Source organism: Ruegeria sp. YTSC192, from assembly GCF_059609705.1.
In genome coordinates this window covers 111,978-167,158 of sequence record NZ_JBXWMG010000011.1, presented here as the reverse complement: position 1 = coordinate 167,158, position 55,181 = coordinate 111,978, and the positions used below count along the sequence as shown (strand labels likewise).

Below are 55,181 nucleotides of genomic sequence, written 5' to 3'. Positions count from 1 at the left end.
ATTTCGGCCGCCGCCTACATCACATGGCGATCGAGATTCAGGATGGCGACCATGGCGCGGGCGAAAAGAACGTGGATTTCGTGGTCAATACGCTCAAGGACAAGGGCGTGCCGTTCCTGGCCCATGTGGTGGGCGAATGCAAAGACGACCCAAACCTGAAACAGATCTTTTCAAAGCACTCAAAGAACACTCTGCTGATCACCGAGTACATCGAACGGTGTCATCACTACGACGGGTTCTTCACCAAGGACAACGTCGCCGCACTGACTGCTGCCGCCGGGCAGGATGAGCAATACGAACACGGCCATGTGTTCGATTGACCTGAGCGCAAAAAAAAGGGCTGCGAGGTTTCGCAGCCCAGACCCATCAGGAGAGTATATGTCGGGTCTTATGACGGCCCGATCATGAAACAGGTAACATTGCGCGCCTGAAGGCGTCGGCAAGCCAGATCGGCCTGTTCGCGGGTCATGCCCTGAAACGTGGCCTCGAACCCTTTTGAGCTTTGACTGACCTTGCGCAGCGTACCGTCCAGCGCTGTCATCTCGGACAGAGCGGTTTTCAGCAGCACTTTCTCGGCCTCATAGCGGGTGGTGTAGCGGCCCACATTCACGCCCCACAGATGCCCGCCTGAGGTGGACAGCCGCGTGACGACCTCTTGTTCCGGCTCCGGCTGCGTGGCCGGTTGGGTCGAGGCCAGCACCAGATTTTCGGGCCGCAAGGCCGGACGTGTATCCGAGCTTTCGACCGGAGGCGCGGTGGGCGCGATATCTGCCTGCGCGATGGCAGCGGCAATCCCGTCCTGGATGCGGTCGCGGTTTTCATCGGCGGCGTCAACAACAGCGCTTGCAACCTGCGACGCCGCTGTCGGACGCATCGCCGGGCGCAGGCTGGTTTTGGGCGCGCCGGTCAAACGCGCCACTTGCGTGCCGCCAAGGCCGGTATTGCCCGCATAGGCCGGGCGTGCAGGCCGACGGATCGGGGCGCGCGACGGGGCGCGGCGGAACCCAAGATCCAGCAGCTCAGCCACTTTAGCGTTCCGCGATGCCCCCGATTTGCCACCAAAAACCGTTGCGATAATACGTTCATCCTTGCGCTTGGCCGAGGCCACAAGGTTGAACCCGGCTGCGCGGGTATAGCCTGTCTTGATCCCATCCGCGCCTTTGTAGGCGGCCAGCAATCGACGGTTCGTGTTGGGAACCGTCTTGATCCCGGCATTGGTCGATTGACGCGAGAACAAGTTGTAGTACTGCGGGTAATCATACAGCAGATGCCGCCCCAGCGTGGTCATGTCACGCGCGGTCGACATATGCCCCGATTCCGTCAGGCCATGCGCGTTCTTGAAGGTCGTGCGGCTCATCCCCATTGCCTTGGCGGTGCGCGTCATACGGCGGGCAAATGCGGCCTCGGACCCGCTGATCGCAATTCCGATGGCGGTTGCGGCATCATTGGCCGATTTCACCGCCGCTGCGCGGATCAGATAGCGAAACGCAATCGTCTGGCCCGAACGCAGGCCCAGCTTCGACGGAGGTTCAGCCGCTGCCGCCCGCGTGATGCGAACCTGCGTATCCAGCGTGATCTCTCCGTTCCGAACCGCTTCGAACGCGATATAGAGGGTCATCATCTTGGTCAGCGAGGCCGGATGCAGGCGCGTGTCGGCGTTGCGCGAATGCAAAACCTCGCCCGTTCGCGCGTCGATCACCATCGCCGCGTACGGTGCGGCCAAGGCCTTGAGCGGTGCAAAGGAAAGCACCATCATCAACGCTGTGAGGAATACGCCCATCCGGGCCGGGATTGTCCACCGACTCTGCACGATCTTTGCCTCTGTCTGCCTCGTTCCGCCGGGTTTTCCCGGTCGGATGAAATTTATTGATTATCACTAAGGCTAACACAGGACCCCGGCAAAATAAACCAAAAGCTGGGGTTTTCCCGGCATCGTGAGGGGCACGAACACCTTCTATATATAGGCGAAGCACCTAGATCGACCTACCAGATGAGCGATGATGACGGGAACAAGGCAAAGGTTGCGCGGTTTTTTCCGGAACTGCGGCCGAACAGCAACATCAGCCTAGGGCGCACACCAGATCCGAAAGCTCGCCAAGATCCGACAGTTCCCGGAATCGGGGATGATCAGACGGCGTTTCGGCATGCTCGACCTCCCACACCAGACCGTGCGGGACATGAACGCCCCAGCACCCGGCGGTAATCGGCGCCACCACATCCGACCGCATCGAGTTGCCCACCATCATCGCGCGCGACGGCCCCTCGCCATGCTGTTCGAAGATCGTCCGATAGGTCTCGGCAGTCTTTTCCGAGACGATCTCGACCCCGTCGAACAAATCCCCCAACCCCGATTGCGCCAGCTTACGCTCCTGATCGATCAGGTCGCCCTTGGTGATCAGAATAACGCGATGGGTCTCGGCCACGCCCTCAATCGCCTCGCGCGCATGGGGTAGAAGTTCGATGGGATGGGCCAGCATCTCTTGCCCTGCGTCGATCAACTGGCGGATGACCGAGGCCGGAACGCGGTCTTCGGTCACCTCGATCGCCGTTTCGATCATCGACAGGACAAACCCTTTGATTCCATAGCCATAATGCTGGATATTCCGCTTTTCGGCGGCCAAAAGACGCTCCATCAGGTGGTCGCGTTCGGCGTGGTCTGCCAGCAATTGGGCGAAATGGGCCTGTGTCAGCTGAAAGAACCGCTCGTTATGCCAAAGCGTATCATCCGCATCAAAGGCGATCGTGGTCAGTTTATTGTCCATGCCGAAAGGGTTCGCTGCCTCTTTATTCTGACAGCGTCAACGTTATATAAGCCCTCAGATAAACCCAATGCCTGAATCGGACAGTTGCGCGCGATGCTGGAAAACCCATGGATGATGTCTGACAAACCGGATGACGACAGCGACTCGTCCATCCTGCTGCAGACGCGACCCAAAACCAAGCGCCCCCCGCTGTATAAGGTGTTGTTGCTCAACGATGACTACACCCCGATGGAATTTGTCGTTCACGTGTTGGAGCGCTTTTTCGGCATGACCCACGCAGAGGCGTTCGAGATCATGCTGACCGTGCATAAGAAAGGCGTCGCGGTGGTGGGTGTGTTCAGCCACGAGATTGCCGAGACCAAAGTCGGTCAAGTGATGGATTTCGCGCGTCGACATCAGCATCCGCTGCAATGCACGATGGAACGCGAAGAATAACACAGGCCGGGTTGCCCGGAATTTATCATGTCCCCTCGTCTTGATCTTGCCCTGAACAGCGGTTTGACCCTGTCGCAACCGCTGGTCGTGATCGGCCCGACCCCCGAAGAGGATCTGTCAGCCTTGCCGCGCGAGGCACAGGTGATCCAGCCGTTCAAACCTTTCCACGATCATTTCGCTGCTCAGGGCTTTGCCACCAAACCCATACTTGCCGCCGCTTGCAGCGATGCGTTGGTGTTCCTGCCGCGCGCCAAGGCGCTGGCCCGGTCGCTGGTGCAGCAGGCGTGCAGCCATGCCAGCGGGACAATCGTTGTTGACGGCGCCAAAACCAACGGCGTCGACAGCATTCTGAAAGACATCCGCAAGCGCGTTGCCGTCGACGGCCCTATTTCCAAGGCCCATGGCAAGATCTTCTGGTTTCAGGCCGACGCCGAGGCCTTCGCCGATTGGGCCGCCCCCGCAAACCAAAGCGTGGATGGTTACGTGACCGCTCCGGGTGTGTTTTCCGCCGATGGGATCGACCCGGCCTCGGCCCTTCTGACACAGTCCTTGCCGGACAAGATCGGCCCCCGTGTGGCTGATCTGGGCGCAGGTTGGGGGTATCTGTCGGCTGGTCTTTTAAAGAACGAGCGCCTCAAGTCCCTGCATCTGGTTGAGGCCGATCACATCGCGCTGACATGTGCGCGAACAAACGTGGCCGATGCGCGTGCTCAGTTTCACTGGGCGGATGCGGTGACCTGGACCGCGCCCGAGCCTATCGACACCATTGTCATGAACCCGCCCTTTCACACATTGCGCAGTGCCGATCCGGCGCTGGGGCAAGGCTTCATCAAGTCCGCCGCGAAGAACCTGACCCGCAATGGCACCCTGTGGATGGTTGCCAACCGCCACCTGCCCTATGAAGCGACACTGGCGGAATCCTTCGCCCAGGTTCAGGAAGTGGCCGGTGACAACCGGTTCAAGGTGTTCCAAGCCTCTCGCCCCCGGGCCTAAGCCCGGCTAACCTGCCCCAAATCAGGAGGATTCGGATGTCCTTTTCCATAGCTGGCAAGACAGCGATCGTAACCGGCGGAGCCAACGGGATTGGGTTGGCCATCGGGCGGCATTTTGCAGATGCCGGGGCCAATGTCGTCTTTGCTGATATGGATGAAAAGCGACTGGTTGAAGAACTGGGCGAGCAAGGCGATGAAAGCAATATTCGCTATTTCGCTGGTGACCTGCGCGAAAAACTGACCATCGCCAACCTGCTGTCGGCCACGCTGGATGCGTTCGATCAGGTCGACATTCTGATCAACGGCGCGCGTCAGGTGATCCCGTCCGATGCGCTGGATCCCGATGACGACTCGGTCCGGACATTGCTGAATCAGAACCTGATGCCCGCCTTGCGCCTCAGCCAATTGGTGGCCAAGCGGATGATCAAGCAATCCGGTGATGAGGCGGAAAACCCGGCCGGGTCTATCATCAACCTGTCCTCGATTGCGGCACGGCGCACCCATCCGGACCTGATGGCCTATTCCGTGTCCACCGCCGCGCTGGACCAGATGACCCGCTCGCTTGCCGTGGCACTGGCCCCCAACCGCATCCGCGTGAATTCAATCGCGCTGGGATCGGTCATGAGCGCATCTCTGCAATCAACGCTGAAAGAGAACCGCGATTTCCGCGACGATATCGAAAAACACACCCCTCTGGCCCGGATCGCGGCCCCAACCGAACTGACGGAAACAGCGCAGTTTCTGGCCTCGGACGCGGCAGGGTTCATTACTGGCCAGATCCTGACAATTGACGGCGGCCGCACCTTGCTGGACCCCGTCGCAGCCCCGGCGCACTGACCATGTTTGATTCCGAGAAGACCACTGCCTCAGCCTGGTTTCGCCAATTGCGCGACGATATCGTTGCTGCTTTTGAAGCGCTGGAGGACAGCCACGACAACGGCCCCTATTCCGACGCAACCCCCGGACGGTTCGAAGTAAAAGAAACCAAACGCCAGTCCGAGGACGGCTCGGACGCGGGCGGCGGGCTTATGTCGGTGATGCGGGGCGGTCGCGTGTTCGAGAAGGTCGGTGTCAATGTCTCGACCGTTTACGGCACGTTGGGCGAACGCGCACAACAGGCCATGGCTGCACGCAAGGGTATTCCCGGCATGACCGAGGACCCTCGGTTCTGGGCCTCAGGCATTTCGCTGGTGGCCCATATGCAAAACCCGCATGTCCCCGCCGTTCATATGAACACGCGGATGTTCTGGACACCGCACGCCTGGTGGTTTGGCGGCGGGTCGGACCTGAACCCCTGCATAGAATATGACGACGATACTGCCCATTTCCACGCGACCCAGAAGGCACATCTGGATCCGCACGGGCCGGGCCACTACCCGCGCCTGAAGGACTGGGCGGATGAGTACTTCTACATCCCCCACCGCAAGCGCGCGCGCGGCGTTGGTGGTATTTTCATGGATGACTACTGCACCGATGATTGGCAGGCGGATTTCGCCTTGACGCAGGATATCGGCAAAGCCTTCCTGCCCGCCTTCCTGCCGCTGGTCCAAAAGCGCCGGGTTCAAAGCTTTTCAGACGCGGACAAAGACACCCAACTGGTGCATCGGGGCCTCTATGCCGAGTACAATCTTGTCTATGACCGCGGCACCAAGTTCGGGCTTGAGACAGGTCACGATCCGGACGCGGTGCTGATGAGCCTGCCCCCCATGGCGAAATGGGTCTGAGGCTCAGAACCCAAAATCCATGAAGTTGTCAAAGCAATAGGCCTGCGCCGAGGTCGCGGACATATTCTCTCCGACCTTTCTGACCGTGATAGAATAGCCCGGATCGGTATCCGCGCCCGGAGGTGGTGTCAGTGAGAATTGCACTGTGCGCACGCCCGGCTCATAGGCGCGATAGATATATATTCGCGTCGGACCGGGTACGCCCAGCGTGCGTATCGCGAAATCGCCGATCCCACACCAGTAGTTCACTGGCGCCGATGATCCGATGGCCTTGACCTCATAGATGCCGCCTTCCAGCGGCGTGATCTGGGTCCGGTTTTGCGGCCCCACACGGACACCGAAGCCGACAGCCTGTGCAAGCTGGGGTGCTAAAATTAACGCCGAGGCTGCAATGATTTTGGCAACACGCATCATCTGAACATCCTGAAATAAACTCTGTATCGTCAGACTAACACAATTGAGGGTTGGGTCGAGAGGGGCATGGCGCCAAGACACAAACACATCAAAATATTAATATGCAACTGGCCTACCGAAGCGTATCATCATGATGTCTATCGCAAATCTGGTGTCATGTGAGCCAAACATTTCCAAAAGACTGGTTTGATCTCTCACCCGAAAAATACGCCGATTTCGGGGCGATGTTCTATTTGGCGGGCCTGACCCCAACGCATCAGAAACGTAGTTTGGCGCAGGTTCTCTATGCGTTTGAAACGCCGTTGCGGCTGGGACAATACCACATTTTCCGCCAGAACGGCTTTCCCCGAGGGTTCGTAACCTTTGCCGGCCTCAGCCTTGAGGCTGAGAATAGATACGCCATTCAGGAAAAGCCCCTGAAAGATGCGGATTTCACCAGCGGGTCCTCGTTCTGGATCGTCGATCTGGTTGCGCCGTTCGGGCAAACCAATGAAATTGTCGACATTCTCAAGGCAGAAATACCACACCCCCGCGTCCGAACGAACCGTCTGGTTGGTGACTTGGGCCAGAACCGGATCGTAGAATGGAGCCGGGATGCCACGGGCGAGGTCCATATGAAGCTCTATCGCAAGAAGGATTTCAAACGCCTGCTGGAACAAGGCGAGGGCTAGCATGGTCTCGGTTCCAGTCACGGGTGATTTGACAGGGGATGTAACGGGCAAACCGCCGAACGTGGCCACCGGTCAGGTCATTCTTGGCGACACTCCGGGAACGTTCGACGTCAACAATTGGGAAATCGCGACCCCTCCGGCGAATGGGGCAGCCACGATAGACGCGGATACCGGCGAATGGGAATATGAGGTCGATCCCGCCTTTTTTGAAAGCCTCGACTTCAACGATATCGTAACCGACACGTTTATCATCCAGGGATCCGATGGGATTTTCTTTGGTCAGGCGACAATCACTATTTCGATTCAAGGCGTTTGCTTTACCGCCGGGACCCTGATCGAAACCAAAACCGGACCAGAGGTCGCTGAGGCCCTGACAGTCGGCGATCTGGTCCGGACCAAAGATCACGGCCTGCAGCCCATCCGGTGGATCGAGGCCAGCCCGATCCCGCCCGAGCGATTGCGTCGTGACCCTGATCTGCGGCCCGTGCGTATCCTACGCGGCAGCCTTGGGCCAGACATACCCTCACGCGATCTTCTGGTGTCGCAGCAACATCGCGTTCTGATTCAGGGGCCGAAAGTCGAGCTGCTGTTTGGCGCCGCCGAGGTTCTGGTCGCCGCAAAACACCTGTGTTCGTGGCCGGGTATTTTCATCGACACCTCAGACCAGCCGGTCGAATATCTGCATATCCTGCTGGATCAGCATGAGATTCTGACTGCCGAAGGCGCATTGGCGGAAAGCCTGTTTCTGGGTGACGAAGCGCTGCATTCCCTGTCCTCGGAAGGGCTGCAGGAGCTGGCCTCGATCTTTCCCGACCGCACCCCGAATAAATCCACCGGCTTCGGACGCGCTGCTCGCATGATCCTGCGCGAGCATGAGGCCCGCGCCTTGGCTTGACTCTAACCTGTCGGGCCGATTCGCCCGCCCACATCCTGCGGCGCCAATGCAACCGTCTTGATCACCGCATAGCATCGCACGCCCGGTTGCAAACCAAGCCCCGCGACGGAACGGCGGGTGATCCGCGCCAGAACGATACCTGCCGGCGTATTCATCGAGATGATCGCACCGGGCCCGTCCCCGGCCCGGATGGTCTCGACCGTGCCCGCCAGAACGTTCAGGGCAGAAAGCCCCACCGGAGGCTGGTTGGACAGGATCACCTCTTGCGCGGGGATACGAATGCGAAGCTCTGCCCCGATCTGATGCGGGATACGCGGCAGAAACAGCGACTCTCCACCCGCGTCCAACTCGGTCAAACCGTCCTCGTGATGGGCCCGAACACGCACCTGTAGCACCGCGCCAACCGCGCGCACGCCCGCAGGCGTCACGGACGGATCGGCCAACACCTCAGAGGCCGGACCATGGCGTGCCACCTTGCCATCCTGCAGTGCAACAACTGAGGTCGCCAACCGCGCGACCTCGGCCGCGGAATGTGTGACATAGAGGATTGGAACTGAAACCTCATCCCGCAGACGCTCGAAGTAAGGCAGGATCTCGGCCTTGCGGCCTTCGTCCAGCGCGGCCAGAGGCTCATCGGCCAGAATCAGGCGTGGACTGGCCAGCAAGGCACGCCCGATGGCAACCCGCTGCTTTTCGCCCCCGGACAAACCAGCCGGGCGACGATCCAGCAAATGACCGATGCCCAGCATCTCGATCACCTTGTCAGGGTCCTCGCGTTTTGCGGATCGCGGCGCAAACCAGCGCCCGAAAGACAGGTTCTGGCGCACGGTCAGATGCGGAAAAAGGCGCCCTTCCTGAAAGATATAGCCCAGCCTGCGTTTATGCGGTGGCAACCAGCGCCCGGTGTCCGTGTCGAACAGGACCCAATCATCCACAGCTACGCGCCCGGCCTCGGGTCGCAACAGACCGGCCACGGCATTCACAACCGTTGTCTTGCCCGACCCCGAGCGCCCGAACAGAACCGTCACACCCGGCGGAGCCTCAAAGCTGAGGTCCAGATCGAGCCCCGCAAGGCTGTGGCGCAGGCGAACGGATAGATTCATGACCCGGCCACTCGTGCCGCCGCGCGGCGTCCGACATATTCCGACAGCAGCAAAGCCCCCATCGCGATGATGATCGAAATGACGACCAACCGGGTCGCCGCCGCCTCACCCCCCGGCACCTGCAGGAAGGCGTAGACAGCCGATGGCAGCGTCTGAGTCTGGCCCGGAATGTTCGAAACAAAGGTAATGGTGGCTCCGAATTCACCCATCGCCTTTGCAAAGGCCAGAATGGCCCCCGCGATGATCCCCGGCAGGATCATCGGCAACGTCACCGTCGCAAACACCCAGGGGCGCGAAGCCCCCAGCGTGGCCCCCGCCTGTTCAAGCCGAGGGTCAACGGCCTCGATCGACAGACGGATGGCCCGCACCATCAAAGGGAACGCCATGATCCCCGCCGCCATTGCAGCGCCCGTCCATCGGAAGGCAACGACGATCCCGAACTCGGCCAGAATGCGCCCGATAGGGCCCTGAATGCCAAAGGTCAGCAACAACAGATAGCCGGTAACCACAGGTGGCAGGATCAGGGGCAAATGCACCAGACCATTCAACAGCTGTCGCCCCGGAAAGCGCCAGCGCGCCAGGGCGTAGGCCACGAATATCCCAAGCGGCAAAGTCGCCAGCGTTGCCCAAAACGACACCCGAAGGGACAGTTTCAGCGCCTCAATCTCGGCAGGGCCCAACCAGTCCATAAGGCTCACCGTTCGGGCAGAGAGAACCCCTGCCCCTTGAACACATGTGACGCGAATTCGCTTTGGAGAAAGGTCAGAAAATCCTGCGCCTCTGGCTTGGCAAAGGACGTCTCGGCGACCGGATAGATGATGGGTGGGTGGCTGTCCTCTGGGAAGCTGCCAACAACACCAACCCGCGCGTCAGCCTGAGCGTCCGTCCGGTAGACAATGCCCATCGGTGCCGCCCCTGTCGCGACCAAAGCCAGTGCCGCGCGTACATTGTCGGTTTGGGCAACCTGCTGCTGCACTGCATCCCATTGGCCAAGGCTCTGCAACGCGGCCTTGCCGTAGATCCCTGCTGGGACGGCATCGACCAACGCGATGGCAAGAAAGCCGCCCTCTAGCTGCTGGGCTACATCATAGGTCGCCGAAACTTCACCAATATGCGTCTGCGGCGCGGCTCCGATCAGCACCAACCCATTGCCCAAGAGGGCAACTCGGGTTTCGGGCTTGATCACGCCATCTTGCTGCAGCACATCCATCCAGTCCTCATTGGCAGAAATGAACAGATCAGCCGGAGCGCCCTGCTGCAACTGACGCGCCAGAACCGAGGACGCGGCATAGGAAATCGTGACATCCTGACCGGTTTCACGCTGATACGCGGTCGAAACCTCATCCAGTGCCGTCTTCAGACTGGCCGCCGCAAACACCAAAACTCCTTCTGCCCCGGCCCGAAGCGGAGCCAGCACAAGCACGCCAAGCACAAGCGCTGCCACAAGAAAACGGCGAGGGGAGTGTCGGGCCATATCCTCTCCGGCCTGAGGGGTTTCGGTCCCTTCCCGAGATATCGGAGGCAACAGGCCCCGCGCAAGCGCCTTTCCGTCTTCGCCTTCAATCTCGCGGGCAGTGATGCCTTTAGCGGTACAGGTGACCGTTGCCGACCCGGTTCCAGAAGAAAGCTAAGAAATTCGCGCAAACCCTCTTGCACCCGCCCTCAGGCTTGGCTACATGCACCGTCACGGGTGATTAGCTCAGTTGGTAGAGCGCTTCGTTTACACCGAAGATGTCGGGAGTTCGAGTCTCTCATCACCCACCATCCACTTTTTGAATGGCACGTCACCTGCAAAGACAACACCGGGGCGTTGTTGCAACCGGTTGCAGCACTGCGGTCTTAGTGCATAATGCTGGAACCATGACAATACCTAGCGCCAGCTCCGACCAATTGCCCGCAAGGCACCTGCCATGAGCGTCACCCTAAAAGATGTCGCGGCGCTGGCGGGTGTGTCTCGATCAGCCGTTTCGCGCACCTTTACCGAAGGGGCTTCGGTCTCGGCCAAAACCCGCAGCAAAGTGGAAAAAGCCGCGAAAGAGCTGGGGTATAGCCCCAATGCGCTGGCTTCTTCGCTGACAACGGGGCGGACCAAGCTGATCGGGTTGATCTCGAACAACTTTCACAACCCGATCTTTCTTGAGGTATTCGACCAGTTCACACGCGCCCTGCAGGAACGCGGGCTGCGTCCTTTGATCGTGAACCTGACCGATGAGACCCAGCCCGCCAATTCCGTCCGCATGTTGCGGCAATACTCGGTCGATGCGGTCATCGTCGCCTCATCGACTTTGCCACCCAGCTTTGCCAAGGCATTCCACGATGCCGGGGTTCCGGTGGTTCATACATTTGGTCGCTCCGCCACCTCGCCCGAGGTGCATGTCGTCGGGATCGACAACGTGGAATGCGGACGTATGGCTGCGCGAGAACTGGTGGCGCGTGGATACACACGCGTCGGGTATCTGGGGGGGCCGAAGGATGCGACCTCGGCCATGGACCGTTATCGCGGGTTCATCGAGGAAACCGCGCAATATGCGAACCTCGAGGTGTCCTATTCTTTCGCTCAGAATTACTCGTTCGATGCCGGGCGGACCGAGATGCTGCGGCTGTTGGACGAAACCCCAGCCGAGGGGTATTTCTGCGGCGATGACATCCTATCGATTGGCGCGCTGTCGGCCCTCAAGGATCATGGGCTGACACCGGGGCGTGACATCGGCATCATCGGCCTGAACGATATGGAAATGGCCCGTTGGGAAAGCGTCGACCTGACTACCATTCACCAGCCGATCAAACAGATCATCAACGCATCGGTGGATCTGGTCGAGGAGATGCTGAAAGAGCCTCAGAGATACCCTGAGGCCCGTATCTTCCCCTGTCGGGTAATCGAGAGGGGCACGCTGCGCCCCCGACCGTGATTACCGGAACATTGGCGGACGCGCGTCTTTCCAAGCGCCGTCCTCTTTGCCCGACGCGACAGCAGCATGAACGGCAGCGATCGAACGCACACCGTCTGAGGCGCCGGGCAGACCGTCGCGGACCTCACCCCGGATTGCATCGGCCAGATCGCAATAGATATTGGCTACGGCCAGCGGGAAGCCCTCGGGGTGGGCGATGGCCACGCGCGACAGTCGTTGCACTTCGTCATGCAGACCACCTTCGCCCTTTTCGATGATCTGGGTGCGCCCTCCGACTGGGGTGTAGATCAATTGGTTGGGCTGCTCGGACGCCCAGCGCAAACCGCCGGTTTCGCCAAACACCTGAATGTCGAACCCGTGTTGCCGCCCAATCGCCACAGACGACGTCCAAAGACGCCCAACCGTGCCGCCTTCGGTGCGGAAATTGATCATCGCGTCATCCTCCAGCTCGCGGCTGGAAATGGTCGAGGCCATATCGGCGGACAGGGATTTCACCTGATCATCACAGATAAAACTGGCCATATGCAGCGCATGAATGCCGCAATCCGCGAATTGGCCCGAGACACCCGCCATCGCCGGGTCATAGCGCCAGCGGACCCGAGGGTTATCGGCATCCGTCGCATCGCCATGATGACCGTGGCTGAAATTGGTCACCACCAACCGCACCTTTCCGATCTCTCCTGCCCGCACCATGGCGCGCGCCTGCCGGATCATCGGATAGGCGGAATAGCAGTAGTTCACAGCGCAGATCTTGCCCGAGGCCTCGGCCACGCGCACGATCTCTTCGCCTTCTTCGACCGTCATGGTCATGGGCTTTTCGCACAGGACGTTGAAGCCAGCCTCAAGAAACGCTTTGGCGATTTCGAAATGGGTCGAGTTTGGTGTGGCAATCGTGACCAGATCAATCCTGTCGGGGCGGTCCTTTTCGCCTGCCAGCATGTCCTGCCAGCTGCCATAGGCGCGCTCGGCGTTGATGCCCAACCGCTGAGCGTATTCGCGGCCCACCTCGGGCCGGTGATCCAGGGCGCCCGCAGCGAAGTCGAACATCCCGTCCGCTTGCGCACCCAACCGATGGGCAGGTCCGATCTGACTGCCTTCGCCGCCACCAATCATGCCCCATTTCAGCTTTGCCATGGTCTTTGTCTCTCTTCAATTTTTCCGAGCTTGAGCGATCAGAAATCGCTGATATCTTTCCACTGGCGCTGGTCTGATGAGGCCAGCGCAGCCGCCAGCACCCGGTTGACCTCATGCCCGTCGCGGAAGGTGGGCCAGATCGGTTTGCCGGTGTGAATGGCCTGCAGGAAATCCTTGGCCTCGATGATGATCTGGTCCTGATAGCCGGTTCCGTGGCCGGGGCCCTGACAGAAGGGTTCATAATCCGGATGGGCGGGGCCGGTCAGGATCTTGGTGAACCCGCGCTGCCCTTCTGGCCCTTCTCGGCGATAGAGCCAGAGGGCATTCTGATCCTCTTGATCAAACCGGATTGCGCCCTTGGTGCCTGATATCTCATAGGCATAGCCCATCTTGCGTCCCGTCGCGACGCGGCTGAAATAGAGGTTACCCATCACGCCGTTTTCAAAGCGGCACATCATCTGGGCGTGATCGTCATTCGTGACCACTCCGCCCGGGCGCGTGCGGTGAACAGTTTCGACATCGGCCATGACCTGCGAAATTGGGCCGATCAGTGCCAACGCGCCGTTCACCATATGCGGGGCCAGATCTCCGATTGTGCCGTTGGCTTTGCCGGTCGTACGCCACGTGGCGGGGGCGTCTGGATCGGCAAAGAAATCCTCGGTATGCTCACCGCGAAACCAGGTGATGTCGCCGATCTCACCATCGGCTATCAGTTTGCGTGCATATTGGCTGGCAGGGGTGCGGATATAGTTGAAACCCACCATGTTGACGACGCCGGCAGCCTCGGCCGCGCGCGTCATGGCCTGACTGTCCTCCAGTGACGCGCCCAGAGGTTTCTCACACAGGACCGGCTTGCCCAAGGCAAAGGCTGCCTCGGCGATTTGGCGGTGCGTTTCCTGAGGCGACGCGATGACGATTGCGTCCACCGTCGGGTCCTCAACCAGAGCGCGCCAATCGTCGGTCGCACGTAGGAACCCATAGGCTGCGCGGTATCGTTCAGCACTTTCAGGGGACGAGGCGCAAATCACCTCAAGCCGCGGACGCAGAGCAGTGTTGAACACGGCACCCACGGCGGACATGGCAACAGAATGCGCCTTGCCCATATAGCCGCCACCAACAATTCCAATTCCGATTTCAGGCATCTGTCGCGGCTCCGAACATACTATTTGCAACCGGTTGCAAAATCAGTATCGTGTGAATCGATTCAACGCAAGGTCCAAACTTTGCCGACGACGTTACGCCGGAGGAACATCACGTGAGCGCTTTGATCGAGGGCATCAAAGGAAATCGGTTTGCGGTTTTCGGCCGTGCCGGAATGGATATGTATGCCGATCCGATCGGTGTCAAAAGCGAGGATGCCGACACGTTCCATGCCGATCTGGGCGGGTCCTCGGCCAATATTTGCGCGGGTCTGGTCAAGCTCGGCAGTCAGGCATCATTGGTTACGTCGGTCTCGGACGATGCAGTTGGCCGATTCTGTCTGAACCGCCTGCGGCACTACGGTGTCGACACCTCTTACATCCGCGTTGTCGGCGGTGAGTTCCGCATGTCTCTGGCAATCTATGAAAGCCGGATCGAGAATTTTCAGAACGTCATCTACCGAAACGGAGCGGTCGATTTCCAAGTCACCGAAGAGGATATGGACCGGATCGACTATGGGGCATTCTCAGCCGTGATATCCGCCGGAACTGTCTTTGCGGCGGAACCGTCACGCAGCGCCACGTTTCGGGCTTTTGACAATGCCCGCGCCGCAGGGTTGCCGGTGATTTTCGATATCGACTATCGCCCTTACAGCTGGCCGTCGCCCGAAGTGGCGGCCGATGTCCTGTCCCGGGCCGGAGAGGCCAGCGATCTGATTGTCGGCAATGACGAGGAATTCGGCTTTATGGCTGGCGGCATCGAAAAAGGGTTCGCAAAGGCCAAAGAATTGGCCGAAAAGCCGGGCCGCATCGTTATATACAAGATGGGTGAAAAAGGTGCCGTCACGATGATGAACGGTCAGGAGATTCACACCGGCATCTACCCGGTTACGGCAGTCAAACCCAACGGAGCGGGGGACAGCTTTATGGCAGGTTTGCTGGCCTCGGTCGCCGCTGGTCATTCGCTGCAAGAGGCCGTCATGCGGGGGTCCGCCTGCGCTTCAATTGTTGTGGCACAACCCGGATGCGCCCCGGCCATGCCCACAACGCCCCAGCTGGATGCGTTTCTGGCCGACCACCCCGGCCCGACCAAATAGGAGGCCCCCATGCATATCGCGCCCCATGACAACCAGAACAAAGCCATCGTCGATGTCGATGACTCGCTGGTTCCGCTGAACTATTTCAACATCGTCAAGCTCAAGCGCGGCCAGGCATTCGAATACCAGGTGCCGGGTTATGAGACCTGCGTCGCCCCGGCCACCGGCTCTGTGGATGTAGACGTCGAAGGCGTGCAATTCGCCAAATTGGGCAACCGGGGCGAGGACGTGTGGGATGGCGAGCCAGAGGGCGTCTATGTCCCGGTTGGTGCCAAAACGCAGCTGGTCTGCGTGTCGGAAGAGGCCGAGGTTTTCATCGCCGGGGCCAAGTTTGACAAGGTTCTGGACCCCTTCGATGTGCGCGAGCATGACCTTGTGCAATACGGCAGCGACGACACCAAAACGCACCGCAAGATCAAACATATCCTGGGTCAAAAACAACAGGACAAGGTTGGCCGCCTGCTGGTGAGTGAACTGTTCACTGTTGGTCAGGGTGGCTGGTCCGGCTTCCCGAGCCACAAACACGACACCAACCGCCTGCCGGATGAGACGCGCCACGACGAGACCTATAACTTCCGCTTCAAACCCAACTGGGGCTCGGGCCTGCAGATGCTGCAGCGCGAAGACAACGAACCGGGGGATGCCTATCACATCGTCGATGGCTCAACCGTTTGTATCGACAAAGGCTATCATCCCTGCTGCGTGCTGCCAGGTTATGAGATGTATTATTTCACAATCCTCGGCGGGCTGACGCAGCGCTCGCTGGTGCAATATTTCCAACCCACCCATGCCTATCAGGTCGAGACGATTCCGGGCATCAAAGACATGATCGCGAAGTTCAAATGACCCTCGTCACCCTGAAAGACGTCCTGCAACCTGCTTATGAACAGGGCTATGCCGTCGGCGGTCTGGTAACCCTCGGCTGGGAAGACATGCGCGCCTACGTAGCCGCCGCCGAAGCCGAAAATGCGCCCGTTATCCTGCAGGCCGGGCCCAGCTGTCGCGAGCATACGCCCCTGCCCATCCTTGGCAAAATGTTCCGCCATCTGGCCGAGGGGGCCTCGGTCCCCGTGGTCGCACATCTGGACCATGGTTACACGTATGAGGACTGCAAGATCGCGCTGGACAGTGGCTTTACGTCGCTGATGTTCGACGGGTCGCGCAAACCGTTGCAGCAGAATATCGACGAGACCGCCGCGATTGCCGAAATGGCCCATTCGGCGGGGATTTCCTGTGAAGGTGAGATCGGGTTCGTCGGGTATTCCGGCGGCGAAGGCTCGAACGGGACCGATCCTGAGGAAGCCGCGCAATTCGCCCGTGAAACCGGCGTGGATGCCATGGCGATCTCGGTTGGCAATGTCCACCTGCAACAGAACAAGGAAGGCGGTCTCGACGAAGACCGGATCGCCCGGATCGACGCGCTGACCGAGGTTCCGCTGGTGATACACGGAGGCTCGGGCGTGCCGGTCGAGCAGCGCACGCGCTTGGCCAAAGGCACCTCGATCTGCAAATTCAACATCGGGACCGAGCTGCGCATGGCGTTCGGCAACGCCCTACGCGACGCTGTGAACAGCGACCCCGAACGCTTCGACCGCGTGACCATCCTGAAAGAGACCCACGACCCGGTCGAGGCCGCCGCCCGCACCGTGATCCGCGCCTTTGGGGCACCGCGTCAGAGATAGCTAGACCGGGATTTAGTGGCTAGGTGTGTTAACCTTGCGACTAGATAGATGGTCTTTCTCAGGCAGCGTTTGTGTATCCAGGGGTAGAACGGTCCTTCGGCCAGCGCGCGGCGAAGGAGGAAACAGAGCCCAGTATTTCCAATGCTGCGCAACGCACCAACGTCCGCTTTGTAGTGGAGCCGCAAAAAGTCGACAGCCACAGGTGGTTCGGCCGTAGGCTTGTGCTCAGAAGTTTTTCAGTGGTCTAAGCTTACCGTGGCTGCAGTCGAATTCGATCATTTTGGCCAGTTGGTCCTGCCATGAGGTGCCCAACTGATGAAACGCGGTTGGTGCGTCTCGTGCTGGGCTCTGCTGGTGAATGATTTCTTTGAAATTTGACCGACGGAAAACCCAAACTCTTACGTTTGAGTAGCAGTGAATATAATCGATCGGAGTTAGATATGATCGAAGCCCTGAGGCTCGTCAATGCTATTGGGACCGCCATTTTGCTGAGCAGTACGGCGCTGACCGCCCAGCAAATTGGAGACGGAGACGGCTCTCCAGATTTTACACCAGATCCGCTGGAGATCTCCATTCAGCCGAATTTTCCGGATAAACCGACTGACGACCAGACCGCGCTTATTGTGGATGCTGCTGAAGCCCTTATTGCGACTTTGGACAATGCACAACGCGAGGCAGTGTCTTTTGGGTTTGACGACAACGCCCAACGTCCGAACTGGTCGAACCTTCCTGATGGGCTCTACAAACGCGCAGGTGTCAAACGTGGCGACATGACGGACACCCAACTTGCTGCGCTCGATGATTTGCTGAAAGCTCTGCTGAGCGAAGAAGGATTCGACAATGTACATCACCAGATGGCGGCAGATGGAAATCTGACAACCGGCCCGTTCATCTATGGACCTGGCAGCTATTACATCAATTTCCTTGGCACCCCTTCTGAAACACAGCCTTGGATGGTTCAGTTCGGCGGCCACCATCTGGCAATCAACGCAACGGTCTATGGTTCTGACGTCGAGTTTTCCCCGATGCTGACTGGGGGTGAGCCTTTGCGGATCACTTTCGAAGACGAAGAGGTCTATATCGCCTCAAGTGAAACGCGTGCCGCTGAAGCCTTCATGCAAAGCCTCGACGCTGACCAGGTCGCCAAGACAGTTGTTTCGGGCGAACGTCTCGAAATTCTGCTTGGCCCGGGAGCCTTCGGGACAGTTCTCGTTCCAGAAGGAATCCGTGGCTCTGACCTTACTGAGGCGCAAAAAACTTTACTTCTGGAAGTGATCGGCGCACGGGTCGGTTTCATCAACTCCAACGACGCCAAGACCGTTATGGATCGCGCAACGGCAGAACTTGACGATACCTATTTTGGCTGGTGGGGACCGCAAGGCATTTTGGGTTCGGCATACTTCCGGATCACAGCCCCTTCACTTGTGATGGAATACGCTCCGGACGTCATCGGTAAAGGCACCGACCATACTGACCATGCGCATAGCTCGTTCCGCAATCCAAAGAACGACTATGCGGTTGAATGGATATCGACCAAGTGATGCGTTTCCTGTTAGCAGCCTTCAACAGGTGGCAATGTTGGGGACAGCGCCCAAGGCGTCGGCCATTCCCACACGATGTATCGCAATCCGACCATGGAATATGGTCAATAAAGCCTAGTCATCAGAATAGGGAACCAAGCAGTGTCAGCTAGAAAGCTCTCACATTCAGAAATCGCACTCCACTGGATCGTCGGCCTCGGGATGATCGCGCTTATCGCGGTGGGCATGTATATGTCACGGGCCGAAGTCTACTCGCTTTATTCTATTCATAAGTCTGTCGGGATTTTGCTTTTCGCCGTAATCCTGTGGCGTGCTGTAAATCGCCTTCGGCTAGGCTGGCCGGACAATGTCAGCAAAGGCGCTGCATGGGAGCATGGGCTGGCCCGCGTCATTCATTGGGTTCTAATCATCGGCACGATTGTCATGCCGATTTCAGGGATGATGGATGCTTACATGGCCGGGCGCGGCCTGTCGGTTTTTGGCCTTGAGCTGGTGGCGGCCAATATGGGGGGTGACGGCAAGTCCGTGGCGATCAATAAGGCGATGAGCGAAACAGGTTCAGCCATTCATGGCATCGTCGGCAAAGTGTTGATCGCAGCTATCGTGTTGCACATTGCGGGTGCGCTGAAACACCACCTGCTTGATCGTGACGGCACACTCCAGAGAATGCTTGGCCGTACATGACATTCAGTTTTCGGTTTGAAGCGGATATTGCTGCATCGCTTTTCGAAGTCCTTATCTAAGACTTTTTGATGCGGGCCGATGCGTAGAAGTTGTGCGGGGCGGGATGGCCGGCGTTGACAAATCTGACAAGGTGGAAGCCGGGGGACGCTGGCGCTGTGCTATGGGGAAAGCACTGGCTTCTGCCGCTGATATCGATTTGAGTTCCACAGCGTTTGGCAGGTTTGGCCGCTCAGATGGAGGGCCTTTGGCGTGCCGTTGGTGGCCATTGTGGGTTTGAATGACAGCTTTCTGCGATCTGCGTTCTGGTGCCAAATGATCTGCCAAGAGGTCAATCTGGTACTCCATCAAGATTTCAGGCGACAGAAGATCTACTGATTGGCTGGCGCCTAGTGGTCAGGCGATGTGGCGAACTTAACTAGATCGAGCCGCCCTCGACCATGAAATTGCCGGCGCTGCACATGGCGGCGTCGTCCGAGGCCAGAAAAACCACCATCCGCGCCACATAGACCGGGTCGATCGGGTCCGGCAGACATTGGCGGTCAACCTGTTTCGCCAGTGCCTCGGGCGTGACCCACAGGTCTTTCTGGCGCTGGGTCATGATCCAACCGGGTACAACAGTGTTCACGCGAATCCGGTGATCCCCCAGCTCGCGCGCCATGGTCCGGGTGAGGCCATGAACCGCGGATTTGGCGGTGGCATAGGCGGGGAAACCTGCGCCGGCCTCCCACCAGGAATTTGACCCCAGATTGACGACGGAGCCCGCGCCCCGTTCAATCATCGCGGGGGCAACCGCCTGAATGGCAAAGAACATATGGCGGATATTGGTCGCCATGCGTTCATCCCAATAATCCGCGGTGACCTCGCGCCAGTCATGTCGGTCATCTTGCGCCGCGTTGTTGACCAGAACTTGCGCAGGGCCCAGTTCCTCGGTCAGTTGGTCCAGCGCATCGCGCATCGCATCGATATCGCGCAGATCGCATTGGGCAAAGGCGTGCTCGCCTTCGAGTTCTGCCAACAGCTCATGGCCCGCATCCGCGTTGAGGTCCAGAAACCCCACCTTGGCCCCCTGAGCGGCAAAGGCCCGAGCTGTTTCCGCTCCGATCCCGCCAGCCCCGCCGGTTATGAAAACGGTCTTGCCGTTCAAACTGGGATAGGTGGCAAATTCTGGGGTCATCCGTCACGTTCCATGATCCATTCGACCTCAGGGGCCGCAACAAAGCGCCATTTCCGCAAAGGTCCGGCCATGACGTTCAAGTAATACATCTCAAACCCGTAAGGCGCGCCGCAAGGGTGGTGGCCGCGCGGAACGGTCACAACATCGCCATCTGAGACCGCCATCGTCTCATCCAGCTGGCCGTCATCAGTATAGACGCGCTGAATCCCGAACCCGTTGGCCGGGTTGAGGCGATGGTAATAGGTTTCTTCGAGATAGGTGATACGCGGGAAGTCATCCTCATCATGGCGGTGACTGGGGTACGAGGACCAATGGCCGTTCGGGGTGAACACCTCGGTCACCAACAGGCTGTCGGCGTAGTCTTCATTCTCCATCGCAATATTATTGATATGGCGCGTGTTCACGCCCTTGCCGCGCTGGGTCAGAGTAATGCCGTCCGGCCCAATCCGCCGGGCCTGATGCCCCCCAATACCGGGGGCCGAGCAGACGGCGATGACGCAATCGGTTTCGGCCACGGCTTCCCACTCGGTACCGTTGGGCAAATAGAGGCAATGAGGCGGTGTTTTCTCGAACACATTCATCCGGTCGCCCAAAACACCCCAATCCTGCCCGGCGCCGGTGATCTTCGCCTTGCCCTCGACCATGACCAGAATGACCTCACGATCCCCAGTGACCTCGGCCGCCGTGTCGCCCGCGCGCAGGTGGTAGAGGCCGAACCCAACATAGCGCCATCCGGCACTGGCCGGAGTGATATCGTGGACCTTGCCACGGGTGCCGAATGGTTTCTTGAGCAAATCTGCCATGTTGATCTCCGGTATTGGGCGGCCTGCGCGACCGCCCGGTTCTTATTTCAGGCGGATTGCCGTGTGGTCAGTGCCGAAAGCGCGGCCGTTAGCTGCGCCTCAGACCACCCCTCGGCCACAGCGCGTCGCAGGATATCCGCCTGACTGTCCGGCGCATTCCCTCCGACCGGAGGGTCCGTGTCCAGATTGGTCGGGAAGGGATAGCCTTCGGCGGTGGCGGCGATCGCGGCCTCCAGCTGCGTCGCGGTCAGGTCGCCCCGTTGTTTCAAGGCGACGAGCGATGGAAACACCGCCTCGGACATCGCGCGGCGATCCACGGCCTCCATCGCCCGACCAAAGGCCGAGGACACCTGCAGCAGGTTTGCCATGCGATGAATGTCTGTACTGCGGTTTTCGCCCGCCGCATGGAACAGCGCAGGGTTGAAGAACACGGCATCCCCTTTTTGCAAAGGCAGCTGCACGTAGTTCTCTTCGAAATGCGCGCGGTGATCCGTGTCGTGGAAGGCAAGATATCCGGGCGCATAAAGCTGCGAGAACGGAAGCAGCTTGGTTGGGCCGGACTCTACCGGCATATCGCAATGCGCTACAGCGCCCTGCAATGTCAGAGCCGCCGTCAGAAAATGCGCGTGCGCGGGATAGCGTGCTGCGCTGTCTGCCGTCTGAAACCCAAGATGATAGTCACGATGTGCTTGCTGTGCCTGCCCGCCGGGACGCACCTGGTTGATCTGCGCCGTGACCTGATAGTTCGGGCCAAGCCAAGCCTCACACGCGGCGGCAATCGAGGTGTTTCCGAAATAGAGCGCAAAACCCTCCGGGTCGTGCAGGCACTGTTTCTGCAACGCGTTCCAGATCCGGTCATTGGCACCAGAGGCCGCAAAGTGGTCGCCCTCACCCCCGCCACCCTGACGTTCGTCTTCGATGATCTGGCGGAACACGTCAGTGGCCCGGTCGATCACACTCGAATCCTCATACGCATGTTTCAAGGCGATGACGCCTGCGGATTTGGCGAGCACCCAAGCCCATTCGGCCAGCAAAGCCTGCCGCTTGTCTGCGCGCCCTAGAACCGGACGCAAAGCCTGCATGTCATAGACGGGGATATTGTTTTCCACGGACGCAGCAAACGGCACCGCGTCCGCCGAAAGGGCCTGTGAGGTCAACACCTTGAATTCATCCAGATCACAGGACTCCCGGTCAAAATAGCCGACATATCCGAGGTCTTGATTTACCATGACATTCTCCTTTTTCATGGCTTCGGTGTTGCCCCTTGGGGCGGTGTGCTATGGGGTTATCTCCAATCCTGCTTTGCCGCAGACGTCGACGATGTGGTCGTAACCCATCTTGGAATACTCATAGGGCGGCGCTTTGGCTGGGTCCTGTTCCGCCTCGACGACGATCCAGCCGTCATAGTCCATCGCTTTCAGCGCATTTGCGACCGCCTGAAAATCAATGCAGCCGTCACTGGGCACCGTGAACGCACCTGCAATCACGGCGTCGAGGAAACTGCGATTGTTTTCCCGCACGTCCTGCACGATAGCGGGGCGGATATCCTTGAAATGCACGTGATGCACACGGTCGCCCCAGCGGTTCAGGGTCGCCATCACGTCACCACCGCCGAACAGGAGGTGACCGGTGTCAAAGCACAGTTTCACCTCGGGGCCTGAGCCCTCCATCAGCCAGTTCACGTCATCCTCGCTTTCGATGATCGTGCCCATGTGGTGGTGATAGGCCATCGGCATGCCCTGATCACCCATCCATTTTGCCAGCTCGGTCAGTTTGGCCGCGTAGGTCAACACCTCATCTTTCGACAGCTTCGGGCGGTCATTGACCGGCGTCCCGATCTGGCCCTGAACAGTGTTGGAGCATTCGGCGTAAACGATGCACGGGCTGTTCAGCGCCACGAACTGGGCGACCTGTTCCTGCACTGCGTCCCGTTCCGTCGCAAAGTCATTGACAAGCGACGCACCGGAGCACCAGCCGCCACACAGCGCGATATCGTTGCCCTCAAGATAGGCGCGCAGCCCCTCGGTATCGCTGGGCATCCGCTGCCCGCGTTCGACGCCGGTGTATCCGATCTGACGGGACTCCTGCAGGGCCTGTTCCATCGTATAGGCCGCCGTCAGGTCCGGCAGATCGTCATTCTGCCACGCGATCGGAGAGATCCCGATTTTCACGCTCATTTGGTGTTTCTTTCCTTGATGGCAACCTCATAGGCCGCGCGTTTTTCATTCACTTCGGGGCGGGTGCTGACTTCGGGCACCGCGACTTCCCACCATGTGCCGCCATATTCGGTCGATGGGTAAGGATCGGTGTCGATGACCACCACATAGGGCCCTTTGATGTCGCCGCGTTTGGCCAGCGCGTCCTCAAGCTCGGCAATCGAGCTGACCTTGACCGAGGCCGCCCCCATCGCCGTCGCATGCGCGGCGAAATCGATGTTCGAGGCGGTCTCATGCACGGTGTGATCGAGCAAGTTGTTAAACTCGGCCCCGCCGGTGCCCATTTGCAGCCGGTTGATGCAACCAAAGCCCCGGTTGTCGGTGATCACAACGGTGAAGGACACACCCATCATCGCCGCCGTCGCCATTTCCGAGTTCGCCATCATATAGGTGCCGTCGCCGGTAAAGCAGATCACGTCGCGATCCGGCTGGGCCATCTTGATGCCCATCGCACCCGCGATCTCATAGCCCATACAGCTGAACCCGTATTCCATGTGATAGGCCCCGGGCCGTGGCGCTTTCCACAGCTTGTGCAGCTCACCCGGCATTGTACCAGCGGCGCACATCACCACCGTGTCGTCATGCGAAGCGCGCTGAACTGCACCCACCACCTGCATGTCGGTGGGCAGAGCGTTCCCGTCCCCCGGTGCGTCGGTCAGCGCGTCTACCTTGCCGAACCAATCCGCCTTCAGAGTGTCTGCCACAGGATCGACACTATAGCCCTGCAACGCGGCGCCCAGTTCCTGCAAGCCAACGCGCGCATCAGATTGCAACGGCATCGCGCCGTGTTTCTCGGCGTCATAGGCGGCCGTATTGAGGCAGATCATCTCGCGCGCGGGGTTCGAGAACAGGCCCCAGGAGCCGGTGGTGAAATCCTGCAGGCGCGTGCCAACGGCCAGCACCAGATCGGCTTCGGCGCAGATGTCATTGGCAGGCTCACCGCCCGTCACACCAATCGGTCCCAGGTTCAGGGGGTGATCCCAGGCCAAAGCGGATTTGCCGGCCTGCGTTTCTGTGATCGGGATATTGTGTGTCTCGGCAAAGCTCTGCAGTGCACCCGTGGCGTCCGAGTAATGTACCCCACCGCCTGCGACTATGACCGGACGTTTGGCCGCTGAAATCGCGGCAACGGCGCGGGCCAGTTCGCCTTCGTCCGGGCGAATACGGCGTTGGAACCAAACACGCGGCTCAAAGAAGCTTTCGGGATAGTCATAAGCCTCGGCCTGCACGTCCTGACAGAAGGCCAAAGTGACCGGTCCGCAATCCGCCGGGTCGGTCATCGTGCCGAAGGCACGCGGCAGGGCAGTCAGCAGATGTTCGGGGCGCGAAATCCGATCATAATAGCGGCTGACCGGGCGGAAGCAGTCATTGGCGCTGATGGTGCCATCGCCAAAGTTCTCGATCTGTTGCAGCACCGGATCCGGCCCCCGCGAGGCGAAGACGTCACCCGGCAACAGAAGAACCGGCAGGCGGTTCACATGCGCCAGCGCAGCAGCGGTAACCATATTGGTCGCCCCCGGCCCGATGGACGAGGTCACCGCCATCGCCCGCGTACGCCGCATCTGTTTGGCATAGGCAATCGCGCAATGCGCCATCGTCTGTTCGTTGTGGCCGCGATAGGTGGGCAACGTGTCTTGGACGCCGTGCAATGCCTCACCCAGCCCGGCCACATTGCCATGGCCAAAGATGGCCCAGACACCTGCGATAAAAGGCTCTCCGGCCTCGTTCATCTGGGCACCCAGATAGCGCACCAAAGCTTGCGCTGCGGTCAGTCGGACGGTCTTGCCCATTGTGATCCCTTTCAACACAAGGCCATTCCGGCCAGTTCTGCGATTTTTTAGATGCCCGAGGGCGCGGCGCTATACCGTTCCGCCCAGTGAGCCTTCAAGCTGGGCCATCTCTTGCCCGCCCGCCATCAGATCCTGAAGCTCTTCCGGCGTGATCTCACCGCGCGTTGCGGTGCCCAGCGTTCTGCCCCGATTCAGCACGGTAAAGCGGTCGCCGACGGCCAGCGCGTGGCGCACGTTATGGCTGATGAACACCACGCCAATGCCCTGATTGCGCACCCTGTCGATGGTCGCCAGCACGTTCGAGGTCTGCCGCACCCCAAGGGCCGAGGTCGGTTCGTCCAAAATCAGGATCTTGGCCCCGAAATAAACCGCCCGCGCGATCGCAACCGTCTGACGCTCGCCGCCCGACAAGGTACCCACCGCCTGATCCGGGCCGCGCAGGTTGATACCCATTTTGCGCATCTCTTCCATGCAGGTGTCATTGGCCGCATCAACGTCGAACCGTTTCAGCAGGCCCTTCCCCTTGGTCGGCTCGCGCCCCATGAAGAAGTTTCGCGTCACGCTCATCAGCGGGATCATCGCAAGGTCCTGGAACACGGTTGCAATGCCCGCCTCCATCGCATCCCGAGGGGTGTCGAAATGCAGCGGTTTGCCTTCGAAATAGATTTCGCCCTTGGTGGGTTTGTGGACCCCGGACATGGTCTTGATGAAGGTCGATTTGCCCGCCCCGTTGTCGCCCAGCAAACAGTGGCATTCACCCGGTTTGACGTCAAAACTGACACCTGCCAATGCGATGATATTGCCAAAGTGCTTTTCGATATTCTTCATCTCGACGATGGGCGCCGCATTTGTCGCTTCGCCATGGTGGAACTTGGTATCTTCGGTCATATCAGCGCTCTCCCGTTACGCGCTTACGGATCGCGTTGTTGAACAGAACGGCGATCAGCAGCATGGCTCCCAGGAACACTTGGAACCAGTCCTGATCGAAATCGGTATAGGTCAGCCCGATGACCACCATGCCGAAGATGATCGAGCCAAAGAATGCCCCGATGGCCGAGCCGTATCCGCCGGTCAGCAGGCACCCGCCGATCACCGCTGCGATGATCGCCTCAAACTCTTTCTGGAAGCCACGGCGCGCATCGGTCGATCCTGCATCCATCACAGTGATGATCGCCACCAGCGCGGCGCAGCAGGCGGTCAGCATGAACAGCGAAATCTTGACACGGTTGACCGGAACACCCGAGTTCGACGCAGCCGTGCTGTCGCCGCCCGAGGCAAAAATCCAGTTCCCCACAGGGGTCCGCAGCAAGACATAGGTTGCAACCAGAGTGATGGCGATGAACCACAGGATCTCAACCGGAATACCGGGCACTTTGGGCGCACCGCTTTTGAACGTGTCGATCATGCCATTCTCGGCCAGCCAGGCAAACAGCCCGCCAAAAGCCTCGCCCGAGAAGAACGGGGCCAGCCAATCATTTTCAACCGCATCCCGCACGCCGCGCAGCTGGGTAGAGCCCCCGGTCGCCAATTTCAGGCCGACCAGCGACAGCCCGCGCAGGATGAACAGGAAGGCCAGTGTTACGATGAAAGACGGCAACCCGGACCGGATCACGATATTGCCGTTGATGGCACCAACACAGGCTGCAAAAACAAATGTCATTGGAATTGCAAGCAACAAAGGCAATTGCCAGGTCACCGCACAAACACCAAAGAACAGACCAGAGAAGGCAACCATAGACCCGATAGACAGGTCAAACTCTCCTCCGATCATCAGCAGTGCAGCGCCGATGGCGAGGATCCCAAGCTGTGCTGCGGGAGTCATGAAATTCATGACTCCGGCCAAGGTGAACATGGACGCGTCAGCTGTTACCATGAAGAACAGAAAAACCAGAACAGCCCCTGCCATGGCACCCAATTCAGGCCGTTTCATGAGCTTGGCTAAAAATGATTCCTTCTTGACCCTTTCGTCCGCTGCGACGGGCGCTGATTCAGTCATAATTCCCTCCCATAGAGCGGGATCGGCGCAGGCGCGCCGACCCTATTTTCAGTCAGCCCGATCCGAGCTTAGCGGATACCCTGCGACGACAGTTCCACAACCTGAGCTGCCTTGTCCTGCGTGATCAGGTTCGGACCCGAAGGTACGTTGCCACCCGGCATCAGGCCATATTTGGCGTGCAGGCCCATGAAGTTCACCGACAGGTAGCCCTGCAGGTACTGCTGCTGGTCGATGGCGAATGCGGCATCGCCATCAACGATCGACTGCAGGAAGTTGGCCGACAGGTCGAAGGACGCAACATTCACATCACGGCCCGACGCTTTGGCGGCGGCAACAGCTGGTTCACCGGCCGAGCTTGCGCCCAGAGCCATCACAGTGTCCACGCTCTCATCCGAAGCCAACGCGGCGGCAACCTTGGATTCGATCTCTGACGGATCGTTCGAGGTTGGCAGAACGGTCACGTCGCCACCGAAGCCCTCGGCGAAGCCTTCACAGCGCAGATCGAGCGATACGTTGCCGACCTCGTGGTTCACACAGATCGCGCTTGAACCACCCATCGAGGCCAGTTCCTCACCCGCTGCTTTACCTGCATCGAACTCATCCTGACCCACGTGCAGCAAAGCACCCAGTTCCTTGGCAACTTCCGCGCCCGAGTTGATCGAGATCACCGGGATACCTGCCGCAACGGCGCGTTCGATTGACGGGCCAAGCGCATCCGCATCGGGGATCGAGACGATCAGACCATCGGGTTCCTGATTGACAGCGGCGTCAATCAGCTGGGACATCGCCACCATGTCAAAGGTCTCGGGCGCGCGGTATTCCACGTTCACACCGACATCCTTACCGGCCTGCTCAACGCCGTTTTTGACCACGTTCCAAAATGCGTCATTCGCCTGGCCGTGCGATACGACCACAATCTCCTGCGCAAATGCAGGCGTGGCGAGGGCCAGGGCACCAGCCGCCAACGCGCCTTTTACGAACTTGTTCATTATATCTCCTCCCATAAGAACAGTTTGTTTTCTGTCGAGGCGTCAGCCCCAATCATTCGGATAGACCGAATCTCTTGCACTCCGGAAACCGGCGGAGCTTTGCACAGTTTCCGGAAATCCCGTCATTTTGCAACCGGTTTCAAAATTTCAGCCAGATGAACCGGCTTACCGGTCTGTGCCGATAGCGTTGCTGCCTCGGCCATGGCCAGGGCTGCAACACCATCCTCCAGCGACACCGGAACCTGCGCACCCGAGGCCGCTGCCTCTACAAAAGCGGCCCATTCGGCCTGATAGGCGGGCATATAGCGTTCCAGAAAGAAATAGGTCGGTTTAGCCCCAACAACGCCGGCGGATGTCGATTTGACTACCGTGTTTTCAAGCATGTTCTGCGCCTGCAGAAGACCTTCTGAACCCAACAGCTCGACCCGCTGATCATAGCCATAGGCTGCCCGGCGGGAATTCTTGATGGCCGCGATACGACCATCCGCATAAGTCATTGTGACAACAGCGGTATCCACGTCTCCGGCCGCGCCGATTTCCGGGTCGACGATCGAAGAACCAACTGCCGAAATCGTTTCCGGGACCCCTCCCATCAGGAAATTCGCCATGTCGAAATCGTGGATCATCATGTCCCGGAACAGGCCACCCGAAACCTTTACGTAGCTCACCGGCGGAGGGGCCGGGTCGAAAGAGGTGATGGACAGTAGTTCGGCCTTGCCGATCTCGCCTGCGTCTACGGCCGCCTTCAACGCCGAAAAGCTGGGATCAAACCGACGGTTGAAGCCGATCATCACGGGCTGACCATGGGCGGCAACCGCCTGCTGGCAGGAAATGGCGCGCTGAAGGTCCAGATCGACGGGCTTTTCGCATAAAACTGCCTTGCCCGCCGCTGTTGCGGCTTCGATCAGGTCCGAATGCGTGTCGGTCGGCGTCGCGATCAGCACCGCGTCGATTTCAGGGTCCGCTATGATCTGGTCCGACGCCCGGACCTCGGCGCCGTGGTCATTGGCCAGATCCTCTGCAGCCTGGATCATGGCATCCGAAACAGCGCACAACATGCTGCCCGGATGGGCCGCGATAGCCCGCGCGTGCACCCGTCCGATCCGTCCGGCGCCCAGCAATCCAACCTTCAACATCCAAACCCTCGAATCCTGTTCTCTGGCGCAACAATGGATTTTTTTGCAACCGGTTGCAACAACATTGTAGCCTTTGTTCAGGTACGGATGCACTTAAAGGCGCAGGCCTCACCTCATGTTCGGTCCAAAGCGGTCCACGAGGGGCAGCGAAGTACGAGGCCTCTGGGTAACATGTTCTTGTATGAACACGAGTCCGGATAGATATCCCGATCAAACACGATAGAAACGCGTTTTGTAGCCAGCGGCTGAATACCGAAATGCGAACAGGATGTTGAATGGTACTGCGTAGCTTCTTTGCAATTGACAGCGAAAACATGGTGGTTACGGACAGCCCCAGTGCTGGGATCATAGGCACATCGATCCGCAACAATTCGGACACACCAAACGGTACTGTTTTCCAATATACTGCGGGCGGCGGAACAACAGTCACTGTAGATGACACCTCGGGCAATCCGGATGTGTTCGAAGATGATCAGGCCTTTGGACACACCATCACCGATGGCGGCGACATTGTGGCCAATGGCGCACCTGTCGAATCCGAGTCCTTCATCGACATTCGGCAGCTTGACGAAAGCAACCAGCCAACCGGCCCAGTCATCCGGCTGTATGTCTTTTCGCAAAACGGCGTGTTCTCGGATGTCTGGGGCTTTGCGGCCTCGGAGCGGCTGACAGATGGGGCCTCGTACATCAAGGTTGCCGGATCGAATGCAGGATCATCGCTGTATTCGGACTATGTGGCTTGCTTTGCTGACGATACATTGATTGAAACCGCCGACGGCCCGGTTCCCGTTCAGCAGATCCATGTGGGTCAGCAGATCTGGACACAGGACAACGGCCTGCAGCGCGTTCTGTGGGTCGGCAGCACCTCCGTTCCGGCCACCGGGCGCTTTGCCCCTGTGGTCTTTTCCCCCAACACGCTGGGCAACCCAAGTGAACTTGTCGTCTCGCAGCAGCACCGGATGATGATCGACGCCAGTATGGCCGAGCTTCTGATTGGCGCGCCCCGCGCATTGGTGGCAGCCAAATTCTTATGCGGTATGGAGGGTGTATCGATTCGCGAGGGCGGGCACGTCAACTATTGGCATATCATGTTCGATCAACATCAGATCATCAGATCTGACGGCGTGTTAAGCGAGAGTTTTTTCGTGACCCCAACCTCACTCGGCACGCTGGATCACTCTCAGCGCCTTGAAATACTGTCGCTTTTTCCCGAACTACGCGGAAATCCCGGCGCATATGGGCCGACGGCTGCACCCATTCTAAAATCACATGAAGCGGCTGTACTCAGGTCCCATCTCAGCCGTTTGAGCACCGCAGAATCCCGCATAACAGCGCAGTAACTACGGGAATCCCCCAATTTCGCGGTCCGCAGGCATTTGGTAACTATTAAATACTGATTTACCTACCACTCAGTAACCCTCTTAAGAAGGGCTGGCACGACCCCCTCAGCCAGCCCTTCTGACCCTCCCCCGCCAAAAAGACGTCCGGATCGGACAAGCCGCGTTTTCTGAGTGAAATGGCGATCCCTGAAGGACTCGAACCCTCAACCTGCTGATTAGAAGTCAGCTGCTCTATCCAGTTGAGCTAAGGGACCGCTGTGCCCTTCTTGCTGGTTTTAAAGGCGGGGTTCAAGAGCCAAGCGCATGAAGGCGCTGTTTGGATCATCGTCGTAGCCATGGATCGGGCCACAATAGGAATAACCCAACACCTCATAGAGCCTACGCGCAGCCTCATAATCCGGCAGATGCGCAGCGCCCGTTTCAAGCACAAGCGCTTTTATGCCTTCCTTGGCCGCCAGGTCGGCAAGATGTGCCATCATCACGCGCGCCAAGCCCCGACCACGCGCAACTTCGATGACGTGAACGGATTTCACTTCGGCGGTACCATCGGGCAGCGTCTTCAACGCACCACAGCCCAAGGCGCGGCCCTCTTCGAATAGCCCCCAGAAACGAATGCCCTCACCAGCCAGAGCGTCAGGCCCCATAGTGTGATTGCTCTCTGCCGGACCAGCTTGTTCGCTATGGGCAAAATGCGCCTCAATTACAGGGCGCAGAACATCCGACGTCGGATCAGCCGGTCGAATTTCGATCATTTAGTGCGTCCAGGGGCTGCGACGGTCCGTTGCGAAATTTTCCCCATATCCGCGCGGACGCAGGTTGAGCTTGCGCTTGTGCGGCTCGCTGACCTGAACGTCAATACCATTGTCCTTGGCGTAATCCAGCGCCTCTTCCCTGGTATCGAATTTTAGACGCACCTGGGTCTGGGTATCATCGGACGACGTCCAGCCCATCAACGGATCAACCTCACGCGATGACGCAGGCTCATATTCCAAAACCCACTTGCGGGTCTTGGCCATGCCCGAGGTCATCGCATTTCGCGAAGGCTGGTAAATCCGTGCGCGCATCTCGCCTCTCCGTACTCACTTTGTTGGCTTTGTTTATGCGCCACAGCATCCATTCGGACAAGTCCGCAATTGTCGCAATTGCGTGCAATGGAAATGCCCCCTTGAACCGGAACAAAAACAGATCAAAATCAGGCGCGAAAGGAATCCCCCCTCTATGGCCTATGCTCATTCCGACAAGACTCAGCTGACCTCAGAAGATATCCGCGCCCGCCTGAAGCTGGAAGGTGGCAAAGCGTTTGTCATGCACACCGATTTTTCCCCCGCAGGCGACCAGCCCACGGCTATCAAGGAACTGGCGGGAGGCGTTCTGGACGGCGAGCGTGACCAGGTTCTGCTGGGCGCGACCGGGACGGGCAAGACCTTCACCATGGCCAAGGTGATCGAGGAAACGCAGCGTCCCGCCATCATCCTTGCGCCCAACAAGACACTGGCCGCGCAGCTATATGGCGAATTCAAGGGCTTCTTCCCCGAGAACTCGGTAGAATATTTCGTGTCTTACTACGACTACTACCAGCCCGAGGCCTATGTCGCGCGGTCGGACACCTATATCGAGAAAGAATCCCAGATCAACGAACAGATCGACCGCATGCGCCATTCGGCAACGCGGGCGCTGCTGGAACGGGACGACGTGATCATCGTCGCCTCGGTGTCCTGCATCTACGGTATCGGCTCGGTCGAGACTTACGGCGCGATGACGCAGGATTTGAAGGTGGGCAGCGAATATGACCAGCGCCAGATTATGGCCGATCTGGTTGCCCAGCAATACCGCCGCAACGATCAGGCGTTTCAGCGCGGGTCGTTCCGGGTGCGGGGCGATTCTCTCGAAATCTGGCCTGCCCACCTTGAGGACCGAGCCTGGAAGTTCTCGTTCTTCGGCGAGGAACTGGAAACCATCACCGAATTCGACCCGCTGACCGGCGAACGCAAGGACACGATGGAGCAGGTCCGCGTCTATGCGAACTCGCACTACGTCACACCGAAACCGACGATGCAGCAGGCCATCATCGGCATCAAAAAGGAACTGCGCATCCGCTTGGATCAACTTGTCGGCGAGGGCAAGCTGCTGGAAGCGCAACGTCTGGAACAGCGCACCAATTTCGATCTGGAAATGCTTGAGGCCACCGGCGTCTGCAACGGGATCGAAAATTACTCGCGCTACCTCACGGGTCGCGCGCCGGGTGAACCACCCCCGACCCTGTTCGAATTCATCCCCGACAACGCCATTGTCTTTGCCGACGAATCCCATGTCTCGGTCCCGCAGATCGGCGGCATGTACCGGGGCGACTATCGGCGCAAGTTCACGCTGGCCGAACACGGGTTCCGCCTGCCGTCCTGCATGGACAACCGCCCGCTGAAGTTCGAAGAATGGGACGCCATGCGCCCGCAATCCGTCTTCGTCTCGGCCACCCCGGCCAAGTGGGAGATCGAACAGACCGGCGGCGTCTTTACCGAACAGGTGATCCGCCCCACCGGGCTTTTGGATCCCGAGGTCGAAATCCGACCCGTTTCGATGCAGGTCGACGACCTGCTGGACGAGGTGCGCAAGGTCGCCGCTGACGGCTATCGCACGCTGGTCACCACGCTGACCAAACGCATGGCCGAGGACCTGACCGAATACCTGCACGAACAGGGCATAAAGGTGCGTTACATGCATTCCGACATCGACACGCTGGAGCGCATCGAAATCCTGCGCGACCTGCGGCTGGGGGCGTTCGACGTGCTGATCGGCATCAACCTGCTGCGCGAAGGACTCGACATCCCCGAATGCGGTCTGGTCGCCATTCTGGACGCGGATAAAGAGGGCTTCCTGCGGTCCGAGACCTCTCTGGTGCAGACCATCGGCCGCGCCGCGCGGAACGCCGAGGGCCGGGTGATCATGTATGCCGACAAAATCACCGGCTCGATGGAGCGCGCCCTGAACGAGACCAACCGCCGCCGCGCCAAACAGCTCGCCTATAACGAAGAACACGGCATCACGCCTGCGACGGTGAAGAAGAACGTCGAGGACGTTCTGGCCGGTCTTCACGAAGGCGATGTCGACATGAACCGTGTCACCGCCACCATCGACAAACCGATGCACGGCGCGAATCTCGAGGCCCATCTGGACGGGTTGCGCGATCAGATGCGCAAAGCCGCCGAGAACCTGGAATTCGAAGAGGCCGCCAATATCCGGGATGAGATCAAACGTCTGGAAGCGGTCGATCTGGCCATCGCCGACGACCCCATGGCGCGTCAATGGGCGGTTGAGAAGGCGTCTGAGGATGCAGTGAAATCGCGTGGGCGTTCAACGGCTGGGAGGCCGGGGCAAAGGGGTGGGAATGTGAAAAGGCGCAGAAAAAATACAAGTTAAACAACCGTACACTGCATGCTAGCATCTCTGTACATTTTTATGGAGAGATTATGATACGTGTGAGTTTTACCAAGTTCTTGGAATTTATCGCTCAAACTGGTGAACCTAAGGCAACAACCGCGCTACAAGCTTGGAGGCAAAGCAATACGCCATACGACCCTGCGCGAGACTACTACAAGCGCGTGCGTGAGGAACTGATAGGCTTCGAGAAATTCGCCAATGAAGTGGATTGGGATGAGTTCGTAGCAGCACAAAACCCAAAAAAGCAAAAGAACTTTGAAACAACCATTGAAAAATATTTCAAATGGCGTGGAAATTTCGATGACGTAAGTTGGTTCGACCCACCTCGTGGTGATTGGTCGACTCCAGAATTCCAGCTCTCGATAAACCCAGAGCTCGGTCTGCGCCTAGATGGGCAGAACCATGCCGTGAAGCTTTTCTTCAACAAAAAGAAGCTGTCCAAACTTAAGGCTCAAATGGCGGGACTGATTATGGACAAATCTCTGTCTGATAAACTGCCACAAACCAGTTATTCAATTTTTGATGTTAATGAAAGGAAGCTTCATACGTTTACGTCAGCGACGGAAAAGTTGGAATTCCTTTTAGTAGGTGAGACGGCTCATTTGAATGCTATGCTTGGCGCAATTCGAGGTCGCGAATAGCATGCTATCTATAGGTGATTGATGGTACCATTCCGGAGGCCTGATTTTTGAGTGACTCTTCTTTTATAAATCGTCTCCGGAAAAAAGCTGACTCCTACTTACGCGACTTTGAAGGAGTCAGCTTCGGTAGTGTCTTCGCCAACGGCACTAGAGGGAAGCTCCTCTTTCTGCTTTTCTCACTGCTACTCACATTCTTCGAACCCGGTTATTGGACCCATCCGCGCGCTCCATATATTTTGGTTGGTGTTCTCCTATTGCTTTTCGCACAAGAACTGCTGAGCCTGATCGCCATTGCTGTCGCCCGAGTCACTTACAACTCACGGAGCTAGCAAGCGTAGGATGGGTTTCCAACCCATCACACTACGGCCACCTGAACGCATGATGGGGTAGAACCCCATCCTACACACCGGCCAAAAACGGGCGGGGAAACCCCCGCCCAAACTTCACCCCTTATCCCAATGGGCAATCACATCATACCCAACCGGTGTCGGCGGGCCTTCCATGAACTCGGCGAAATGCCCCCACAGCTCGGCCACTTTGGGCGCGTTTGCGTTTGAGGTCGCCTCGCTCTCGACAACCGAGATCACATAGCCCGAGCCGTCCTCGTTCATCACATTGGTAAAGCTGTGTATCCCCGGCATGCCCATGATTTCGGATTTCAATTCGTTCATCTTCGCCGTCGCCGCTTCGCGCGTGCCGGGCTTCATCTTAAATTGAGTTACGCGTGCAAACATCTTTGTCCTCCCAAACTGGGCGAAATTGCCCGATGGAGGCACCAGATTGGTACCAACGCAGCAAATTATAGCATGATCTGGCAGATTTCCGCAGCGCCACAGGCAAAGCGGTCGCTGCTACGAAAGCTCTCAACCCACGGGATTCAGGGCCTGATGAATTTGGCGTCGCCCACAGACCTTTGGCTGGCGCTGGTTTCGCGGGGCGTGGTTGTGCCCGGCGAGGGGGCCGTTTGACGCTGCGCAACATCTGATCCGCAGGCCACCCCATCACCATCCGGATCGTTGCGCGGATGATAGCCCGCATAGCCTTCGTAGAACGCACCGAACCCCATGGCCCGAGAGGCATCGCACCCGGCCAGCGCGATCAGGTGGACCATGGCCTCATCCCGGCCATAGTCTGAAAGGCGCACGAACATATTGAACGAAATCAACGCGACGGTCAGCGGCAGGCACAGAACCATAAGCAGAATACGCACCGGAGAGAGCGCGCGCCGCCGGGCAGCTTCGGCCCGGCGCTGACGTTTGGATGGCAAGGGATCGTCCAGAGTGGATTTGCGAGGCATAATGCCACCGCAATACCGAAGATTTGTGGCGAAGCCGAGGCAGAACACGCCTCGCGTACAAAAGCCGTTGCCGTTAGGATCACCCTCACGCTCATCAATGCGAGGCACAATGCCAACCAAAGCCCCCTACCAGCCGCTTGACGACGCCGCCCGCGACCTGATCCGGGAGCTGATGGATGAGGCTACCCATGCAGCGCTGGCCGTTCTGAGGCCGGGCACCGCGATGCCATCAGTTTCGCGGATTGCTCTGGCCACAGATGCCAAGGGGCAGCCGATTTCGTTGATTTCAAGCCTGTCGGACCATAGCCGGGCGCTGCAAGACAACCCGGCCTGCGCCCTGTTGATCGGGAGCCCCGGCCCCAAGGGGGACCCGCTGACGCATCCTCGGCTGACCTTGCACGCGACGGCCCATTTGGTTGCTAGAGGAACGGCGGATCACGACGACCTCCGCCAGAGGTACCTGTCACTGCGCCCGAAGGCCAAACTCTATGCGGATTTCGCCGATTTCAGTTTTGTCCGCTTCGAGATTGAAGATGGGTTGCTGAACGGCGGGTTTGGCAAGGCCCACCGCATTGATGCAACAGACATCTGACGCAGAGCGCAGGGTCTGCGTTAATTGAAGGTCTCAGCCACGTCATACATGACCGGCTCGAAACTCTTGCACAGCTCATTGATCTTGCGGTTACGTTCGCGCATTTCCGGTGTGCGCAGCATGGCCAGAAAATCCTCGCGCCGTTCCCATTGCGAATAATTGGCAATCCGGGTTTGGGCGTCGTTGACATGCAGACCGGCCGATACAAAGCCGGGTTGTTTTGAAATGAATTCGGAATAGGCATCGGTCAGCGCCTCGAGCAGATCCTGACAGGTGCCGGGTGTCATCTCAAATGTGGTAATGACGGTCTGAACGCTGGCGGTTTTGGCTATGGTCGGCATCTGGGTCCTCCTTTTGGCTTACCCTCAGCCTAGCACAGGTTTCGAAAACGTCTTGTCTTTCCTGTCGCCCAAAGCGAAGCCGCCCCGGGAAAGAGGCGGCTTGCTGGTGTCGCTATTCTTCCAGACGCATATGCACCGAGACATCGCCGCTCAGGCTTTCGGCCCAGCGCAGTTGGACGGCATCGCCATTGCTGCCCTGTTCGACATCGGCATAGGGAAAAGAATGGCGCACCGACCCAAGCGCCGTTCTAAGCGGCCCCAGAACCGCCACCGCATCGCAGCTGCGGGCCTTGGCCCCGAACGGCAACCGACCGTCCGAGTCGATGGTCCAGACCTGCGAGGCCGAGCTCTGGCTGTGTCGCACCCGCAGCGGGTTTTCCACCTTGGCATCAATGCCGTGATAGGTGTTGTTGCTGAACGTGACGTTGATGTGCTGATCCGCATCCAGATCCGCAAAGGACGTATCCACCCGGTCGGCGCGTTCAAGATCTGTCCCACTCGAGCGGAACTTGTTGCCCGTGACCGCCAGCCCGTTCAGAAAATGCCCCGGACCGTGCGGACGGATCACGATATAGCTGAACCAGGGCGGCGCCTCGCTGGAGTAGAAGATATTGTCGGTGATGCTCATGGCGCTGAAGGAATAGCCCGAGACATAGGCCGGCGAAGTGTCACGCTCGTTCGTCCACTGTACAAAACAATTGTCCACGTAGTTCTCGGCGATGGTCGAGCTGTTATAGGTGCCGATCATGATCAGCCCAGCGGTCCGCACGCCTTGCGGGATACTGTCGCCCTGGAAGAAGTGGTTGCCGAGGATCATGTTGTTGTCCCCGCCGATAACCGCAAAATGCTTGAAACGCACCGCCCGGTTGTGGCGGATCTTCACGTCGTTCGAGGTGGTGTTCAGCGCGATCGTCTTGCGATCGGGCACAATGAACGACTCTTCTGACGACAGGAACTGGCAATTGTCGATCAGCATCCCTTTGCAGCCAGACCCAATCGAGGTGATGCCGCGATCCAGCGGGCGGCTGATGAAACAATCCGACAAGGAAAACGTGCTGCCCGCTGGTGCCAGACGGATGGCGCTGCAGCGGCCGTTACACTGAAACTCGATCTGTTCCATCCCGAACTTGCGCAGCACTCCGAAATTACCAAAATCCAGCAGGTATTTGAAGGACACGAAGGTGAAGGTCTGGGTTCCTGCCGCGTCATACATCGGTGCGTTCAGCGTCAGCTCTCCGGCGCTTTCATCTTTGCCGCGCACGTAGATCTCGCGCCCCACGCCGCTGCCCTGAACCAGCGCACCGATGGGGATGTTGGCCACATTGGCCACATTGGTCAGACGGGTCGAATCCGCCGGATCATAAGTCGCGACCGAAGTGAAGGTCTCGGTGTCCCAGGCCGAACTGCTTTTGACATCAAACTGGCCGTTTCGGATCACGCGGCGGGTCGAAAACCCCGGCTTGTTAGGAACGGCGGCAAACATGTCGATTGGGGCGGTCACTGCAATCTTGCGTCCGCCCATGTCCAGCGATTCATGGTCCGAGTTGTTCAACAACGCCTGAAATGCCTTTTTGAAGGCCAGCTCTTCATCCCCGAACGCGGCAATATAGGCGGGCAGGTCGTAGTTCTTCAGCAGCAGAAGCATCTTGTCGTCGGGCATAGTGACCGTGCCTTCAAACTCGACCTCGGATGACAGGCTGGTGTTCTCGGCCAGGTGATAGGTGCCTTGGGGCACAAAAATACGCCGCCCCCCAGCGGCTTCGTCTGCCGCCTCGAACGCGGCCGAGTCGTCTGCGATGCCGTCGCCCACCGCGCCATAGTCGCGCACATCCACACGGCTGATGATCTCACGCAGGAACACGCCGGTTACATCGGTGATTTCCAGATCATCGACGCGGATAACGGCCCCGTTTGCCCCTTCGATATCAATACCGAAGTGACCATAAAGCGCGCCGACACCCCAGGCCATATCCACGCCCGGGCGCTGACCTGTACCCACTATCGCGGTGATTTCGGTCACTGCGCCATAGCTTGTCAGCTGGGTGGCCGGGCCCTGCTCAACCACGCCTGTCAGGTGGGTGTCACCTGCCGCACCGGCCCAGGCAGCGATCCGCACCTCGGGCAGAGGGCCACTGATTGCCTTGACCCGCGCCTTGATCTGCAAATAGCACCCCGGCAGGATCGGGGTCTGGCCCATGTATCGCAGCTGTTGCGGACTGTTGATCTTCAGGATCTCAAGACAACCGCCGAAATCCGCATCCGAAGGCACATATGCCCCGGTGCCCGAGCCATCATAGGTCGGTGAGCCCGGCGTACCATCGCCCGCTGACCACACGCCCAGACCGTTTTCGAAAGCAGGCGGCATGAACACGATGCCGTCGGTGATTGCCTTGTTCATAGAAATCCCTTTCCTCGTCGCGCGGCCCAACGGCTGCACGTTCAAACGCCGTGTTCAGGTCCATCCCGAACGCGACAGTCTGAGTATCCAAAAGGGATTAACCGCCACTCATTCGACCGTGACGGTGGTGTTGCATCAGGCTGCTGGGTCAGCGCGACCCAATAGCTGTACGCCGTTGATCTTCCAGACATTCTCCTGCTGGATCATCTGATAGTCGAGAATGTGAACCGCGCCATCGCCGTCGGTGATCATGACCTTCTGCCACAACGCACCTGCGACCTCGCGCAGTTCCAGAAACCGCACATCAGAGGGACGCCAGACCATGGGATAGCCATTGCGTACCATCGCTCCGAAATTGTCCGGATTTCCAAAGAGACGCTGAATATTGGGGCTGGCAAAGGTAAAGGCCGTGGCGAAATCATCCGCCTCGAAGGCCTGAATCTGGGCCGAGATATTGGCCTCGATCTCGGCACTCTGGGCAAACGCACCAGAAGCCAAACCGGCACTCAGGGACAGGGCAAGCAGTAAACGACGCATGGGGTACCTCCTGACGGAACGGTAGCCCCATGCGGGATCAGGTCAAATCAGACCAGCTCTCCGGCCAAGGCTTTGTCGATCAGTGCAATCGTTTCCGGCACGCCGTAAAGCGCAATGAAGCCACCAAAGCGCGGGCCTTGCGAGGCACCCAACAGCACCTCATAGAGTGCGGTGAACCAGCCCCGCATCGGGTCAAACCGCTCGCGTCCGATGGAATAGACCACCGATTGCAGCGCCTCATCCTCAGCCGGGCCATCATAGGCTTCGAGCGCGGCTTTCAGCGCTTCCAGCGCCTCACGCTCCTGATCCGTCGGGGCGCGGTGCTTGCGCGTCGGTTTGACGAAATCGTTGAAATAGCGGACGGCAAAACCAGCCGCCTGATCCAGATCGGGGTGGCTTTCTGCTGTCGCCTCAGGCGCGTAGCGGCGAATGAACCCCCACAGCGCCTCTTTGTCCTCGGCCCCGGAAACCGACGCGAGGTTCAGCAACATGGCAAATGGTACGATCAGGGTCGATTCCGGGACATCACCGCCATGGATATGCCAGACCGGATTGTTCAGCTGCGCCTTCAACTCCTGCCCCGGATAGGCCCGCAACTGCTGATGATATTCATCATAGGCTTTGGGAATGACGTCGAAATGCATCCGCTTGGCCGTCTTGGGCTTTTGATACATGAAATACGACAGGCTTTCCGTCGGTGCATAGGTCAGCCATTCGTCAATCGACACGCCATTGCCGGACGATTTCGAGATCTTCTGGCCGTTTTCATCTAGAAACAGCTCATACGAGAAATGCTCGGGCGCACGACCGCCCAAAGCACGGCAGATCGCGTCATAGATCTTTTCGTTGGTCGCGTGTTCCTTGCCGTACATCTCGAAATCGACACCCAGCGCAGCCCAGCGCGCGCCAAAGTCCGGCTTCCACTGTAGCTTCACATTACCGCCAGTGACGGGAACGGTCCATTCCTTGCCGTCTTCATCGTCGAATGTCACGGTATAGGTCTCGGCGCAGACCTTCTTCATCGGCACATACAGAACCCGCCCGGTTTCAGGGTGGATCGGCAGGAAGATCGAATAAGTCTGCTGACGCTCCTCCCGCAGACTTTTCAGCATGATGGCCATGATGGCCTCATAGTTGTCAACGGCGCGCTTCAGCACCTCGTCAAACTGACCCGAGCGGTAGAAGTCACGCGCCGAATAGAACTCATACTCGAACCCAAAGGTATCGAGGAACCGGCGTAGCATGGCGTTGTTGTATTCGCCAAAGCTGGGGTATTCGCCGAACGGATCCGGCACCGAGGTCAGCGGGCATTGCAGATAGTCCTGCAATTGATCCGGGTTCGGTACGTTGCCGGGCACTTTGCGCATGCCGTCCAGATCGTCCGAGAAACAGATCAGCTTGGTAGGGATATCCGACAGCGCCTCGAACGCGCGCTTGATCATCGTTGTCCGCGCAACCTCGCCAAAGGTGCCGATATGCGGCAGGCCCGAGGGGCCATAGCCGGTCTCGAACAGCACGAACCCCTTCTCCGGAACGTTCTTCTGATAGCGTTTGAGCAACCGGCGCGCCTCTTCGAAAGGCCAGGCCTTGGACGACATTGCGGTTTCACGCAGTTCAGACATCAGATTTGCTCCATCGGGAAAAACAGCGCCGGCCACCCTTTGCAACCGACCGGCCCCTCCTATTGTGCCGGTGCAGCATGAGTCAACAAATGCGCGGGGTTTTTCCAAGGGCCAAGGCAGATTTAAGCGGTCAACTGATCCAGTTTCGCCGCCCAGATAAAGTCATTCTCGCTGAGCCCACTGATTTCATGGGTTGTCAGCCTGACATCTACATAGCCCCAGCCGAACGAGATATCGGGGTGATGGCCTTGTTGATCCGCCAGCCATGCACACAGATTGGCCAGATATGTCGCCTTGGCAAAACCCTTGAACGCAAAGTGGCGGCTTAGCTCGGTCGATCCGGCGTTCAGCGTCCAATCCGGCGACAGCTCACCCATATGAGCGTTCGCTTCGTTTGCCGTCAGGGCCGGAATGCCGCCGGAACAAGGTACGCAACTACGGTCTGATAGATTGCAGGTTTGTCCTGTTGTGGTCATTTTCGATCACTCCGCTGCTGTTGCTTTGGGCGGGAATTTGTTGGGCAGCAAGCCAAGCGACTGCGCCTGCCTCACATCTGCCAGCAAATCCCTGTCGGCCGCAGCAAACAGCGCCTCAGGGTCTTGCAGCACAAAATAGCCCATCTGATGCATGTCGATCCGGTATGGGGTGCGCATGATCGTCAGCACGTCAAATGGATCCCGGTCCGGAATGTCGCTTTCGACCGCGTAGACAAGCTCTGTCGGCGAAGACGCCAGCCCCGAGCCCAGCGCCTTGATCTCACCGTCCTGCCACCGCAGCCCGAACTCGACCGAGAACCAATAAAGCCGGATCAGCCAAGCATACTCCTTTGGACCCGCCTGCACACCGGCCTTGCCGATCGCCTGACTGAACGCCGCAAATCTGGGATCGCTGAGCAAGGGCGTATGCCCGAATATCTCATGGAAGATGTCCGGCTCTTCGATATAGTCGAAATCCTCGCGTGAGCGGATGAAGGACGCCGCTGGAAACACTTTATCGGCCAGCATCGCGAAGAAGGTCTCGAACCCGATCAGTGCAGGTACGGGCTGCACCCGCCATCCGGTCAGGTCCAATAAACGCTCTGAAATATCTTTGCATGAAGGCACCCGGGTTTTCGGCAGTTCCAACCGTTTCAGACCGTCGAGATAGTCACGCGCCATGTATTTCTGCACGTTGTCCTGCTGCGCCGCATAAAGATCGGCCCAAACGGCATCTTCTTCAGCGGTGTAGGCAATATGGCCCTGCGGATCGGCGGTTTTTGCGCGGTATTTTGTTGATTTCGGCATCTGCTCCTCCCATTCAGAGAGATTTTATTCGCAACTCATGGTGAATTCAGTTTGTGCTGAGGATAGAATAGCCCAAAGTTGAATGATTCATTTTGGATTTGGGGAAAAATTGACACAAACATTTCAACCCGCCGACCTGGCCATCCTGCAACAGCTGCAAACCGATGGCCGCCTGTCGATGCAAGAACTTGCAGACCGCACGGGTCTATCGACCTCGCAATGCTGGCGTCGGGTACGGGATCTTGAGGCCTCGGGCGTTGTATCCGGCTACACCGCGCAGGTCCGCGCCAAGTCTGTCGGGCTGAACGCAATTGCCTATATCCACGTCGCATTGCAGAGCCATCAGGAAGACAGCATCAACGCCTTCCTGCGGCTGGTAGAGACGGAACCACAGATCGTGGAATGCGCGTCGATTACCGGAGATCATGACTTTCTTCTCAAGGTCTACGCAAAATCGCCCGAAGATCTTGAGCTATTCATCATGCAGCGCCTTTTAAAGTCAGGTCTGGTGCGTGACACCCGCAGCAATTTCGTGTTGCGCCAGACCAAAACGCGGGGGCCATTGCCAATTCTCTGACGCGCGCCAGCAAAAGCCGTTGAACCTGTCCGCCAGCCCTCCTATCGTGCGACGGCAGCAATTGACTCAGGACGACGCAATGACCGATCAAATTCCACACCCGATGTCTCCGCAAGATTGCCTTGTGGCGATCATGGTCGCGATCTCGGCGTCGGATGAGACGATCCGCACCGCCGAACTGGTCAAGATCGAAGGCGCAGTGAATATGCTGCCGGTTTTTGCGGGCTATGATATCGACCGCACCCGTCGCGTTTCGCAAATCGTGTTCGACCTGTTCGAGCAGGAAGATGGACTGGATGCCCTCTTCGGCCTGATCCGTGACAACTTGCCCGAGCGCCTGAACGAAACGGCCTATGCGCTGGCCTGCGACGTTGCCGCCGCAGACGGCGCGCTGGCCGAGACCGAGCTGCGTTTGCTGGAAGAAATCCGCTATGAGCTGAGCATCGACCGCCTGCACGCAGCCGCAATCGAACGTGGTGCCCGCGCGCGCCATGCGGTTTAGGTTCAACTCCCGTAGAGCGACCCCCAGCGTTCAATCAACGCCCGTTGCAGCTTGCGCGACCGACGGTTCCAACTGCGCGCGCCCTCAGGGCGTTCGCGTTGTTCGCGCGGGATCGTGGCGCGGTGGTCCACATCTGCTGTAAAGATCGCAAAGGCCAATTCGGACCCGTCGGCCGTGGTCAGAAACCCGCCCAACCCCGAGACGAAGTTCAGCGTCCCGGTTTTTGCATTCACCTTGATGGGGTGATCCTTGACCGCCCGTCCCTGACTATCGGTCAGCGTGAACGGCTTGAGCAGGGGCCGCAGCGCCCCGGTTTTGCGGGCCGCAACAAGCGCCTTCACCAGATCACCCGGAGGCATGCGGGACGCATCCCCCAAGCCCGAATGGTCCACCATGGCGATTTGGGTGGCGCCATAGGTCTCAGCCGCCCAGCGGTTCATCTCTGCCGCCGAATCCACCAGATCATGCGGCCTGACCCCGCGCGCTTTGGTCGCCGCCATACCAACCATTTCTGCCGTCAGATTGGTCGAGTATTTCAGCATCCCACGCAGGATGCTTTCTAACCGGTCACTCTGATGCACAACCAACGTAGTGCCTTTCGGGGTTTCCTGCGTGACTTGCACCCGACCCAGAACAACCCCGTTTGAGCGGGCAAGAGTGCGAAACACATCGCCCGCATAAAGCGCAGGTTTTCGAACGGGTAGCCAACGTGCGCCGCCATTGCCCAGCGCGCCTTTGGCCACGGTCCAACGGTCCTGACGCGCGCTGGGTTGATAGGTGTAGATCGGCAGGCTGCGCGGTTCCACCCGCATCACAGCCATATCGACATCCGGACGGTACTTGGCGCTGCGCGCGTCCATCGTGACGTTGTATTCCGTCCCGGCCCGCTTCCATTCGAAATGAACGCGGTTGAAGTTCAACGAAATCCCACTCATCGCCGGGCTATAGCCCAGATGATCCGGCTGGCCCGGGTCGATGCTGAACACATAGGGCAAGGCTCCGTCATAGACCTTGAACGCCCCGCGCACCTCGGTCACCCCAGCCTCGCGCAGATTGGCCGCCATGCTTGCCAACGCATCCGTATCCAGCAGAGGATCCCCGCCACCGACAAGGATCAGATCGCCTTTTAGTATGCCATCCTCAATTGGCCCATCCGCCAGAAGCCTGGTCTCAAAGCGATGATCTGGCCCCAGAACGTCCAACGCATAAAGCGCCGTCAGCGCCTTGCCGACACTGGCCGGAGGCAACCCGGCCTCACCCCCCAGCGCTTCAAGTTGGGTTCCTGTCTCAACATCCGCCACAGCAAAGATCACATCGCCGCGCAACCCGGCTGCGCGCACGAACCGCTCGGCCCCCGTCAGCTGCGGCCCACGCGCCTGAGGCCGCAAGGACACCAAGGGGGCCTGCGCCAAGGCAGCCGCCGGGATCGCGGATGCGCTGAACCCTGCAAGAAACAAACGGCGTGAAATACGATCAACCATGGGTCAATTAAAATCCCAGAGATGAAATTTGGACAACCATTGCATGAGAATATGCAGGCAATGTAGCTATTGGGGCAACACTCCGTTTGCCCAGATGCCGCGATTGCGAAGATCAGTTGAACTGAGATTGACCATCGGCACGTTCACGAAACACCACGCCGGGGCCTGCGCACGCCCCAAGATATGCCGCGCCTGCCCGTCTATCCTGTAGGGCGCATAAACCCGCGCTGCTGGCGACATCCGCGCGGAAATCCGATCCCCCGGGCGCGCCACAACGCCCACGGGGACGCCATCCATAATCCGCCGCCAATCCTTCCACCGATGAAACTGCGCCAGATTGTCGGCCCCCATGATCCAGACGAACCGAACCTGAGGATAAAGCCGCCGGAGAGCCACCAGAGTATCCGCCGTCGCCCGCGTCCCCGTCAGCGCCTCGATATCCGTCACCTCCACGCGCGGGTGCTGCATCATCGCACGCGCGGCTTCCAGCCGACTCGGCAAAGGCGCAGGTCCACGCTGTTTCAGAGGGTTGCCCGGAGACACCAGCCACCATACCCGATCCAGGCCGAACGCTTTGATCGCTTCAAGTGTGACATGCACATGTCCCTGATGCGGAGGGTCAAACGACCCCCCGAACAGCCCTATCACTTGTCCGGGCCGTGCATATGGCAACTGGCTGCGCAACATACCTTGCTGATGTTCAGAACTGAAGCGGGTTGTCAATCAACCGGCTGCACCACGTCGCCCAACCTGACCCGCCCGGATCGCACCACCTCGGCGCACCAGCCGCCATGTCCGCGCACGGCAGAATAGCCGCCTTTGCCCAGCGCCTCCTCCATCCGACTGCACGGCGCGCAGATGACGGTTAAGCGCAGAATGGCCTCTCCCACCTGCACCTCACGCCCTTTGAGCGCCGCCAGATTGATCCCCGACACCACCAGATTGCGCCGCAGAATCTCCGGTGCAACCGGCCCGCGCCCCAGATAGGACCCAATCGCCCCCAGATGCTCCTGCTGGATCAACGTCACCGCCCGCTTGCCAGCACGGCCACGATCTCCCTCCAAACCATCGTTAGATATCAATGCATCGTTCAAGATGACGATCTCGACCCGTCGGGCTGGTCGTGCACCGATCCAATCCACGCGACCGGGCTTGGACCATCCTGCAATCAATTCTGCAAGTTTCGACATCTCTCGCCTCTCGTTCCGTCGCCATCCTAGCCCAACCTGGCTCCGAGGAAAAATCACGAAACCACCAGCTTGCCCCGCCCGCCCCGCTTGGATATCAAGCGTTTCAACCCAATTTCCCCGACCCAGAGGACGCGACATGGCCGCCTATCAATATGTCTACCACATGCAGGGTGTTTCAAAGACCTATCCCGGTGGCAAGAAATGCTTTGAAAACATCCACCTGAGCTTTCTGCCCGGTGTGAAAATCGGTGTCGTCGGCGTTAACGGTGCCGGTAAATCGACGCTGATGAAGATCATGGCGGGTCTCGACACCGACTTCACCGGTGAGGCATGGGCCGCCGAGGGCGCCAAGGTCGGCTATCTGCCGCAGGAACCGCAGCTGGATGAATCGCTGTCCGTCCGTGAAAACGTCATGCTGGGCGTGGCCGCGAAGAAGGCCAAGGTCGACCGGTTCAACGAGATTGCCATCGAGATGGCGGAAAACTACTCCGATGAATTGATGGAAGAGATGACCGCCCTGCAGGATTCGATCGATTCCGAAAACCTGTGGGATCTCGACAGCCAGATCGACGTCAGCATGGAGGCGCTGCGCTGCCCGCCGGACGACGCCAACATCGCCAACCTCTCGGGGGGTGAGAAACGCCGCGTGGCGCTCTGCAAGCTGCTGCTGGAAGCGCCCGACATGCTGCTGCTGGACGAACCGACCAACCACCTGGACGCCGAAACCATCGCCTGGCTGCAACAGCACCTGATCGACTACAAGGGCACCATCCTGATCGTCACCCACGACCGGTATTTCCTGGATGACATCACCGGCTGGATCCTCGAACTCGACCGCGGCCGTGGCATTCCTTACGAGGGCAACTATTCCGCATGGCTGGAACAAAAGGCCAAACGGCTGGAACAGGAAGCACGCGAGGACAAGTCCAAGCAGAAGACCCTGCAGCGCGAATTGGAATGGATGCGTCAGGGCCAGAAGGCCCGTCAGGCCAAATCCAAGGCCCGGATCAACGCCTATAACGAGCTGGCAGACCAGTCCGAACGCGAAAAGCTGACCCGCGCCCAGATCGTCATCCCCAACGGCCAGCGCCTTGGCGGCAAGGTGATCGAGGTCGAGGGCCTGTCGAAACATATGGGCGACAAGCAACTGATCGAAGGGCTGGACTTTGCCCTGCCCCCCGGCGGCATTGTCGGCGTCATCGGCCCCAACGGCGCCGGTAAATCGACCCTGTTCAAGATGCTCACTGGTCAGGAACAGCCCGACAGCGGCACCATCTCGCTGGGCGACACGGTCGAGCTGTCCTATGTCGACCAGTCCCGCGATGACCTGAAAGACAACGACACCGTGTGGGAGGCGATCACCGGCGGCGCCGAGATCATCCAGCTAGGCGACGCACAGGTCAATTCCCGCGCCTATTGCTCGTCCTTCAACTTCAAGGGCGGCGACCAGCAGAAGAAGGTCTCACTGCTGTCAGGCGGTGAGCGCAACCGCGTCCACATGGCCCGCCTGCTGAAAGAGGGCGGCAACGTCCTGCTGCTCGACGAACCCACCAACGACCTCGACGTCGAAACCCTGCGCGCACTGGAAGACGCGCTGGTCGATTTCGCCGGTTGTGCCGTCGTGATCTCACACGACCGCTTCTTCCTCGACCGGATTTGTACGCATATTCTGGCGTTCGAGGGCGACGCGCATGTCGAGTGGTTCGAGGGCAACTTCGAGGATTACGAAGAGGACAAAAAGCGCCGTCTGGGACCGGACGCGCTGGAGCCCAAGCGGTTGAAGCACAAGAAGTTTGCGCGGTAACCATGGGCCGCATTCGGCGCGCTCCATATGTACTCTTGGCTCCGTCATCGCCGTTCAAGGGCGGCAACGACCCTTCGGGAATCCTGAGCTTGAGCGGAACCTATCCGTTAAGCCGCTCAAGCAACGCTATTGTGACCGTGGAACGCGCTAGTAATGCTGAGATTATAAGCGCCAACTTCCTTAGTGGGAGATTTGATACAAAGAATACGATCAAGTTCTCGTTCAGGCTCAATCGAGATAGCTTGAAAGACTACGAAAAACACGCGCGAGGCCTCTATCTAGAAAGCGTCGGAAATGCCGATTGGGGGTGGGGCCCGGGCTCACACTATCGGCAACAGCGCCCCGATGGTTCGATGAGGGCACTTTTGGTTTCTTCTAGCATTCATCGCGACTTAGATGCTTTTGCGAGTCTAGCGGCACTCGCGAACACTATTGCCTGGGGGCCACAATTTAACGCCGCTTCGCTTTCGAACTCGACAACAGATGACGCATCAGTCGAATCACGTTTTTCCACGGAAATGGATTCTGTTCGCGATCTCGCCAACCATTCGCACTTGAGAGAACTTTGCATTGGCTCTGTGTTCGAAAAACTAAGCCAGATGTTTCTTGGAACGCAAAAGAAACAGTTTTGTCAGTTGAGTCGAGGCATCGGCTATATCGTTAATGGTTTGCACGCAAAAAAAACTCCAGAGCAACAAGTTGTTTGGTTCGTTTCAGCAATTGAAGCACTCTTAGGAAAACGCAACGAGAGGCTATCCCAAGAGCAGCAAATTTCGCGATTTAGAGCCATCATGCATCCCGACAACGTTGATCCGCTTATCGGAAAATTCCGATCACTTTATTCTTTTCGAAACAAACTATACCATGGTTCGATGAACGTGATGGTCAGACTTGGCAGCCACACCATCCTAGATGAAGATGACGGAACCGAGCCAAGGTTTGCATTCGACACGGCGAGCGATGCTCGTTGCATAGCGTTAAAGATAGCTCAAAGGTATTTCGAACTTGGAGTCCGTGAAATTTCCTTTTCGACTGTAATTGATCGATAGGCAGAACTGTCCAAGCTAGTGTGGGTGCTGCCGTAGAAGTCCACAGTCCCCCCTTGCCACAAGCCCACCCCAATGCCATATCAGAGATGCTACCGTTATTCTATTTCGACCCACTGTCTCCTTCTACGGCGCTCAGTCTATCGATCCGGACAACGACGCCAGGCTGCCGCATCCACGTGGGCAGCACTAAACAGGAGACACGGATATGCCCGCAGGCACCGTAAAATGGTTCAACACCACCAAAGGCTACGGCTTTATCGCGCCCGAAGATGGCGGCAAAGACATCTTCGTACACATCTCGGCTGTCGAGCGTTCGGGCCTCACCGGTCTGGCCGACAACCAGAAAGTCACCTACGAGCTGCGCTCGGGTCGTGACGGTCGCGAAAGCGCGGACAATATCGAGCTGGCATAAGCCACTCAGACGGGCGGGGGTAAACCTCGCCCTTTTTTATGGGCATCAGGCCACAGATCACGATTTCGTAATGTTTGCCCCACAATTGACCAAATAAGATATCATTCTGCAATTCGAATGATGATTTTATAGGTCAATTCAAGAGGCCCCAATGTTTACACGTCGTGTTTTTCTGGCCGGTACAGCTCTAAGCCTTCTCCCGGGCATTGCCGGTGCCAAGAAGGCCGCCGAGTATGATCCGACACCACAATTCGTCCGGATCAAAAAGCAGTTTCAGCCAGGGCAACTGCTGGTCGTACCGCGTTCCTTCTACCTGTATTTCGTGACCGAACCGCGCAAGGCGATCCGCTATGGCTGTGGCGTCGGCAAAGCCGGGTTGGAGTTCACCGGCACCGCAACCATCGACGTCAAGAAGGAATGGCCCACCTGGCGTCCCACCAATGAGATGATCGAGCGGGACCCGGTGGCCTATGCCCGTTTCAAGGACAACGACTATGTCCAGCCCGGCGGTGGCGACAATCCACTGGGCGCGCGGGCGCTTTATCTGTTTCAGAACGGGGTCGACACCTATTTCCGTATCCACGGCACAACGCAGCCACAGACAATCGGACGGGCCGCGTCGAACGGATGTATCCGGATGATGAACGAACATGTGGTGGATCTATACAACCGCGTGCCGATCGGAACGGTTGTCACAGTGGTCTAACGGCCCCTAGCCCTGTTCACCCGACGTCTTGATCAGCTCCAGCACAGACGGGCCAAGCGCCTCAACAATCAGCGCGACGCCTTGGGCATTCGGGTGAATGCCGTCCGACTGCATGTATTGACCGACGGCGCTCGGATCACCTCCCGAGGCGAGACCGTCAAAGAAACTCTCGGCGTAAAGGACATCAAACTGTTCAGCCAGATCCGGGTAGATCGTGTCGAACGCCTGTTTGTAGTCTGGTCCATAGTTGCCGGGGGCCTGCATGCCGATCAGCAAGACTTCGACATCGCGTGCTTTGGCCTCGGTCAGGATCGCGGTCAGGTTGGCGCGCGACAGGTCGGGGTCGAGGCCGCGCAGCAAGTCGTTGCCACCCAGCACCACGATCATTGCGTCCACATCCGGCGTCAAAGTCCACGCGACCCGCGCCGCGCCGCCTGCCGTTGTGTCCCCCGAGACACCCGCGTTGATCAACCGAACCTCGGCCCCGTTCGCCTGCAGCCAACCTTCCAGCTGTGAGACAAACCCATCCTGTTCGACCAGCCCATAGCCTTGGGTCAGCGAATCCCCCAGCGCAGCAATCACGACGGGCTCGGCTGTTGCCGTATAGCCCCAACTGACAAACAGCCCTGAAACCAGAACCTTGCGCAGAGCTGCAAACGCTCCATATCCCATTTGACTACCCTCCAATGGAAAGACCGATGACTCCAGCTGTTCTTACGCTCCAAAATGCCTCTTTGTCGCTGGATGGCAATGCCGGGCGAGTCGATATCCTGCGTGAAATCTCTCTGTCCGTGATGAAGGGTGAGAGTTTGGGTCTGATCGGGCCATCCGGTTCGGGCAAGTCTTCGCTGCTGATGCTGATGGGCGGGTTGGAGCAGGCGACGGGCGGTCGCGTCTCGGCTTTGGGTCAGGATCTGACGACAATGGATGAGGATACGCTGGCTCGCTTTCGGCGCGACACGATGGGTATCGTGTTCCAGAATTTCCATCTGATCCCAACCATGACGGCATTGGAAAACGTTGCCACCCCGCTAGAGCTGGCCGGCCACAAGGACGCATTCACTCGCGCCGAAGCAGAACTCGACTCCGTCGGCCTGTCTCATCGGCGCGACCATTATCCGGCGCAATTGTCCGGGGGTGAACAGCAGCGTGTTGCCCTGGCCCGCGCCTCGGCCCCGCGCCCTCAGATCCTTCTGGCGGATGAGCCTACGGGCAATCTGGATGAAACCAACGGTGCTGCTATTGTCGATCTGCTGTTCGGTCTGCGGGACAAGCACGGCGCGACCTTGGTGTTGGTCACACATAGCCCATCGCTGGCGGCGCGATGCGACCGCGTTGTACGCTTGCGCGATGGCCACATCTCGGATGAGACCAAGCAAGAGGCAGCGGAATGAGCCTGCGACTGGCCGGACGGCTGGGACGTCGTGAACTGCGCGGAGGCCTGCGCGGCTTTCGTATCTTCCTCGCCTGCCTCGGCCTTGGGGTTGCGGCCATCGCTGCGGTCGGCTCGGTCCGCTCGGCCATCCAGACCGGCTTGACGGAGGAAGGGGCCGCCTTGCTGGGCGGAGACGCGCAGCTTGAGTTCACCTATCGCTTTGCCAGCGACGAAGAACGGCGCTGGATGGACGCGACCGGGCAACAAGTCTCCGAGGTTGTCGATTTCCGGTCGATGGCTGTCGCCGCGCAAGACACCGGACCTGAGCGCGCCCTGACGCAAGTCAAAGCGGTGGATGGCGCTTACCCAATGGTGGGGGCTGTCACTTTGGTCCCGGAGATGCCTCTGGACAATGCTTTTGCGGGCGCAGACGGCCTGCCCGGTGCCGTCATGGCCCCCGCATTGATCGACCGGATGGGGCTGACGGTCGGAGATCGTTTTGCCTTGGGCACGCAGGAGTTTGTCCTGATGGCGGCCCTGCGTCATGAGCCGGACGGTGCGGCGGACGGGTTCGCCCTTGGGCCAAGAACACTGGTCCGAACCGAGGACTTGCAGGCCTCCGGCCTGTTGGCCCCGGGCACCCTGTTTTCGACCAAATACCGCCTCGATCTGCCCACAGGCACTGATCTTGCGGACCTCTCCCAGCAGGCCAACGAGGCATTCGACGGCACCGGCATGCGCTGGACCGATGCCCGCAACGGGGCACCGGGCATCACGGAATTCGTCAACCGCCTCAGCGCGTTTCTGGTGCTGGTTGGCCTGTCGGGGCTGGCAGTCGGAGGTATAGGCGTATCTGCAGCCGTCCGCGCGTACCTGTCGCAGAAGACCGAAACCATCGCCACCTTGCGCACCTTGGGGGCCGACCGCGCGACGATCTTCCAGACATATATGATCCAGATCGGGCTGTTGTCGGGCATCGGAATAGCCATCGGCGTCACATTGGGCGGGGTCCTGCCGCTGGCCCTGGCCCCAATGATCGAAAACCTGCTGCCGATCCCCGCGGTTTTCGCCCTCTACCCGCAGGCGCTGGCCGAGGCTGCGATCTACGGGATTCTGACCGCTTTCCTGTTTACCCTCTGGCCACTGGCCCGCACCGAGGAGGTGCGGGCCGCCACCCTGTTCCGCGATGCGCTGACGACGGCCCGCGCCCTCCCCCGACCCATCTACGTTATGGCCGCCGGTTTCGGGCTGGTCCTGTTGATTGCAATCGCCGCATGGTTCAGCGGCTCGGCCCGATTGACGCTCTGGACCAGCGCCGGCTTGGTTGGCGCGCTCATCCTGCTGTCCCTGTCGGCCATCGCCATCGGCCGCCTTGCCCGCGCGGGTAAACCCGCCGCGCGTGGTCGTCCTGCCCTGCGATGGGCGCTCTCGGCTATTTCCGACCCGCGGGAGGGCGCGGCATCGGTTGTCTTGTCCCTCGGTCTCGGCCTGTCTGTTCTGGCCGCTGTTGGGCAGATTGACGGAACCCTGCGCAATGCGATCTCTGGCAACCTACCGGATGTCGCCCCATCCTATTTCTTTGTCGACATCCAAAAAAACCAGATGCCGGGCTTCACCGAGCGTCTTGAGACCGACCCATCCGTAAGCCGTATCGAAAGCGCGCCGATGCTGCGCGGCATCATCACCCGGATCAACGGACGCCCCGCGCGCGACGTTGCCGGCGACCATTGGGTGCTGGAGGGCGACCGAGGCATCACCTACTCGACCCGTCCGCCCGAAAACGCCCGCGTCACAGCAGGCGATTGGTGGGCTGAAGACTACTCTGGAGAACCGCAGATCAGCTTCGCCGCGGAAGAGGCCGCAGAAATGGGTTTGACCCTAGGGGATGAACTGACAGTCAACATCTTGGGCCGAGATATCACGGCCCGCCTGACCTCATTGCGCGAGGTTGACTTTTCGACGGCAGGCATGGGCTTCATAATGTCGATGAACCCCTCGGCGCTGGCCGGGGCACCACACAGTTTCATCGCCACTGTCTATGCTGAGGAACAGGCCGAAACCGCGATCCTGCGCGATCTGGCCGACCAATACCCCAACATCACCGCGATCCGGGTGCGAGACGCGATTGACCGGGTGTCGGGCCTGCTGGCCGGGTTGGCAGCTGCCACCTCCTACGGGGCAGGTGTCTCGTTGTTGACAGGGTTTCTGGTCCTGATCGGCGCAGCCGCCGCCGGAGAGCCCGCGCGACGCTACGAGGCTGCCGTGCTGAAAACACTGGGGGCGAACCGGCGGCGCATCCTGCTCAGCTTTGCTCTGCGTGCTGTCTTGCTGGGGGCGGCTGCCGGGGGCGTGGCCCTTCTGGTCGGTATTCTGGGCGGCTGGGCCGTTGCCACCTACATCTTCGACACCGGATATACGGTTATCTGGCCTTCGGCGGTTGGCATCGTTTTGGCCGGAATGGTCGTGACATTGGGCGCAGGACTTGCCTTCGCCCTGCGTCCACTTTCAGTACGACCGGCCCGCATCCTGCGCGCCAGCGACTGACCCCTTAGCGAACGCAGGCGACGGGCTGCAGGATTTTCAACAAAGGATCGTTGTCGCACACAAGCGCATCCAGCGTGATATCGTCCAGCGAGGCGTAAAACACCTCAGCCGCGTCCTTCAGCGCCAGCTTCAATCGACACGCATCGGTCAGAGGGCAGGTGTTGTCGGCATCCGCAAAACACTGGGCAATCGGCACTGCGCCTTCCACATCCCGAAACACAGCCCCTACCCGGATCTCATCGGCCGAGCGTGCCAGCGACATGCCCCCGTTGCGACCCCGTTGGGTGCTGAGGTAGTTCAGCTGGCTCAACTGGTTGATCACCTGTGCCAGATGGTTTTCGGAAATGTTGCAGACCCCGGCGATCTCGGCCTTGGTCACCAGCCTATCGGGATGCGCCGCGCAATACATCAACAGGCGCACGGCAATACTCGTCCGTTTGGTAATCCGCATAAGGGCCTCCCTAAATCAATGATGTGAATTTATTGCATGTCCGACAAAAAAGCGGTTTGACATACATCAATCGACCAAAAGGACGCCCCAGCAGATGGCAGACCCATATTTCTTTGGCTATGGCAGCCTCGTGAACCTGGCCACGCATGACTTTCCCGATCCCCGGCCTGCGAAGCTCAAAGGTTGGCGGCGGGCATGGAAGCATACTGATTTGCGCTCGGTCGCGTTTCTGACGGCGGTCCCTGATCCCGATTCCGAGATCGAAGGCATGATCGCCCACGTACCCAAAAACGATTGGGCAGCACTGGATGAGCGTGA

Annotated in this window: 58 protein-coding genes and 2 tRNA genes (2 of these 60 cut by a window edge); 27 read left to right on the top strand and 33 right to left on the bottom strand. The window is 59.0% G+C overall.

From position 1 onward, the window contains the following. On the top strand, positions 1-320 hold the end of the coding sequence (locus AC2FD8_RS16045) for a hypothetical protein (protein ID WP_496857745.1). It extends 928 nt beyond the left edge of the window; 320 of the gene's 1,248 nt are visible here — the last part of the coding sequence; the start codon falls outside the window, past its left edge; it ends in the stop codon at positions 318-320. A 68-nt stretch (positions 321-388) separates the two neighbouring features. Here the strand turns inward: AC2FD8_RS16045 and AC2FD8_RS16040 are convergent, their stop codons facing one another. Together AC2FD8_RS16040 and AC2FD8_RS16035 are read right to left on the bottom strand one after the other, a co-directional pair. Next, entirely contained in the window at positions 389-1,780 is a 1,392-nt protein-coding gene (locus AC2FD8_RS16040) for a D-alanyl-D-alanine carboxypeptidase family protein (RefSeq protein WP_496857754.1), read from the bottom strand. Positions 1,781-2,060: 280 nt separating this feature from the next. Then, positions 2,061-2,762, bottom strand: a complete 702-nt coding sequence (locus AC2FD8_RS16035; protein WP_496857743.1) for an HAD family hydrolase — start codon at positions 2,760-2,762, stop codon at positions 2,061-2,063. A gap of 93 nt (positions 2,763-2,855) precedes the next feature. Between AC2FD8_RS16035 and clpS the strand changes: the two genes are divergently transcribed. Genes clpS through hemF form a run of 4 tightly spaced genes read left to right on the top strand, consistent with a single transcriptional unit; the run spans position 2,856 to position 5,913 of the window. Beyond that, the gene (clpS, locus tag AC2FD8_RS16030) at positions 2,856-3,197 is read left to right on the top strand and encodes an ATP-dependent Clp protease adapter ClpS (RefSeq protein WP_496857741.1); all 342 of its coding nucleotides are present in this window, start codon (positions 2,856-2,858) and stop codon (positions 3,195-3,197) included. Between the two features lie 27 nt (positions 3,198-3,224). Then, on the top strand, positions 3,225-4,190 hold the full coding sequence (locus AC2FD8_RS16025; protein ID WP_496857739.1) for a class I SAM-dependent methyltransferase: 966 nt from the start codon (positions 3,225-3,227) through the stop codon (positions 4,188-4,190). A 35-nt stretch (positions 4,191-4,225) separates the two neighbouring features. After that, on the top strand, positions 4,226-5,026 hold the full coding sequence (locus AC2FD8_RS16020) for an SDR family NAD(P)-dependent oxidoreductase (protein ID WP_496857737.1): 801 nt from the start codon (positions 4,226-4,228) through the stop codon (positions 5,024-5,026). Between the two features lie 2 nt (positions 5,027-5,028). Next, entirely contained in the window at positions 5,029-5,913 is an 885-nt protein-coding gene (gene hemF, locus AC2FD8_RS16015; protein ID WP_496857735.1) for an oxygen-dependent coproporphyrinogen oxidase, read from the top strand. 3 nt (positions 5,914-5,916) lie between these two features. Here hemF and AC2FD8_RS16010 read toward each other — a convergent pair whose 3' ends face one another. Next, entirely contained in the window at positions 5,917-6,324 is a 408-nt protein-coding gene (locus AC2FD8_RS16010; RefSeq protein WP_496857733.1) for a hypothetical protein, read from the bottom strand. A 161-nt stretch (positions 6,325-6,485) separates the two neighbouring features. On the opposite strand from AC2FD8_RS16010, the gene AC2FD8_RS16005 reads away from it, so the two are divergent. Beyond that, positions 6,486-6,998, top strand: a complete 513-nt coding sequence (locus AC2FD8_RS16005) for a toxin-activating lysine-acyltransferase (RefSeq protein WP_496857731.1) — start codon at positions 6,486-6,488, stop codon at positions 6,996-6,998. A 1-nt stretch (position 6,999) separates the two neighbouring features. After that, entirely contained in the window at positions 7,000-7,893 is an 894-nt protein-coding gene (locus AC2FD8_RS16000) for a Hint domain-containing protein (RefSeq protein ID WP_496857729.1), read from the top strand. 2 nt (positions 7,894-7,895) lie between these two features. Here the strand turns inward: AC2FD8_RS16000 and modC are convergent, their stop codons facing one another. The 3 genes from modC to modA are packed head-to-tail and all read right to left on the bottom strand — an operon-like array spanning position 7,896 to position 10,470. After that, complete coding sequence (gene modC / locus AC2FD8_RS15995) at positions 7,896-8,996, bottom strand: molybdenum ABC transporter ATP-binding protein (protein ID WP_496857727.1); 1,101 nt, start codon at positions 8,994-8,996, stop codon at positions 7,896-7,898. Then, entirely contained in the window at positions 8,993-9,685 is a 693-nt protein-coding gene (modB, locus tag AC2FD8_RS15990) for a molybdate ABC transporter permease subunit (RefSeq protein WP_496857725.1), read from the bottom strand. Before modB ends, modC begins: the two co-directional genes overlap by 4 nt. A gap of 5 nt (positions 9,686-9,690) precedes the next feature. After that, positions 9,691-10,470, bottom strand: a complete 780-nt coding sequence (gene modA / locus AC2FD8_RS15985) for a molybdate ABC transporter substrate-binding protein (protein WP_496857723.1) — start codon at positions 10,468-10,470, stop codon at positions 9,691-9,693. 214 nt (positions 10,471-10,684) lie between these two features. Here modA and AC2FD8_RS15980 point away from each other — a divergent pair. Both AC2FD8_RS15980 and AC2FD8_RS15975 read left to right on the top strand, forming a co-directional pair. Beyond that, a tRNA-Val gene (locus tag AC2FD8_RS15980) sits at positions 10,685-10,760 on the top strand. A gap of 146 nt (positions 10,761-10,906) precedes the next feature. Next, positions 10,907-11,905, top strand: a complete 999-nt coding sequence (locus AC2FD8_RS15975; protein WP_496857722.1) for a LacI family DNA-binding transcriptional regulator — start codon at positions 10,907-10,909, stop codon at positions 11,903-11,905. On the opposite strand, the gene AC2FD8_RS15970 is transcribed toward AC2FD8_RS15975, so the two are convergent. Beyond that, positions 11,906-13,039: a Gfo/Idh/MocA family protein gene (locus AC2FD8_RS15970; protein WP_496857720.1), complete on the bottom strand. Its 1,134-nt coding sequence runs from the start codon at positions 13,037-13,039 to the stop codon at positions 11,906-11,908. Between the two features lie 38 nt (positions 13,040-13,077). Further along, entirely contained in the window at positions 13,078-14,181 is a 1,104-nt protein-coding gene (locus tag AC2FD8_RS15965) for a Gfo/Idh/MocA family protein (protein WP_496857719.1), read from the bottom strand. Positions 14,182-14,294: 113 nt separating this feature from the next. Here AC2FD8_RS15965 and iolC point away from each other — a divergent pair, with 113 nt between their 5' ends. The 5 genes from iolC to AC2FD8_RS15940 all read left to right on the top strand — a co-directional run bounded on the left by iolC (position 14,295) and on the right by AC2FD8_RS15940 (position 19,182). After that, positions 14,295-15,275: a 5-dehydro-2-deoxygluconokinase gene (iolC, locus tag AC2FD8_RS15960; RefSeq protein WP_496857717.1), complete on the top strand. Its 981-nt coding sequence runs from the start codon at positions 14,295-14,297 to the stop codon at positions 15,273-15,275. Positions 15,276-15,284: 9 nt separating this feature from the next. Continuing rightward, entirely contained in the window at positions 15,285-16,121 is an 837-nt protein-coding gene (locus tag AC2FD8_RS15955; protein WP_496857715.1) for a 5-deoxy-glucuronate isomerase, read from the top strand. Then, positions 16,118-16,957: a class II fructose-bisphosphate aldolase gene (locus tag AC2FD8_RS15950; RefSeq protein WP_496857713.1), complete on the top strand. Its 840-nt coding sequence runs from the start codon at positions 16,118-16,120 to the stop codon at positions 16,955-16,957. The genes AC2FD8_RS15955 and AC2FD8_RS15950 overlap by 4 nt, the downstream gene beginning before the upstream one ends. Positions 16,958-17,397: 440 nt before the next feature. Then, positions 17,398-18,498, top strand: a complete 1,101-nt coding sequence (locus tag AC2FD8_RS15945) for a DUF3500 domain-containing protein (protein ID WP_496857711.1) — start codon at positions 17,398-17,400, stop codon at positions 18,496-18,498. 141 nt (positions 18,499-18,639) lie between these two features. Then, a complete protein-coding gene (locus tag AC2FD8_RS15940) occupies positions 18,640-19,182 on the top strand; it encodes a cytochrome b (RefSeq protein WP_496857710.1) in 543 nt (180 codons plus the stop codon). Between the two features lie 415 nt (positions 19,183-19,597). Here the strand turns inward: AC2FD8_RS15940 and AC2FD8_RS15935 are convergent, their stop codons facing one another. The 9 genes from AC2FD8_RS15935 to iolG all read right to left on the bottom strand — a co-directional run bounded on the left by AC2FD8_RS15935 (position 19,598) and on the right by iolG (position 29,286). After that, complete coding sequence (locus AC2FD8_RS15935; RefSeq protein WP_496857708.1) at positions 19,598-20,356, bottom strand: SDR family NAD(P)-dependent oxidoreductase; 759 nt, start codon at positions 20,354-20,356, stop codon at positions 19,598-19,600. Continuing rightward, a complete protein-coding gene (gene iolB / locus AC2FD8_RS15930) occupies positions 20,353-21,159 on the bottom strand; it encodes a 5-deoxy-glucuronate isomerase (RefSeq protein WP_496857706.1) in 807 nt (268 codons plus the stop codon). The genes AC2FD8_RS15935 and iolB overlap by 4 nt, the downstream gene beginning before the upstream one ends. A gap of 47 nt (positions 21,160-21,206) precedes the next feature. Beyond that, positions 21,207-22,388 carry a phytanoyl-CoA dioxygenase family protein gene (locus AC2FD8_RS15925; RefSeq protein WP_496857704.1) on the bottom strand — a complete coding sequence of 394 codons (1,182 nt, stop codon included), beginning with the start codon at positions 22,386-22,388 and terminating at the stop codon, positions 21,207-21,209. Between the two features lie 48 nt (positions 22,389-22,436). Then, positions 22,437-23,336, bottom strand: a complete 900-nt coding sequence (gene iolE, locus AC2FD8_RS15920; RefSeq protein ID WP_496857702.1) for a myo-inosose-2 dehydratase — start codon at positions 23,334-23,336, stop codon at positions 22,437-22,439. After that, the gene (iolD, locus tag AC2FD8_RS15915) at positions 23,333-25,165 is read right to left on the bottom strand and encodes a 3D-(3,5/4)-trihydroxycyclohexane-1,2-dione acylhydrolase (decyclizing) (RefSeq protein ID WP_496857700.1); all 1,833 of its coding nucleotides are present in this window, start codon (positions 25,163-25,165) and stop codon (positions 23,333-23,335) included. The genes iolE and iolD overlap by 4 nt, the downstream gene beginning before the upstream one ends. Positions 25,166-25,234: 69 nt before the next feature. Further along, positions 25,235-26,053, bottom strand: a complete 819-nt coding sequence (locus tag AC2FD8_RS15910; protein WP_496857698.1) for an ATP-binding cassette domain-containing protein — start codon at positions 26,051-26,053, stop codon at positions 25,235-25,237. A gap of 1 nt (position 26,054) precedes the next feature. Beyond that, entirely contained in the window at positions 26,055-27,161 is a 1,107-nt protein-coding gene (locus AC2FD8_RS15905; protein ID WP_496857696.1) for an ABC transporter permease, read from the bottom strand. A gap of 68 nt (positions 27,162-27,229) precedes the next feature. Further along, a complete protein-coding gene (locus tag AC2FD8_RS15900) occupies positions 27,230-28,150 on the bottom strand; it encodes a sugar ABC transporter substrate-binding protein (RefSeq protein WP_496857694.1) in 921 nt (306 codons plus the stop codon). A gap of 122 nt (positions 28,151-28,272) precedes the next feature. Continuing rightward, complete coding sequence (gene iolG / locus AC2FD8_RS15895) at positions 28,273-29,286, bottom strand: inositol 2-dehydrogenase (protein ID WP_496857692.1); 1,014 nt, start codon at positions 29,284-29,286, stop codon at positions 28,273-28,275. A gap of 275 nt (positions 29,287-29,561) precedes the next feature. On the opposite strand from iolG, the gene AC2FD8_RS15890 reads away from it, so the two are divergent. After that, positions 29,562-30,626 carry a Hint domain-containing protein gene (locus tag AC2FD8_RS15890; RefSeq protein ID WP_496857690.1) on the top strand — a complete coding sequence of 355 codons (1,065 nt, stop codon included), beginning with the start codon at positions 29,562-29,564 and terminating at the stop codon, positions 30,624-30,626. Positions 30,627-30,803: 177 nt separating this feature from the next. Here the strand turns inward: AC2FD8_RS15890 and AC2FD8_RS15885 are convergent. The 3 genes from AC2FD8_RS15885 to AC2FD8_RS15875 all read right to left on the bottom strand — a co-directional run bounded on the left by AC2FD8_RS15885 (position 30,804) and on the right by AC2FD8_RS15875 (position 31,690). Then, a tRNA-Arg gene (locus AC2FD8_RS15885) sits at positions 30,804-30,880 on the bottom strand. A gap of 21 nt (positions 30,881-30,901) precedes the next feature. Then, positions 30,902-31,378: a GNAT family N-acetyltransferase gene (locus AC2FD8_RS15880; protein WP_496874321.1), complete on the bottom strand. Its 477-nt coding sequence runs from the start codon at positions 31,376-31,378 to the stop codon at positions 30,902-30,904. Continuing rightward, positions 31,379-31,690, bottom strand: coding sequence for an ETC complex I subunit (locus tag AC2FD8_RS15875; protein WP_496857687.1), 312 nt, complete (start codon positions 31,688-31,690; stop codon positions 31,379-31,381). Positions 31,691-31,844: 154 nt separating this feature from the next. On the opposite strand from AC2FD8_RS15875, the gene uvrB reads away from it, so the two are divergent. Both uvrB and AC2FD8_RS15865 read left to right on the top strand, forming a co-directional pair. Further along, on the top strand, positions 31,845-34,040 hold the full coding sequence (gene uvrB, locus AC2FD8_RS15870) for an excinuclease ABC subunit UvrB (protein WP_496857685.1): 2,196 nt from the start codon (positions 31,845-31,847) through the stop codon (positions 34,038-34,040). A 50-nt stretch (positions 34,041-34,090) separates the two neighbouring features. After that, positions 34,091-34,702, top strand: coding sequence for a hypothetical protein (locus AC2FD8_RS15865; protein ID WP_496857683.1), 612 nt, complete (start codon positions 34,091-34,093; stop codon positions 34,700-34,702). Between the two features lie 443 nt (positions 34,703-35,145). On the opposite strand, the gene AC2FD8_RS15860 is transcribed toward AC2FD8_RS15865, so the two are convergent. Both AC2FD8_RS15860 and AC2FD8_RS15855 read right to left on the bottom strand, forming a co-directional pair. Continuing rightward, a complete protein-coding gene (locus AC2FD8_RS15860; RefSeq protein WP_496857681.1) occupies positions 35,146-35,436 on the bottom strand; it encodes a hypothetical protein in 291 nt (96 codons plus the stop codon). 143 nt (positions 35,437-35,579) lie between these two features. After that, positions 35,580-35,999 carry an excalibur calcium-binding domain-containing protein gene (locus AC2FD8_RS15855; RefSeq protein WP_496857679.1) on the bottom strand — a complete coding sequence of 140 codons (420 nt, stop codon included), beginning with the start codon at positions 35,997-35,999 and terminating at the stop codon, positions 35,580-35,582. 109 nt (positions 36,000-36,108) lie between these two features. Here AC2FD8_RS15855 and AC2FD8_RS15850 point away from each other — a divergent pair, with 109 nt between their 5' ends. Beyond that, positions 36,109-36,591 (top strand): HugZ family pyridoxamine 5'-phosphate oxidase, encoded by a 483-nt coding sequence (locus tag AC2FD8_RS15850; RefSeq protein WP_496857677.1) that lies wholly within the window; start codon positions 36,109-36,111, stop codon positions 36,589-36,591. A 20-nt stretch (positions 36,592-36,611) separates the two neighbouring features. Here AC2FD8_RS15850 and AC2FD8_RS15845 read toward each other — a convergent pair whose 3' ends face one another. From AC2FD8_RS15845 to phhA, 6 genes are all read right to left on the bottom strand, one after another. Continuing rightward, on the bottom strand, positions 36,612-36,932 hold the full coding sequence (locus AC2FD8_RS15845) for an antibiotic biosynthesis monooxygenase family protein (RefSeq protein ID WP_496857675.1): 321 nt from the start codon (positions 36,930-36,932) through the stop codon (positions 36,612-36,614). Between the two features lie 112 nt (positions 36,933-37,044). Continuing rightward, positions 37,045-39,330, bottom strand: a complete 2,286-nt coding sequence (locus tag AC2FD8_RS15840; protein ID WP_496857673.1) for a glycosyl hydrolase family 28-related protein — start codon at positions 39,328-39,330, stop codon at positions 37,045-37,047. Positions 39,331-39,465: 135 nt separating this feature from the next. Further along, complete coding sequence (locus tag AC2FD8_RS15835; RefSeq protein ID WP_496857671.1) at positions 39,466-39,867, bottom strand: DUF4864 domain-containing protein; 402 nt, start codon at positions 39,865-39,867, stop codon at positions 39,466-39,468. Positions 39,868-39,914: 47 nt separating this feature from the next. Beyond that, positions 39,915-41,489, bottom strand: a complete 1,575-nt coding sequence (locus AC2FD8_RS15830) for a lysine--tRNA ligase (protein WP_496857669.1) — start codon at positions 41,487-41,489, stop codon at positions 39,915-39,917. Between the two features lie 122 nt (positions 41,490-41,611). Further along, complete coding sequence (locus tag AC2FD8_RS15825) at positions 41,612-41,965, bottom strand: 4a-hydroxytetrahydrobiopterin dehydratase (protein WP_496857667.1); 354 nt, start codon at positions 41,963-41,965, stop codon at positions 41,612-41,614. Between the two features lie 6 nt (positions 41,966-41,971). Next, positions 41,972-42,772, bottom strand: coding sequence for a phenylalanine 4-monooxygenase (gene phhA, locus AC2FD8_RS15820; protein ID WP_496857665.1), 801 nt, complete (start codon positions 42,770-42,772; stop codon positions 41,972-41,974). A gap of 109 nt (positions 42,773-42,881) precedes the next feature. Here phhA and AC2FD8_RS15815 point away from each other — a divergent pair, with 109 nt between their 5' ends. Together AC2FD8_RS15815 and AC2FD8_RS15810 are read left to right on the top strand one after the other, a co-directional pair. Continuing rightward, positions 42,882-43,349 (top strand): Lrp/AsnC family transcriptional regulator, encoded by a 468-nt coding sequence (locus AC2FD8_RS15815; protein WP_496857663.1) that lies wholly within the window; start codon positions 42,882-42,884, stop codon positions 43,347-43,349. Positions 43,350-43,428: 79 nt separating this feature from the next. Further along, positions 43,429-43,851: a tellurite resistance TerB family protein gene (locus AC2FD8_RS15810; RefSeq protein WP_496857661.1), complete on the top strand. Its 423-nt coding sequence runs from the start codon at positions 43,429-43,431 to the stop codon at positions 43,849-43,851. 2 nt (positions 43,852-43,853) lie between these two features. Here the strand turns inward: AC2FD8_RS15810 and dacB are convergent, their stop codons facing one another. The 3 genes from dacB to AC2FD8_RS15795 form a co-directional block, all read right to left on the bottom strand. After that, the gene (gene dacB / locus AC2FD8_RS15805; RefSeq protein WP_496857659.1) at positions 43,854-45,332 is read right to left on the bottom strand and encodes a D-alanyl-D-alanine carboxypeptidase/D-alanyl-D-alanine endopeptidase; all 1,479 of its coding nucleotides are present in this window, start codon (positions 45,330-45,332) and stop codon (positions 43,854-43,856) included. A gap of 66 nt (positions 45,333-45,398) precedes the next feature. Then, complete coding sequence (locus tag AC2FD8_RS15800; protein ID WP_496857657.1) at positions 45,399-46,019, bottom strand: nicotinate-nucleotide adenylyltransferase; 621 nt, start codon at positions 46,017-46,019, stop codon at positions 45,399-45,401. Between the two features lie 32 nt (positions 46,020-46,051). Beyond that, entirely contained in the window at positions 46,052-46,522 is a 471-nt protein-coding gene (locus AC2FD8_RS15795; protein ID WP_496857655.1) for an MOSC domain-containing protein, read from the bottom strand. A 136-nt stretch (positions 46,523-46,658) separates the two neighbouring features. On the opposite strand from AC2FD8_RS15795, the gene ettA reads away from it, so the two are divergent. From ettA to AC2FD8_RS15775, 4 genes are all read left to right on the top strand, one after another. Further along, positions 46,659-48,326 (top strand): energy-dependent translational throttle protein EttA, encoded by a 1,668-nt coding sequence (gene ettA, locus AC2FD8_RS15790; RefSeq protein WP_496857653.1) that lies wholly within the window; start codon positions 46,659-46,661, stop codon positions 48,324-48,326. Positions 48,327-48,415: 89 nt separating this feature from the next. Continuing rightward, on the top strand, positions 48,416-49,375 hold the full coding sequence (locus AC2FD8_RS15785) for a hypothetical protein (protein ID WP_496857651.1): 960 nt from the start codon (positions 48,416-48,418) through the stop codon (positions 49,373-49,375). A 205-nt stretch (positions 49,376-49,580) separates the two neighbouring features. Further along, on the top strand, positions 49,581-49,787 hold the full coding sequence (locus AC2FD8_RS15780) for a cold-shock protein (protein WP_170378838.1): 207 nt from the start codon (positions 49,581-49,583) through the stop codon (positions 49,785-49,787). Between the two features lie 151 nt (positions 49,788-49,938). Beyond that, positions 49,939-50,493, top strand: coding sequence for a L,D-transpeptidase (locus tag AC2FD8_RS15775; RefSeq protein ID WP_496857649.1), 555 nt, complete (start codon positions 49,939-49,941; stop codon positions 50,491-50,493). Positions 50,494-50,499: 6 nt separating this feature from the next. Here AC2FD8_RS15775 and AC2FD8_RS15770 read toward each other — a convergent pair whose 3' ends face one another. After that, complete coding sequence (locus AC2FD8_RS15770; protein ID WP_496857647.1) at positions 50,500-51,165, bottom strand: arylesterase; 666 nt, start codon at positions 51,163-51,165, stop codon at positions 50,500-50,502. Positions 51,166-51,191: 26 nt separating this feature from the next. Between AC2FD8_RS15770 and AC2FD8_RS15765 the strand changes: the two genes are divergently transcribed. After that, entirely contained in the window at positions 51,192-51,887 is a 696-nt protein-coding gene (locus AC2FD8_RS15765; RefSeq protein WP_496857645.1) for an ABC transporter ATP-binding protein, read from the top strand. Then, positions 51,884-54,412, top strand: a complete 2,529-nt coding sequence (locus tag AC2FD8_RS15760; protein WP_496857643.1) for an ABC transporter permease — start codon at positions 51,884-51,886, stop codon at positions 54,410-54,412. Before AC2FD8_RS15765 ends, AC2FD8_RS15760 begins: the two co-directional genes overlap by 4 nt. A 4-nt stretch (positions 54,413-54,416) precedes the next feature. On the opposite strand, the gene AC2FD8_RS15755 is transcribed toward AC2FD8_RS15760, so the two are convergent. After that, positions 54,417-54,863 carry an RrF2 family transcriptional regulator gene (locus AC2FD8_RS15755; protein ID WP_496857641.1) on the bottom strand — a complete coding sequence of 149 codons (447 nt, stop codon included), beginning with the start codon at positions 54,861-54,863 and terminating at the stop codon, positions 54,417-54,419. 94 nt (positions 54,864-54,957) lie between these two features. Between AC2FD8_RS15755 and AC2FD8_RS15750 the strand changes: the two genes are divergently transcribed. After that, positions 54,958-55,181: the 5' portion of a gamma-glutamylcyclotransferase family protein gene (locus tag AC2FD8_RS15750; protein ID WP_496857639.1), read on the top strand. 388 nt of this gene lie beyond the right edge of the window; 224 of the gene's 612 nt are visible here — the first part of the coding sequence; it begins with the start codon at positions 54,958-54,960; its stop codon lies off the right edge, out of view.

Excerpts from the sequence above, each read along its gene's own strand:
- AC2FD8_RS15905 (WP_496857696.1), bottom strand. The coding sequence starts at position 27,161 with ATGACTGAATCAGCGCCCGTCGCAGCGGACGAAAGGGTCAAGAAGGAA.
- AC2FD8_RS15775 (WP_496857649.1), top strand. The coding sequence starts at position 49,939 with ATGTTTACACGTCGTGTTTTTCTGGCCGGTACAGCTCTAAGCCTTCTC.
- iolG (WP_496857692.1), bottom strand. The coding sequence starts at position 29,286 with ATGTTGAAGGTTGGATTGCTGGGCGCCGGACGGATCGGACGGGTGCAC.
- ettA (WP_496857653.1), top strand. The coding sequence starts at position 46,659 with ATGGCCGCCTATCAATATGTCTACCACATGCAGGGTGTTTCAAAGACC.
- AC2FD8_RS15900 (WP_496857694.1), bottom strand. The coding sequence starts at position 28,150 with ATGAACAAGTTCGTAAAAGGCGCGTTGGCGGCTGGTGCCCTGGCCCTC.
- AC2FD8_RS15755 (WP_496857641.1), bottom strand. The coding sequence starts at position 54,863 with ATGCGGATTACCAAACGGACGAGTATTGCCGTGCGCCTGTTGATGTAT.
- AC2FD8_RS15935 (WP_496857708.1), bottom strand. The coding sequence starts at position 20,356 with ATGACCCCAGAATTTGCCACCTATCCCAGTTTGAACGGCAAGACCGTT.
- AC2FD8_RS15795 (WP_496857655.1), bottom strand. The coding sequence starts at position 46,522 with ATGTCGAAACTTGCAGAATTGATTGCAGGATGGTCCAAGCCCGGTCGC.
- AC2FD8_RS15880 (WP_496874321.1), bottom strand. The coding sequence starts at position 31,378 with ATGATCGAAATTCGACCGGCTGATCCGACGTCGGATGTTCTGCGCCCT.
- AC2FD8_RS15875 (WP_496857687.1), bottom strand. The coding sequence starts at position 31,690 with ATGCGCGCACGGATTTACCAGCCTTCGCGAAATGCGATGACCTCGGGC.
- modC (WP_496857727.1), bottom strand. The coding sequence starts at position 8,996 with ATGAATCTATCCGTTCGCCTGCGCCACAGCCTTGCGGGGCTCGATCTG.
- AC2FD8_RS15810 (WP_496857661.1), top strand. The coding sequence starts at position 43,429 with ATGACCGATCAAATTCCACACCCGATGTCTCCGCAAGATTGCCTTGTG.
- AC2FD8_RS15825 (WP_496857667.1), bottom strand. The coding sequence starts at position 41,965 with ATGACCACAACAGGACAAACCTGCAATCTATCAGACCGTAGTTGCGTA.
- AC2FD8_RS15945 (WP_496857711.1), top strand. The coding sequence starts at position 17,398 with ATGATCGAAGCCCTGAGGCTCGTCAATGCTATTGGGACCGCCATTTTG.
- AC2FD8_RS16035 (WP_496857743.1), bottom strand. The coding sequence starts at position 2,762 with ATGGACAATAAACTGACCACGATCGCCTTTGATGCGGATGATACGCTT.
- modA (WP_496857723.1), bottom strand. The coding sequence starts at position 10,470 with ATGGCCCGACACTCCCCTCGCCGTTTTCTTGTGGCAGCGCTTGTGCTT.
- AC2FD8_RS15780 (WP_170378838.1), top strand. The coding sequence starts at position 49,581 with ATGCCCGCAGGCACCGTAAAATGGTTCAACACCACCAAAGGCTACGGC.
- AC2FD8_RS15840 (WP_496857673.1), bottom strand. The coding sequence starts at position 39,330 with ATGAACAAGGCAATCACCGACGGCATCGTGTTCATGCCGCCTGCTTTC.
- AC2FD8_RS15890 (WP_496857690.1), top strand. The coding sequence starts at position 29,562 with ATGGTACTGCGTAGCTTCTTTGCAATTGACAGCGAAAACATGGTGGTT.
- AC2FD8_RS15910 (WP_496857698.1), bottom strand. The coding sequence starts at position 26,053 with ATGACCGAAGATACCAAGTTCCACCATGGCGAAGCGACAAATGCGGCG.
- AC2FD8_RS16000 (WP_496857729.1), top strand. The coding sequence starts at position 7,000 with ATGGTCTCGGTTCCAGTCACGGGTGATTTGACAGGGGATGTAACGGGC.
- AC2FD8_RS15830 (WP_496857669.1), bottom strand. The coding sequence starts at position 41,489 with ATGTCTGAACTGCGTGAAACCGCAATGTCGTCCAAGGCCTGGCCTTTC.
- AC2FD8_RS16040 (WP_496857754.1), bottom strand. The coding sequence starts at position 1,780 with ATGGGCGTATTCCTCACAGCGTTGATGATGGTGCTTTCCTTTGCACCG.
- phhA (WP_496857665.1), bottom strand. The coding sequence starts at position 42,772 with ATGCCGAAATCAACAAAATACCGCGCAAAAACCGCCGATCCGCAGGGC.
- clpS (WP_496857741.1), top strand. The coding sequence starts at position 2,856 with ATGCTGGAAAACCCATGGATGATGTCTGACAAACCGGATGACGACAGC.
- AC2FD8_RS15860 (WP_496857681.1), bottom strand. The coding sequence starts at position 35,436 with ATGTTTGCACGCGTAACTCAATTTAAGATGAAGCCCGGCACGCGCGAA.
- dacB (WP_496857659.1), bottom strand. The coding sequence starts at position 45,332 with ATGGTTGATCGTATTTCACGCCGTTTGTTTCTTGCAGGGTTCAGCGCA.
- hemF (WP_496857735.1), top strand. The coding sequence starts at position 5,029 with ATGTTTGATTCCGAGAAGACCACTGCCTCAGCCTGGTTTCGCCAATTG.
- AC2FD8_RS15950 (WP_496857713.1), top strand. The coding sequence starts at position 16,118 with ATGACCCTCGTCACCCTGAAAGACGTCCTGCAACCTGCTTATGAACAG.
- AC2FD8_RS15765 (WP_496857645.1), top strand. The coding sequence starts at position 51,192 with ATGACTCCAGCTGTTCTTACGCTCCAAAATGCCTCTTTGTCGCTGGAT.
- AC2FD8_RS15850 (WP_496857677.1), top strand. The coding sequence starts at position 36,109 with ATGCCAACCAAAGCCCCCTACCAGCCGCTTGACGACGCCGCCCGCGAC.
- AC2FD8_RS15770 (WP_496857647.1), bottom strand. The coding sequence starts at position 51,165 with ATGGGATATGGAGCGTTTGCAGCTCTGCGCAAGGTTCTGGTTTCAGGG.
- AC2FD8_RS15865 (WP_496857683.1), top strand. The coding sequence starts at position 34,091 with ATGATACGTGTGAGTTTTACCAAGTTCTTGGAATTTATCGCTCAAACT.
- AC2FD8_RS16020 (WP_496857737.1), top strand. The coding sequence starts at position 4,226 with ATGTCCTTTTCCATAGCTGGCAAGACAGCGATCGTAACCGGCGGAGCC.
- AC2FD8_RS15925 (WP_496857704.1), bottom strand. The coding sequence starts at position 22,388 with ATGGTAAATCAAGACCTCGGATATGTCGGCTATTTTGACCGGGAGTCC.
- AC2FD8_RS15955 (WP_496857715.1), top strand. The coding sequence starts at position 15,285 with ATGCATATCGCGCCCCATGACAACCAGAACAAAGCCATCGTCGATGTC.
- AC2FD8_RS15760 (WP_496857643.1), top strand. The coding sequence starts at position 51,884 with ATGAGCCTGCGACTGGCCGGACGGCTGGGACGTCGTGAACTGCGCGGA.
- AC2FD8_RS15970 (WP_496857720.1), bottom strand. The coding sequence starts at position 13,039 with ATGGCAAAGCTGAAATGGGGCATGATTGGTGGCGGCGAAGGCAGTCAG.
- iolB (WP_496857706.1), bottom strand. The coding sequence starts at position 21,159 with ATGGCAGATTTGCTCAAGAAACCATTCGGCACCCGTGGCAAGGTCCAC.
- modB (WP_496857725.1), bottom strand. The coding sequence starts at position 9,685 with ATGGACTGGTTGGGCCCTGCCGAGATTGAGGCGCTGAAACTGTCCCTT.
- AC2FD8_RS15845 (WP_496857675.1), bottom strand. The coding sequence starts at position 36,932 with ATGCCGACCATAGCCAAAACCGCCAGCGTTCAGACCGTCATTACCACA.
- AC2FD8_RS15800 (WP_496857657.1), bottom strand. The coding sequence starts at position 46,019 with ATGTTGCGCAGCCAGTTGCCATATGCACGGCCCGGACAAGTGATAGGG.
- AC2FD8_RS15975 (WP_496857722.1), top strand. The coding sequence starts at position 10,907 with ATGAGCGTCACCCTAAAAGATGTCGCGGCGCTGGCGGGTGTGTCTCGA.
- uvrB (WP_496857685.1), top strand. The coding sequence starts at position 31,845 with ATGGCCTATGCTCATTCCGACAAGACTCAGCTGACCTCAGAAGATATC.
- AC2FD8_RS16010 (WP_496857733.1), bottom strand. The coding sequence starts at position 6,324 with ATGCGTGTTGCCAAAATCATTGCAGCCTCGGCGTTAATTTTAGCACCC.
- iolE (WP_496857702.1), bottom strand. The coding sequence starts at position 23,336 with ATGAGCGTGAAAATCGGGATCTCTCCGATCGCGTGGCAGAATGACGAT.
- AC2FD8_RS15835 (WP_496857671.1), bottom strand. The coding sequence starts at position 39,867 with ATGCGTCGTTTACTGCTTGCCCTGTCCCTGAGTGCCGGTTTGGCTTCT.
- AC2FD8_RS15965 (WP_496857719.1), bottom strand. The coding sequence starts at position 14,181 with ATGCCTGAAATCGGAATTGGAATTGTTGGTGGCGGCTATATGGGCAAG.
- iolD (WP_496857700.1), bottom strand. The coding sequence starts at position 25,165 with ATGGGCAAGACCGTCCGACTGACCGCAGCGCAAGCTTTGGTGCGCTAT.
- AC2FD8_RS16025 (WP_496857739.1), top strand. The coding sequence starts at position 3,225 with ATGTCCCCTCGTCTTGATCTTGCCCTGAACAGCGGTTTGACCCTGTCG.
- AC2FD8_RS15855 (WP_496857679.1), bottom strand. The coding sequence starts at position 35,999 with ATGCCTCGCAAATCCACTCTGGACGATCCCTTGCCATCCAAACGTCAG.